Source organism: Flavimaricola marinus, assembly GCF_900184895.1.
GTDB lineage: Bacteria > Pseudomonadota > Alphaproteobacteria > Rhodobacterales > Rhodobacteraceae > Flavimaricola > Flavimaricola marinus.
The window spans coordinates 113,670-169,630 of the sequence record NZ_FXZK01000007.1; the positions used below are offsets into that span (position 1 = coordinate 113,670).

A 55,961-nucleotide genomic window follows, 5' to 3' on the forward strand; every position below is an offset into this window, starting at 1 on the left:
CCGTCGGGCGTCAGCTACATGCTGGAAAACCGCGAGACGATGCTGCGGATGTTCCCGGAACTGTTCTCGCAGAACCGGGTGCAGCCGGTGTCGGACTATCCGCGCGAGCTGCACCGCAGCCTGTCGGCCTGCGCGCCGAACGCGACCACCGACACCCCCGTCGTGGCGGTGATGACGCCGGGGATCTACAACTCGGCCTATTACGAACACTCGTTCCTCGCCGACAAGATGGGCGTCGAGCTGGTCGAGGGCAGCGATCTGCGGGTCGTCGACGGGCGCATCGCAATGCGGACCACCCAAGGCTACAAGGCGATCGACGTCATCTATCGGCGGATCGACGACGACTACCTCGACCCGCTGAACTTCAATCCAGAAAGCGCGCTCGGCGTGCCGGGAATCATGGATGTCTACCGGGCTGGCGGGATCACCATCGCCAACGCCCCCGGCACCGGCATCGCGGACGACAAGGCGATCTACAGCTACATGCCCGACATCGTCGAATTCTACACCGGCGAGAAAGCGATCCTGCAAAACGTGCCGACATGGCGGTGCTCGGACCCGTCCAGCCTGCAATACGTCCTCGACAACCTCGCCGATCTGGTGGTCAAGGAGGTGCACGGCTCCGGCGGCTACGGGATGCTGATCGGGCCGACGGCCAGCAAGAAAGAGATCGCGGAATTCCGCGACAAGCTGAAGTCGCGACCGGGCAACTACATCGCCCAGCCGACGCTCAGCCTCTCGACGGTGCCGATCTTTACCAAGTCCGGGCTGGCGCCGCGCCACGTCGACCTTCGGCCCTTCGTTCTGGTCTCGCCCGACGGGATCAAGATCACGCCCGGCGGACTGACCCGCGTGGCGCTGAAAAAAGGCAGCCTCGTCGTCAACTCCAGCCAAGGTGGCGGGACCAAAGACACCTGGGTCTTGGGAGACTGACATGTTGGGAAAAACCGCAGGCGGCCTCTACTGGATGTCGCGCTATCTCGAACGGTCCGAAAACACCGCCCGGATGATCGAAGCAGGGCAGCGGATCGCGCTGACCCGGTCGTCGTCCGATGAGGAATGGATCAGCATTCTGCAGGCCGCAGGCACGCTGGCCGGCTACAATGCGAAATACGACACGATCACCGGCGACACCGCGATCGACTGGATGCTGCGCGATCCGGCCAATGCCTCCTCGGTGATGTCGGTCGTCGAAATGGCGCGCAACAACGCAAAGCTGGTGCGCACCGCCCTCACCCGCGAGGTGTGGGAGGCAATCAACGAATGCTGGATGGTGCTCAAGGACTGCCTCGCCCGCAAGGTCTCGGAACGTGACCTGCCGCAAGTGCTGAGCAAGGTCCGGCAACGCGCGGCCTTCGTGCGCGGGGCGATGCATGGCACCATGCTGCGCAACGACATCTACGATTTCGCCCGGATCGGCACGTTCATCGAACGGGCCGACAACACGTCGCGGATTCTCGACGTGAAATACTACGTGCTGCTGCCGACGGCGCTGTCGGTGGGCAGTTCCATCGACAACGTGCAATGGGAAAGCATCCTCAGCTCGGTTTCGGCCGAGGGGGGCTACCGGCTGACCTATGGGCAAAAGGTGCTCCCGCACCAGATCTCGCAATTCCTGATCCTCGACAAGCGGATGCCAAGGAGCCTGAGCTTCTGCATCCACAAGATCCGCGACAATCTGGAATATCTGACGCAGGACTACGGCACGCGGCTGCCGTCGGCGGACATGGCGGACGCCCTGTGCCGATCGGTGTCGGAACGCTCGATCCACGACATATTCGAGATGGGCCTGCACGAATTCATCGCGGGATTCCTGCTCGATCTGTCGGCCCTCGGGCAGCAAACAGAATTGGACTACCGGTTTAATGAATGATCCGATGCGCCTGAAGATATCGCACAAGACGACCTATGACTACGACGAGCCGGTCACCTATGCGCTGCAACAGCTTCGGCTGACGCCGAAGTCCAGAGGCGCACAGACCGTCCTCGACTGGACCACCACGGTAACGGGCGGCTCCAAGGAACTCAGCTTCGAGGACGCGCACCGCAATACCGTCGATCTGATCAGCTCCAATCCCGGAACGACCCAGATCGAAGTGCTCTGCGAGGGCGAGGTCGAGGTGCACGACAATGCCGGGATCACCGGGCCCCATGCCGGCTTCATGCCGCTATGGATGTTCGAGCGGGTCACACGCTCGACAAAGCCGGGGCCGTTGGCGCGGAAATTCGTCGGCGCCCTGCCCGATGACGATAACCCGCTCAACCGGCTGCACGCGCTGTCGCAGGCGATCCACGATGCGGTTCCCTACGAGACGGGCGCATCCGAGGTCGACTGGACGACCGAAGACGTGCTGACCAACAAGGTCGGTGTCTGCCAGGACCATGCCCATGTGTTCATCACCTGTGCGCGGCTCATGGGGCACCCTGCCCGCTACGTCTCGGGCTATCTGATGATGGACGACCGGATCGAACAGGAAGCCACCCACGCATGGGCCGAGGCCTGGCTGCCGGATTTGGGTTGGGTGGGGTTCGATATTTCGAATGCCATCTCTCCCGATACGCGCTATGTGCGGATCGCAACCGGTCTGGATTACTTTGACGCCGCCCCCGTTTCGGGGATGCGATTCGGTCAAAGCTCGGAACGGATGAGCGTCGTGATCCAAGTCCAACAACAATAACAGGCCCTCAAAATGACCTACTGCGTAGCCCTTCAGACGAAAAAGGGGCTGGTCTTCATGTCTGACACCCGCACCAACGCGGGGCTCGACAACATCTCGACCTACCGGAAAATGTTCTCGTGGGAAGATCCCGGTCACTCGATGATCACCATGATGACAGCGGGCAATCTGGCGACGACGCAATCCGTCGTCAGCATGATCGAAGAACGGATGAAGGCGCCGGGCGACCGGACCCCGTCGATCCTCGGTCTGCCGTCGATGTTTCAGGTGGCACGCATGGTCGGCGGCATCCTCAAAGAGGTGATCGCCAACAACGCCAATGCCGGGATGGTCGCCTCCTCGGCCTTTAACGCCACCATCATTCTGGGTGGACAGGTCGCCGGCAGCGAACCGCGGCTGTTCCTGATCTATCCCGAAGGCAACTTTGTCGAGGCCGGGCCCGACACGCCGTTCTTCCAGACCGGAGAGACGAAATATGGCCGCCCGATCCTCGTGCGCGCCTTCGAGGAAGACATGAGCTTCGAAGCGGCGGTCAAGCTGCTGATGGTCAGCTTCGATTCCACGATCAAGGCCAACCTCTCGGTCGGCCTGCCGCTGGACCTGCACGTCTACGAGGCCGGCAGCCTCAAGATCGGCACGCAGCGCCGGATCAACGCCGACGACGAGGATTTCGCCACCATCAGTGAAGGTTGGGGAGACGCGCTCAAGCAAGCCTTCGAAAGCCTGCCCGACGTCAAGCTCTAGGACACCATGCCCGAACCGGACCGCCTCTATGCCATCGGTGATATCCACGGTCAGTTGGATCTGCTGCGCGGGGTCCACGACCTCATAGCAGCAGACAGGCAGCAGACCGGCGACTGGACGGCTCCGGTTGTGCATCTGGGCGATCTGGTCGACCGGGGGCCTGACAGCGCGGGCGTGATCGACTTTCTGCTCGCCGGTCCGGCCAAGGGCGGGCCGTGGGTGACGATCAAGGGCAATCATGATTACATGTTTTCCCTGTTCATGTGCGATCCGCCGCGGCACGATCCTTCGTTGCGATCTGATCTGTCGTGGCTCCACCCGCGGCTCGGCGGCATGACGACACTGGCAAGCTACGGCATTGCCGATACCGAGGCTCGCACGCCCGACGATCTGCACCGCGAAGCTACCGCCCGCGTGCCGGCCTCACATCTGGCATTCCTGCGCGAACTCGAGCTGACCTTTTCCGGCGCCGGGGCCTTTTGTGTTCACGCCGGCGTGCGGCCCGGCGTCGCCCTGGATGCGCAAGAACCGTCCGATCTGATGTGGATACGGCGGGAATTTCATGACCACACCGAAAGCTTCGGGCCGTTGATCGTGCATGGGCACACCCCGGTGGATCAGGCCGTGCACTACGGCAACCGGCTCAATCTCGATACCGGCGCGGCGTATGGCGGCCCGCTCACAGTCGCGGTCATCGAAAGCGGCAAGGTGGCGTTGCTCACCCCCGACGGACGGCGGGCACTGCCAGCTGACCCAAGGTCAACGCCAGACTAGACCTGTGGGCTGACACCCCTTATCATCCTCTGGATGCATTTCGGCTGCAGCCACATTCTATTGGCGAAATTTCGCAGTCCGCAGTCTATTTTATTGGCCGAACACGGCGTTTGGTTCCGGGGGCTTTATGACTGTAAAATCGATTTACGTCGGGATGGTGGGCGATATGCTCCACGCCGGGCATATCAACATCATCAGCGAAGCGGCGAAACTCGGCCGGGTCACCGTCGGCGTCCTGACCGATGCCGCCGTGGTCAGCTACAAGCGGCTCCCATTTCTTGGCTACGACGAACGGGCCAGCGTCGTTCGAATGATCAAGGGGGTCGACGCGGTCGTCCCGCAGCACACGCTCAGCTATGCCGACAATCTGCGGCGGCTGAGGCCGGATATCGTCGTCCACGGCGACGACTGGGCGCAGGGCAATCAACAAAGCCACGCCCGCGACGAGGTGATCGCGGTGCTTGGCGAATGGGGCGGGAGACTGGTCGAGGTGCCCTATACGCCAGGCATTTCGTCGACGATGCTCTTCGCCGCCCACGAAGACGACGGGCTTCTGGCGCACAATCGTCAGGGGCGGCTGCGCAGGCTCCTGGCGGCCAAACCGACGCTCAGAGTGATCGAGGCGCATTCCGGGCTGTCTGCCCGGATCGCCGCCACCGCCCGCGGCGCCGATGGCAAGACGGCCTTCGATGCCCTGTGGCAGAGCAGCCTGACCGACTCGGCACTCAGGGGGAAACCCGACCGCGAGATCGTCGACAAGGCCGACCGCCTGCGCACCATCGGCGAGATCTCGGACGGCACCGTGCTGCCGCTGATTTACGACGGCGACACCGGCGGCAGCCCCGATCGGGTCTACGAATTGACACGCGCGCTCGACAGCGCCGGCGTGGCGGCGCTCTGCCTCGAAGACAAGATCGGGATGAAGCGCAACTCGCTCTATGGCACGGGCAAGCCGCAGACACAGGCTAGCATCGCCGAATTCAGCGCCCGGATCACCGCCTTCTGCGCGGCGCGGCGATCCAGCGACATGATGATGATCGCCCGGATCGAAAGCCTGATCCTCGGAGCGGGACAGGCCGACGCACTTGCCCGCGCAGAGGCCTATCTCGATGCCGGAGCCGAGGCAATCCTGATCCACTCCATCGCAGAGAGCGCCACCGAGGTGGCCGACTTCACGGCAGCACTGCGCGGCAACGGGGTCAAGGTGCCGGTCTTCGTAGTGCCGACAACCTACTCCAATACGCCGATTGCGGAATTCGAGGCGGCCGGGATCAATGCGGTGATTTATGCCAACCAACTGCTGCGGGCCACGGTCGGGCCAATGGAGCGGGTCGCCAAGTCGATCCTCGACGCCGGCTGCTGCAACGAGCCCGAACTTGCCGATGGGCTGGTCGGCATCCCGCAATTGCTCGACCTGATCCCAGAGCATTTCTGACGATGGATCTCGCGCAGATACTGTCTGATACCGGGGTCGATTTTGTCAGCGGCGTGCCGGATTCCGTGCTGGCACCCTTCCTGCATCAGCTTCGAACGCAGCCTGGCCTGCGCCACCAGATCGCGTCCAGCGAAGGCAGCGCCGTGGCGCTGGCCGCCGGTCACAGCCTCGCCAGCGGGGGCCCAGCCTGCGTCTACCTTCAGAACTCCGGCCTGCCCAATGCGCTGAACCCGCTGATGTCGCTCTTCGCTCCGGGGGCGTTCGATGTGCCGCTGATCCTGATCGTCGGTTGGCGCGGCGAACCGGGACGGCCCGACGAACCGCAACACCGGCTCATCGGCGCGCAAACGCGGGCGATGCTCGACATGCTGGGCATTCCCGTCCTGCACCTGTCCGCAGACACCACCGCGGCTGCGGTCTCGGCGCATCTGTCGGACGCCATCGAACATCGGCACGGCGCTGCGATCCTCGTCTCGCGCGGGGCGCTGCCCTCGACCGCGCTGCCAGCGCAGGCAGACCGGCGGCTCGGCCGGGACAGCGCGTTGAGGCTGATCCTCTCCGACCTCGCCACAGGCACACAGGTCTTCACCGGTGTCGGCTACACCAGCCGCGAGGTCATGGCGCTCAAATCCACGGGCGCGATTGCGAACCTGGCCGATTTCCCGGTCGTCGGAGGCATGGGTTTCGCCGCGCATCTGGCGCTGGGTGCGGCCATCGCCCAGCCCGAAACGCCGGTCTATTGCCTCGATGGCGACGGGGCCTTCCTGATGCACGGCATGGGGCTCAGCGTCGCGGGGCAACAGCCGAACCGATTGCGGCACGTCGTGCTCAACAACGGCTGTCACAACTCCGTCGGCGGTTTCGAGACCTGTGCACCGGGATTGGATCTCAGCACGATCGCGCAGGGGCTTGGCTATGTCTTCAGCCGCAAGGTCGAGACCCGCGACGACCTTGCCGCCGCCCTGCCCGGCTTTGCCGCAACCGCCGGTCCGGCCTTCCTCGAAATCGTCACCGGCACCGCCACAGGCGCAGACCTTCCGCGGCCGAAGGAAACGCTCGAAACCCTGAAACAACAGTTCCTCGCCGCCCGCGACGCCACCGAATGATGCAATCGCCCCGCAAGATCACCTTCGCTTCGCCGGCCGAGCCCTCCGGTGCCTCATGGCTTATCAATTGCCTAATCGAGCTGGGGATCCGGGTCGATCACCGGCCCGCGACGACCAAGCTCTGGCGAGGTCGGGCCGATGCGACGTTCTGGCGACAGGACGGCGACCGTTTCAGCCTCGATCCACGCGCCGAGGTCATGGGCAAATGGATTCCCGCGCTCGTCATGCATGACAGCTTCCATTTCCGGACCGATGTGATTGTCGATTACCGGCAAGACCTGCCGTTGAGGACCGACGATCTGGGCACCGTGATCCTGTTCCTGCGCGACCCACGGGACGCGCTCTATTCGATGTTCCGACGGCAATCACCCGACCTCAGCTTCGAAGAGCACTGCAACCTGCCCAACCCGGCGACGCTGCTGCCCGCTCCGGACCATTGGCTCTTGCACGCGGAAAGCTGGCGGGCCTTGGCAGGTGGGCGGGTCTACCTGTTTAAGGCGTACAAGACAGACGCCACCGCGCTGTTGTCACGGATCCTCGGCGATCTCGATCTGCACTACACGCCCGATCAGGTGGATGCCGCCGTCGCCGCCTCCGGGATCGAACAGGCACGCGCCGCCGAGGCGCTCTACAAGGCACGCAATCCCGGCGATATCGAAGTCGCGAACCGGGCCGGGCTGGTCGGCGATTGGCGCAACTACGGCGAGGGAGCCTCCACAATCGCCCGGATCGAGGCGCGGTGCGGCGGGATCATGCAGGCGCTCGGCATGCAGACCGATACCGCGGTGTCCGACGCCCCGCTCGGCGCGGCGCAATCGCGGTATCTACGCCTCTACGACCGGATGATCCGGCCCGCGATCCTCGGCGCACCCTCGGGCGACGATGGGTCGTTCGACTATGTCAAACGCGTCATCGCGCAGATCAGCCGCGAGCAGCTGATCCGGTCAAAGCGGCCCGACGCCGATTGCCTGCAGCTCACTCAGAGCCTCGCAGAATTCGCCACGGCCGCCGGTTTGCCGCCTCAACCGCATCTTGCAGAGATCGGGGATCACTTCCGGCCGGGCCGGACCGGGCATATGAGCACGGTTGCGGAGTTGATGCGCAAACGGAGGGCGGCTCAGGCCAAATGACGCAAGGCCGCTTGGACCAAACGGCCCAACGCCTCGGCCTCGGTCAATTCGTCGGTGCGCAATCTCAATCCGGGTCCGGCGCTGCCGGGCAACGCAGGCTCATAGGCATGGGTCACACCGATGAAACAGGTGAACTCGCCCGCCTTGGCGCGGCGATACAGGCCCTTCGGGTCGCGCGCCGCGCAGACCTCGGGCGGGCTGTCGACCCAGACCTCCAGCATCGGAGCAAGCTCTTCCCGGGCCAGATCACGCATCCAGCGTTGGTGGCTGATCGTCGCGACGACAGGCACGAGGGCCTCGGCTTTGGCCGCCTTGGCCATGGCGACGACGTGGCGCAACACCTCGGCGCGGTCTGGCAGGTCGTGACCGTAGGTCTTGGGAAGACGGCGGCGGATCTCGTCGCCGTCCAACAGAAGCGGCCCCACGCCAGCCTGATCAAGGCGCGCACACAACGCCTTGGCAAGCGTGCTCTTGCCCGCCCCGGACAGGCCGGTCAGCCAGATCGCAGACATGGCTCAGCCAGCGTCGCGCGGCAGACGTTGGGCCATCCAGACACGGGTCACATATGGAATATCCATCCAGTCGGAGCCGTCCTCGGCCAGCGGCACGTCGATCGCCGCGTCGATCTCGTCCACGATGGCATGAAAGGCATCACCGGCCTGTCGCTGCAAGGTCGCATGCGACCGCCACGCCTCGACCCAGACCGCCTTGGACACCCGATGCATCACCGGACATTCCAGCCGATTGACCGGTCCGAACAGCCCCGATGCCTCGATGACCTGCGTCTGATCCTGACGTCGGGTGCCGTAGTCATAGCCGGGAATGCGCTCACGAATGATCGCTTCCACCTGTGCCTGCACCGGATCGTCCAGATCACGGTGATTGAACAGGCAGGCCATCCAGCCGCCGTCGACAAGCAGACGGGCGCATTCGATCAGGGTGGCACCCCTGTCGACGACCCCAAAGGACGAGCCATAAGTCGTCAGGCTCAGGCTCGCCTCGGGCAGGCCGGTGTCCTGCATGACGCCCTCTTGCCAACGGATGTTGGGGATCGCCGCGGTTCGGGCCTTGCCGTTCTGGCGCATGTCGGCATTCGGCTCCAATGCCAGCACGCGCAAGCCGCGCTCGGCGAGCTTGATGGTCAAATGCGCAACGCCCGCGCCCAGATCGAGGACCTCTTCGTCCATCGGCGGCTGCGCTATCGCGACCAGCGCATCAATCGCCGCATCCGCGTAATCGGGCCGATTGAGGTAGGATTTCGCCAGATTCGTATAATCCCAATCGAGTTTACCCATAGAAATGCCATCCTGTTTGTCAAAATCTCGAAATGCGAACGCGGCAATGCGCTGTCGTGGCGGAATAAAGTGCCCAACGAGAGGTATTGAGGGTATGTTAGGCGGCAACGACGCCGGTTGGCGAGCATTAAATCCTGTTATTCCAAGTTCCAAAGGCATCGCATGACCAATTCCGGCTTCGGACGTATGGCCCAGGGCAGCGAAGGGGTCAGCCCCTTCGACACGACCCGCCTGCTCGATCTGGCGCAATCCGAATTCGGCGGCGACATTGCGCTGGACGATCTTGGCGCCCAGGGGTTCACACTGCTCTGCGCCGATCTCGACGACCAAGCCGAGAGGCTGAGTTTCATGGGCAAGAAGCTCCTGCAACGGGCTCTCGTCGAGACGTTGCTGAAACGGGCCTGCACCGACCGGGCGCCGGCGGCACAAAGCCCAGCCCCGTCGCGGCCCGCACCGATCTTCATCGTGGCGCCGTTCCGCTCCGGCACGACCTTGCTGCATCGGCTTTGGTCGCAAGACCCAAAGGTGCAGGCCCCCGCAACCTGGCAAGTGTCACTGGCCAATCCGGAACCGTCGCAGACCGACGCGGCGATAGCCGCCGTCGCGACCTATCTGGAGCGGACCGCGCAGATCTCGCCTGCGCTTGCGCGGCTTCATCCCACCGGTGCCACGCTGCCCGAGGAATGCTTTGGATTGCTGGAGCCGTCGTTCTGTGCACCGTCGTTTCTGTTCTGGGCCGACCTGCCGGAATACCGGCGCTGGCTCGGACGGCGATCAAGGCGCGATTGGGAGAAGGCCTACCGGCGCTACGCGGGCGGGCTGGATCGCATCGCCGCCCGCCAGACGCCACAGTGGATCCTGAAATCACCGTTCCACCTCTGGGGCTTGCAGGGCGTTCTTGATGTATTTCCCGAGGCGCGGATCATTCAGATCCACCGCGATCCGGCAAAGGTGATGGCCAGCACCGCCGCACTGTTGCAGGCCAATCGGATGCTCTTTGCGCGTAGCACGCCCCCTGCCGATCCATCCGCGGCCGCCGACCTCATGCAAACCGCGCTCAGTGCGGCAAACACCGCGCGGGCGGGCGCCGATCCGGCCCGCTTCATCGACGTGGACTATGACGGGCTCACGCGGGATCCGGTCGGCACGATCGACCGGCTCTACGGGCAGCTGGGACAGACGCTCGGCGCAGAGGCCCGGCAGCGCATGGACACGTGGCTGAAGGACAACCCGGCCCCGGCATCCGTGCCGCAGAGTGGCACCGCCGCCGAAACGGTGGTGCCTCCGGCGCTGAGGGCGTTCAACGAGGCCGCGTCAGGGCTTTGAGCGACGCGGCGGCGCCGAGCCGCCGGAGCGGGGCTTGCCCGGACCCGAACGGTCCTGTGCGCGGGCCTTGTTCTTCTTGCTCGACGGCTTGCCGGCGGGCGGACGCGGTCCGCGATCCTGTGGCGCGGAACCATCGGCGCGAGGCTTGCGCTTGAAATCCGTCACGACGCCCTCGACCCGCGCAGACTTGGGCTTGGCCTTGAACGGCGATTTGGATTTTGACGGAGCGCCCTTGCCCGGCTTTGGCTTGCGGTTGCGGGGGGCGCGGTCGTCGTCCCACTCGATCGGAGCCGAAGGATTCGATGCATCCTTTGGCCTCGGACGGCGGTCCGACGGCTCTGACGGCTGCGCGTCACGGGGCGGCTCGTGGCGATGGGGTTTGGCCGGAGCAGCGGATTCCGCCGCGTCGTCGCGTTTCGGCGCATAGGGCTTTTTCGCAAACGGCTTGGCCTCGGCACGCGGCTTTGCCGGGCGATCTGGTCGATCCGGGCGCGGGCCCTTGCGCGGACCGGCAGCGCCCGACGGCCCGCCGAGATCGGGCGCTCCGTTCAGGCGGGTCAGCACGGCGCCATCCTCGACCGTCATGTCAGGGCCGACGGCACGAAGGAACCCGGCGACGCTGGCCTCCTTGATCTCGACAAAGGTCTGATCCTGCTGAATGCGGATCGCGCCGATATCGTCCTTGGTGATATCGCCGAATTTGCACAGCATCGGGAGCAGTCGGCGCGGCTCGGCCCCGGCGGCACGCCCCCCCGGAACGGCAAACCAGACGGTCGGGCCAAAGGCGGCGCGGGGCTGCGGCTTGCTGTCGGCATCGGACAGCTCTTCCGGCGCGGTGTGATTGGCGTGGAACAGTTGCAGATAGGCATAGGCCACCTGCTCGGGAGTGAACCGCTCCACCAATTGGGCGACAGCCTCGGCCGACTCCGCCGGGATCGGCTCGGCCCAGACCTCGGCGGCGAGCATCCGCTCCTCGTCGCGGGCACGCACCGCATCGGCACTGGCGGCCTCGGTCCATTCGGCGCGGACCTTGGCACTGTCCAGAATGCGCTGGGCCTTCTTGCGTGCCTTGGGGGGAACGATGAGAACGCTGGTGCCCTTGCGGCCGGCGCGGCCCGTGCGGCCGGAACGGTGCAGCAGGGTCTCGTGGTTGCTCGGCAGCTCGGCGTGAATGACCAGATCGAGGTTCGGCAAATCGATGCCACGCGCCGCCACGTCGGTGGCCACACAGATCCGGGCCCGGCCATCGCGCATCGCCTGCAACGCATGGGTGCGCTCGTTCTGGGACAGCTCACCCGACAGTGCCACCACCGAAAAGCCCCGGTTCGACAGGCGCGTGGTCAGACGGCCGACCATGGCGCGGGTGTTGCAGAACACGATCGCGTTCGGCGCCTCGAAATAGCGCAGCGTGTTGATGATCGCATTGTCGGCATCGCGCTCGTTGACCGTATAGGCCTGATACTCGATATCGGCGTGCTGCGAGGCTTCGGACTTGGTGACGACGCGGACGGCATCGCGCTGGTATTTCTTGGCTAGGTTGGCAATCGACGCCGGCACCGTGGCCGAGAACAGCAGGGTTTGACGGTCGTCCGGGGATTCGCCCAGAATGAACTCGAGGTCCTCGCGAAAACCGAGATCGAGCATCTCGTCGGCCTCGTCCAGAACGATGGCGCGCAAGGCGCTCAGATCGATCGAGCCACGCATGATGTGATCGCGCAAGCGGCCCGGCGTCGCCACGACGATATGCGCACCGCGCGACAGGGCGCGCCGTTCGTCGCGCATATCCATGCCGCCCACGCAGGATGCCATGACGACGTTCGCCTTGGCATACAGCCAATCAAGCTCGCGCTTGACCTGCAAGGCAAGCTCGCGCGTCGGAGCGATGACGAGGGCCAGCGGCGGTCCGGCCATGCTAAAGGTTTCGGCATCGCCCAAAAGTGTCGGCGCGATGGCAAGGCCAAAGCCCACCGTCTTGCCCGAACCGGTCTGGGCCGACACCAACATGTCGGCGCCAATCAGTTCGGGTTTGTTAACGGCGTCCTGCACCGGTGTCAGCGCGGAATAGCCGCGGGCTTCAAGAGCGTCTGCGAGAGCTTTTTTCAAGGTATGGTTCAGTCTTGTTCAAGGGGTGGCCACATGGCCCGCGGTCGGGCCAAGGCGGCCGGGGACCGGGCAATCATTGACGTCCACAAGAACGTCAGTCGGGGCTGGCCTTAATCTGAATGATGACTGTTGTATACCACCTTGTGGCCGGAAACGCCCGACAGGCGCATTGATGCCGCATCGGGATATGGCCTCTGGCCGCTCCAGTGGCGGATTATGGCCCCTCCCCCGCTTTCGCGGAGGACGGGCCATCGGATCGTCGGGTCAGGCCAGATGCAAACGCGAACGACCGCCGGTTTCGCTGCCTTCCAACTCGCGAACCTTCGCCGCGATCCAGTCCGAGCGGTTCTGCCGGGCGGGCACCACTTCGGGCAGCGCGATCTGCGACGGCATCGGCCGCGGGGTGCGAGAGCGGACCTCCGGCAATGCCGGCATCAGGCCCTTTGGCGCAAAGAGCGGGTTGGCGGGGACGGGTTCGGGCTCCAATTGCCGCGCGGCATCCTCAGAGGCGGCAAGGGCGTCAAAGGCGGCGGCAAAGTCCGTTTCGCCTGTGAGGGCAGGCTTGGAGGCCCCAAGCTCCGCCTCAACCGCAGGTGCGCTGGCGAATGCGTCGACCTGATCGTCGCTGGCCCAACTGGCAAACGCCTCGGTATCCTCTGCCGCGTCGGCTTCGGGGCGGGACTCGGCTTCTGCTGCCTCCAGATCCTCGGCCTCCGTCACAGGCGGCGTGGCGGGTTGGCCCAGAAACACCGCCGACCAGTCCGCCATCGGTTGCAGTTGTCTGGCCGTGGCATTGCGATGCATGCGGCGTTCCGCATCCTCCGGGCTGGCCACGGCCGACAGGGCAAGTCGGGTGACGATCGCCGGGTCGCTCTGCGGGCTGATCAGAGCATAGAGCGACGGCAAAAGATCGTAGAGCTCGTCGATTTCCGGGTCTTTGCGATCGGTCAGGAGCATCGTGGTCACCATCGGATTGGCGTATTCTGCGGCCAGCGCAACGGTGTGGCTCAATCGGCCGCCGATCCGCTCTCCGGTGATCAGGATATCGACCGGATCGAGCTTCACATAGGCGCAGGCCCGTGCGATCGTTTCCATCCCGACGACCTGAAATCCCTTGGACATCAGGCCCTTGGTCACCCGTATCTGCACTTCGGGGTCGTCGTTCATCACCATGACTTGCATCGCTCTTGTGCTCCTTCTGCAGCATCCGATCCCGGCGACATTACGACTCGGATTCTTAAGAATTGCTGAAAAGTGGTGGTAGATTGGCGCGATCACGGACGGTTTTGTCGACAGAGCGGGCGGCAGTCTTGGCGACCGGGACGCAAACGCCTATAGCGAACAGGACATCGACAAAGGACCACAACAGATGCGGACAGCCTCCGTCACCCGCAAGACCGCCGAAACCGACATCACCGTCAGCCTGACGCTGGACGGCACCGGCAGCTATGACAATCAGACCGGCGTGGGATTCTTCGATCACATGCTGGATCAATTGGCGCGGCACGCGCTGTTCGACATGACGGTGCGGGCGACGGGCGATCTGCATATCGACGATCACCACACCGTCGAAGACGTGGGAATCGCGCTCGGTCAGGCACTGACGCAGGCGCTGGGCGACAAGCGCGGGATCAATCGCTATGGCGATTGCGTGCTGGCGATGGACGACGCGCAGGTGGCTTGTGCGCTGGATTTGTCGGGCCGGCCCTACCTGATCTGCAATCTGGACATGCCGACCGCCAAGATCGGCAGCTTTGATACCGAACTGGTGCGCGAATTCCTGCAAGGGTTTGCAACCCACGGCGGGATCACGCTGCACATCGACAAACGGCACGGGTTCAACAGCCACCACATCGCCGAAGCGGCCTTCAAGGCTTTGGCGCGGTCGCTGCGGCAGGCCGTCGAAACCGATCCGCGCAAAGCCGACGCGATCCCATCGACCAAGGGCGCGCTATGAGCCTGACGGCCCTGATTGACTACGACAGCGGCAACCTGCACTCGGCACAGAAGGCGTTCGAGAAGATGGCAGCCGAGGTCGGTGCGGGCGACGTGGTCGTCACCTCCGACCCGGAGGTTGTGCGCAAGGCCGACCGGATCGTGCTGCCCGGAGACGGCGCCTTTCCGTCCTGCAAGGCGGCGCTCTATGCCGTGCCCGGGCTGGCCGAGGCGCTGATCGAGGCGGTGACGGTCAAGGCCCGGCCGTTCTTCGGGATCTGCGTCGGGATGCAGATGCTGGCAAGCCGTGGGCACGAATACGAGCTGACCGACGGGCTCGGTTGGATCGGCGGCGAGATCACCAAGATCACGCCCCCGGACCCGGCGCTCAAGGTGCCGCATATGGGCTGGAATGATCTGGTGATCGAGCAGGAGCACCCGGTGCTCGACGGGATCAAGACAGGCGATCACGCCTATTTCGTCCATTCATGGGCGATGCAGGTCACCGACCCGGCCGAACGGCTCGCGCATGTGGACTACGGCGGCGACATCACCGCCATCGTCGGGCGCGACACGATCATCGGAACGCAGTTTCACCCCGAGAAAAGCCAGGCGACCGGGCTGCGGCTGATCGGCAACTTCCTGCGCTGGACGCCCTAGCCCGGCGATGTTCGCGGGCGGTCGGGGTGGCAAGAGGCGGAGCAAAGCCCGCCTCCAGCCATCGGTCAGTTGACGCGCTGCCAGGTGCCGCCATTGCGGCAAATGCCCAGGACACAGCCCTCGACGGCCAGCGTGTTGCCGCTCAGCTGCAGGCGAGAGTTGTAGGTGCGGCCATTGTCGGGGGAAAACACCTTCCCACGGTAGGTGCCATCACCCTGAGCAACCGTCTCCGAGATGATCAGGCGACCGACATTGGGCGAGGCCATCTCGGTGCCGCTGGCGTCAAAGGCGCGGACAAGCGTGCCGCACAGGGCAGCGCCACACGGGGCCACCTGGATCAGACCGGAATTGCCATTCTCGTCAGCGATGGTGCGCCATGTGCCTTCGAGGGGATCGGCAAACGCCGCGCCCGCAAGTCCGATGGCCGCAACAACGGCCAAAGCGATAGTATTCATTGGTTCGTCCTCCCTAGATGCGACGCACTCTGCAAGGGACGCCACAATCCGCGCAAGACTGACGTGAGGTCGCGTTGCATCCGACGTCCGGTCAGACCATAAGGGCGGCGCAATATTTCGGAGCTGTCCCATGATCCTCTACCCCGCCATCGATCTCAAAGACGGTCAGGCCGTCCGGCTTGTCCACGGTGAAATGGATCAGGCCACCGTGTTCAACGACGACCCGACCGCGCAGGCGCAGAGCTTTGTCGATGCGGGCTGCGATTGGCTGCACCTCGTCGATCTGAACGGGGCCTTCGCCGGCACGCCGGTCAATGGCAGCGCGGTCGAGGCGATCCTCGCGGCCTGCAAGGTGCCGGCCCAGCTTGGCGGCGGGATCCGGGATATGGCCACGATCGAGGCATGGCTCGACAAGGGGCTGGCGCGGGTCATCCTTGGCACCGTCGCGGTGGAAAACCCCGATCTGGTGCGCGAGGCGGCGATGGCCTTCCCCGGTCACGTGGCGGTCGGGATCGACGCACGCAACGGCAAGGTGGCCACCAAGGGCTGGGCCGAAGAAACCGACGTCGAGGTGACCGATCTGGCCAAGAGCTTCGAGGACGCAGGCGTCGCCGCGATCATCTACACCGACATCCTGCGCGACGGCGCGATGGGCGGGCCGAACGTGACAGCCACCGCGGCGCTGGCCAAAGCGGTCTCGATCCCGGTCATCGCCTCGGGGGGCGTGTCGTCGCTCGCGGATCTCAAATCGCTGCGCGACACAGGTGTGATCGCCGGGGCGATCTCCGGGCGGGCGCTCTACGACGGGGCGATTGATCTGGGCGAGGCTCTGGCGATGCTCAAATCGCCCGGCGTCTGACCTGAAACCTCCGCAAAGCGGCCGCACCACTCGGCGTGCAGCGCATCGGAACGGGGCGATTCCGTCGAGCAAGCGGTTGCGGTGGGCATTTGACTGGCGCGGCAGGGACAGCTTCGGGCATGATCCCGCCAGGACAAGGCAATCAGGCGGGCAAGACAATGCTCCACATCCAGACGCTGCTCACCCTGTTCGGGCCGCTGGCGATCATCTGCGGGCTGCTCTACTGGGCGGGCAGCAAAGCGCGGAACGGCAAGGCCGCAAGGGCGCTGCGGCTCAGCGGCGGGCTGTGGTTCGTCGGCTTGGGTCTGATCTACCTTCTGGTGATGGTCGCGATCTGGTCCTGCGACGGCAACATCATCTTCGGCTATGTCGATTGCACGGGGCTTGGGCCCTATGTCTCGGATGCCGCATTGCCGCTCTTTGTGTTCGGCACATTGGGCGGGATCGGCTACGGCATCCTGCTCGTGCTGGTCTGCGGCATTCTCGAATGGCGGACACGGCGAGGCTGATTGCACAGGTCCCCTGCCCCGGCTATAGGCTCTGACATGCTCAAGACCCGTATCATACCCTGCCTAGACGTCGCCGAAGGGCGGGTGGTCAAAGGCGTGAATTTCACCCAGCTCGTCGATGCCGGCGACCCGGTCGAGGCGGCGCGCGCCTACGACCTCGCGGGCGCGGACGAGTTGTGCTTCCTCGACATCATGGCGAGCCATGAAAACCGCGACACCATGTATGATCTGGTGACGCGGACCGCCGAGACGATCTTTATCCCGCTGACGGTCGGCGGAGGGGTGCGGACGCATCACGACGTGCGGGCGCTGCTTCTGGCCGGGGCCGACAAGGTCAGCTTCAACTCGGCCGCCGTGGCCGATCCCAACGTCATCACCGAAGCGGCGCTGCGGTTCGGCTCGCAATGCATCGTCTGCGCGATCGACGCCAAGACGGTGGCTCCGGGCCGGTGGGAGATCTTCACCCACGGCGGGCGGCGCGAAACCGGCATCGACGCGGTCGAATTCGCGCGATTGGCCGCAAAGAACGGCGCGGGAGAGATCCTGCTCACCTCGATGGACCGGGACGGGACCAAATCTGGGTTCAACCTGCTTCTGACACGGGCGATCTCCGAAGCGGTCGACGTGCCCGTCATCGCCTCCGGCGGTGTCGGCACGCTGGACCACCTCGTCGAGGGCGTGAAATTCGGCGGCGCGTCTGCAGTGCTGGCGGCATCGATCTTTCACTTCGGCACGTTCACTGTGGCCGAAGCCAAGGCGCACATGGCCGCCCACGACATCCCCGTGAGGATCACATGAGCCTGCAATCGCTTGCCGCCACCATCGACGCCCGTAAATCCGCCGATCCCGACAGCAGCTGGACCGCCAAACTGCTCGCCAAGGGGCCCGAGAAATGCGCCGAGAAATTCGGGGAAGAGGCCATTGAGGCGATCATCGAAGCGGTCAAAGGCGACACAGACGCGCTGACCTCCGAGGCGGCGGACGTGCTCTATCACCTGCTGGTCATGTGTGCAGCCCGCGGCGTCAGCCTTGCGGATATCGAGGCCGAGCTGTCCCGGCGCGAGGCCCAGTCGGGGCTGGCCGAAAAGGCGTCCCGCAGCTAGCCGCCTGCTCCAGACGAAAAAACGCCCGAGCATAAGCCCGGGCGTAAAGGTGTGGAACGAGGGACAGTAATGCAGCGCGAACCTGTTCCATCGGTTCGCGTGTACAAACTATCTAAGAACGGAAATGGTTCCACAGAAGGGGCAATCATCACTTTGTGATCGATGCCTGACCTTACGTCACCCCGCGACCGGGGCGGGTCTAAAGGGCCGTGTTTGCGGCCGGATCAGGCACCAAGGGCGTCGGGCCAATGAGAATCGGCCAAAGCCACGTAGCCGTCGATATCGGCCTGCCAACGCTCGCGCACCGCGAGGCTGTAATTCATGTAGAGCTTGCCGTTGTGGATCGTCCACGCCTCCGGCACGGTCGGCGCGACATAGCCCTGAGACATCGCAAAGGCGCAGTAGCCGCCGTATTGCGGGGCAAAGCGTTCCGGGTCCATCTCGAACATCGTGCGATGCCGGGCGCTGGCGAACTCCCAGACCGCTCCGCGCCACATCAATCCGAACTCGGGGCGACCGGACACCGGTGCACCCTCGGTGAAATAGGCGACCGGATCGGCACCACGCAAAGCGGTGCCCATGTCGGAGAAGACCTCCGGTTCCGCCATCGCGGGACGGCCGATCAGACCCATGACGGGCAAACTGGCGGCAAGGCCAAGAACGTGTCGGCGGCTGAGCATGGCGGTTCTCCAAGGGCAAAGGTGCGCGATGAGCCAAAGATGACCGCTCAAATGCAATTCTCAAAGCCCCCTCGCCAAGCTGTGACAAGCAGCGAGAATTGTTTCAGTCGATGATATCTTCGATCACGTCCCAGATCTCGCCCAGCGCACGGCGGGCGAAGCTCTTGGATTTCTTCGGTTTCTTGCGCTTCCTGTGATCGGCGCGGGACATGGCTTTGCTATGGGAATCGGCGGCAAAGGCGGTATGGCGTTTGGCAGGCTCACGCGCGGGTTCGGACTGTTTCGGTAACATTTTCATGTCGTGCAACGGCGCACCGCAGGATGCGCAGGACAGTTCGTGGCGGTCGTTGCCGCGCAACACGAGCGCCGCCTTGGTGCCGCAGAAATGGCAGGTCGCTATCTTCACGCCCGGCATCCGGATCTCCTCATTGGTGCAGGATCAGCCTTTGGGCTTCGATGCATATAAGGCGACCGCCGCCGCGTTCGAGACGTTGAGCGAGCCAAACCCGCCGGCTGCGTCAATCTTGACCAAGGCGGTGCAGGTTTCGCGGGTGCGCTCGCGCAATCCGGGGCCCTCGGCGCCCATGACAAGCGCGACAGGCCGGTCCGACCTGCCCTCCAGCGCCTGCTCCACGGTCTGCTCGGCCTCTCCGTCAAGGCCCAGCACGATGTAGCCCATGTCCTTGAGCTGCTCCATCGCATCGGCCAGATTGCGCAGGCGCAGGTAGGGCTGACGCTCCAGTGCGCCGCTGGCGGTCTTGGCCAAGGCACCGGTCTCTGGGGCCGAATGACGCTGCACACCGACGACGGCGCGGGCGCCAAACACTTCGGCAGAGCGCAGGATGGCCCCGACGTTATGTGGATCACTGACCCGGTCGAGCATCACGATGCGGGCAGGCTCCGGCCCCTCGCCCAGCGCAATATCGGCCAAAGATCCCCAATCCAGCGGTTTGACCTCCAGCGCGGCCCCCTGATGCACCGATTGCGGATCAATCGGTGCGGCGAATTTGCGCGGGTCCGAGATTTCGGGCTCCATGCCGCTGGCCTCAATGGCATCGGCCAGTTTGGCCTGCGCATTCTGCGTGACCACGAGGCGCAGCCGGGTGCGGGCCGGATTCATCAGCGCATCGCGCACCGCATGAAGACCAAACAGCCAGACCGTCTCTGCGGCGGCGGCCCGTTTGCCCTGTTCCTTTTCGATGACCCACTTGGGCTTTTTCATAACTGCGCTCCGGTTTTGCCACCCCTCAATGGGGCCAAGCAGGCGCAAGTGCAAGGGATGCTCGCCAAGCGGGGAAAATCCCGATTTTCCTGTTGACGGCTCAAAGGTGCCCGCGTATTCAGCCCCTCGTTCCAAGGCTTCGGCTCGCGGAACATGGGCGACGGGCTGCAAGGTGCGGCAGCGGACTGTAACTCCGCCGAGGAGACTCACGCCTGGTTCGATTCCAGGGTCGCCCACCATTCTCCTCACATTGTCAGAACGCCGGTCAGGTCACTTGCCATAGCAGGCACAGGCCGGACAGATTGCGGGCAGGACCCGAGCGATCTCCGCACGCCGTGAGGCCGCAGGGGAGCGATACGGCGGGCCGATCCGGAACTGATATAAACATCGCCGGCCGCAACGCGCATCGCCCAAAAAACGGGCAAATGGCCTGCCGCGCAGGCAAACGATCCGACGACGCATTGCAGACCGCTTCGTTCACGGCACAACGGCGGCATGATTAACACGCTGTCCATCGTCGTGGTCGAGCAGGATCGGAACCGCGCGACCGAACTGGTCGATGCTCTCAAGGGCATCGGAATGGTGGATATCACCGTCATCTCCGACCCCTCGGGCCTGTCGCTCAAGATCAAGGAGCACAACCCGGACGTCGTGCTGATCGACGTAAGCGACCCCTCGCGCGATACGCTCGAAGAACTCACGATTGCCTCCGACCCGATGAGCAGGCCCGTCGCGATGTTCGTGGACAAGGACAGCGCCGGCCTCGCCAAGGCGGCGATCGAGGCTGGGGTCTCGGCCTATGTCGTCGACGGTCTCAGCGCCAAGCGAGTGCAGCCGGTTCTGGACGCGGCGATCGCACGGTTCAACATGTTCGGCCGATTGCGCAAGGAACTGGAGCAATCCAAGCGGGCTCTGGAAGAGCGCAAAGTGATCGACCGGGCAAAGGGATTGCTGATGAAGGCACGCGGGATCGACGAAGAGACGGCCTACGGGCTGTTGCGCCGCAAGGCCATGGACGAGGGGCGCAAGGTGGTCGATGTCGCACAGGCTTTGGTCACGGCCGCGGATCTGCTGTCATGACGGCCGTGGCCATCGGATATGTTCCGCTGCTCGACGCTGCACCGCTGATCGTTGCGCAGGAAATGGGGTTCGCGGCCGAAGAAGGGCTGGAGCTTTCGCTTCGGCCGGCGCCGTCATGGTCGTCGGTGCGCGACATGCTGAGCTTTGGCGCGGTGGACGCGGCGCATATGTTGTCGCCTGTGCCGATCGCCTCCGCCCTCGGCCTCGGGGGCGGCACGGTGCCGCTTTCCGTGGTGTCGGTGCTCTCGATCAACGGCACGGTCATCGGTGTGTCCCCTGCCCTTGCCGCCAGACTGCGGGCTGCGGGGCACGATTTCGGCTTTTCCGATGCGACCGCGGCGGGCAAGGCGCTGATCGCGGCGGCGGAGGGCACCTTGCGGATCGGCGTGCCCTTCCCGTTCTCGATGCATTCGGAGTTGCTGATCTACTGGCTGTCGGCGCTCGGGCTGCCGGCTCCGCAAAGCGTCGACATCCGCACGGTGCCGCCCTCCTCCATGGCGGAGGCGCTCAAGAGCGGCGAGATCGACGCGTTTTGCGTGGGCGAGCCCTGGGGAACGCTGGCCGTCGAACAAGGCGTCGCGACGCTGCTCATTCCGGGGCGGGCGATCTGGTCCTTCTCGCCAGAGAAGGTTCTGGCGATGCGTACGGCATGGGTCGAGGAAAACCCCGTTGTCAGCGGCAAACTGATCCGGGCGGTCGTCAAGGCCGGTCGGTGGCTGGCACAGCCGTCGTCGCATACGGTCACCGCCGAGGTTCTGGCGCGGCCAGAGTTCCTCAACCTGTCGGGCGAATTGCTGGATCGTGGGCTCACCGGGACATTGGTGATCTCCGCCCAGGGCGAACAGCGGCGCGTCGACTCCTTCCTCGAATTCCACGACGGCGCCGCCACCTTCCCCTGGCGGTCGCAGGGAGAGTGGATCGGGCTGCAACTGGCCCGGCGGATGGGGCTCGACCGGTCTCAGGCGGTTTGCGCCGCTCGGCAGGTCTTCCGGCCCGACATCTATCGCGCGGCGCTGGCCGAATCGGGGATGGACCTGCCGGGTGCGTCCAGTCGAGTCGAGGGGTCATTGGCGGTTCCGACGGCGGTGGCCTCGGCCTTTGGACGACTCACCTTGCGGCCGAACCAGTTCTTCGATCGCCGCATTTTTGATCCGGACGAAATCGAATGACTGTTTTATGTGCGCTTCGGGGCGGATTTTGCTGCATTGCAGAAAACTCCCGGCGGCCGGGCCGTGCAACTCTTGAGGTCGAACTCGGAGTGAGTGTAACGATAGGTTAAGACAGACAACGACGTTTGTTGTGGAATACCCCCAAAGATTGGGAACCGTGAGCAAAGCCGCTCGACCTTGTGCACCCGCACAGGATCGATGCGGCTTTTTTGTTTTTCCGGGCCCTCTCCGGGCTCCCTTCAAGGATCACCAAATGAACAAACTTCTTGTGACGCTCGCAGCGACAACCGCCCTCAGCGCCCCCGCATGGGCGCAGGATCTGGAAGTCGACGAACTGACCTTCGGTTTCATCAAGCTCACCGACATGGCCCCCTTGGCGGTCGCCTACGAGCAGGGCTACTTCTTCGACGAAGGCCTGTTCGTGACGCTCGAAGCGCAGGCGAACTGGAAGGTGCTGCTCGACGGCGTCATCGACGGAACCCTCGACGGGGCGCATATGCTGGCCGGTCAGCCGATTGCGGCGACCATCGGCTACGGCACGCAAGCGAACATCGTGACGCCCTTCTCGATGGATCTGAACGGCAACGGCATCACCGTGTCGAACGAAGTCTGGGACATGATGCGGCCGCACATCTCCAGCCGCGAGGACGGGCTGCCCGAGCATCCGATCAGCGCCGCCGCCCTCAAGCCGGTGATCGAAGACTTCGCCTCTCGCGGCGAGCCGTTCAACATGGGAATGGTCTTCCCGGTCTCCACGCACAACTACGAATTGCGCTACTGGCTCGCGTCCGGCGGCATTCACCCCGGTTTCTACAGCCCTGAAAACACCTCCGGTCAGATCGGTGCCGAGGCGTTCCTCTCGGTGACCCCACCGCCGCAAATGCCCGCGACGCTGGAGGCCGGCACGATCCACGGCTACTGCGTGGGTGAGCCGTGGAACCAGCAAGCCGTGGCCATGGGCATCGGTGTGCCGGTGATCACGGACTACGAAATCTGGCGCAACAACCCCGAAAAGGTCTTCGGCATGACCGAAGAGTTCGTCGAAGCCAATCCCAACACCACTCAGGCCGTGGTGCGGGCCATGATCCGGGCCGCCATGTGGCTGGACGAGAACGAAAACGCCAACCGGCTCGAAGCGGTCGAGATCCTGAGCCGTCCGGAATATGTCGGTGCGGATGCGGACGTGATCGCCGCATCGATGACCGGCACCTTCGAATATGAAAAGGGCGATGTCCGGGAAGTGCCCGATTTCAACGTCTTCTTCCGGTATAACGCCACCTATCCCTACTACTCCGACGCGGTCTGGTATCTGACGCAGATGCGGCGTTGGGGTCAGATCGCAGAGCCCCAGACCGACGCGTGGTTCGATGAGGTGGCAAGAAGCGTCTACCGGCCGGATATCTATCTCGCCGCCGCGCGGAGCCTGGTGGACCAGGGGCTGGCGGATGAGGCCGATTTCCCGTGGGACAGCGACGGCTACCGGCCCGCGACACCCGAAAGCGATATCATCGACGGCGTCGTCTACGACGGTCGGACCCCCAACGCCTACATCGACAGCCTGACCATCGGCCTCAAGAGCGGCCAGACGGTCGTCGGCGATCAGGTCGTCAACTGAGACCGCGAGGCCGCGCGGCCCTGCGCGCGGCCTCCACTGCCCCATTTTACGCCCAGACGGGAGCGCGACAGCCATGACCACCATCGATCCGGAATTTGAAAACTCGCAGGCAAGGGAGGCGCGCAAGGCGCGGATCTTCTCCCGCATCAACACCGCCGACAAATGGTTCAGCGTGATCGGGCTGGCATGGGTCACACCGATCCTGCGGGCCGCGGCGGGTGACAATCCCAAAGCCCAGCTCAAGGAGATCTGGCGGCTGTTCTGCGTGCCGCTTCTGGCGATCCTCGCCTTCCTGATGCTCTGGGCCACGCTGGCGCCAAAGGTGCAAACCTCGCTGGGAGCCATCCCCGGCCCCGGCGCGGTCTGGACCGAAGCGGTCAATCTGCACGAAGATGCGGTACGCAAGGCCGAACGTGAGGCGGTCTTCTACGAACGGGTCGCCGAACGCAACGAACGCCTGATCGCCGAGGGCCGGGGCGACGAGGTCAAGGACATCGGCTATACCGGCGCACCGTCGTATTACGACCAAATCTGGACATCGATCTTCACGGTGTTCTTCGGCTTCCTGATCGCCTCTCTGGTGGCCATCCCGCTTGGGATCCTCGCCGGTCTCTCGCCCATCGCCAATGCCGCGCTGAACCCGCTGATCCAGATCTTCAAACCGGTCTCGCCGCTGGCCTGGCTGCCGATCGTGACGATGGTCGTGTCGGCGGTCTACGTGACCAACGACGGGCTCTTCGCCAAATCCTTTCTGGTCTCGGCCATCACCGTCACGCTCTGTTCGCTGTGGCCCACGCTGATCAACACCGCCCTCGGTGTGGCCAGCATCGACAAGGACCTCGTCAGCGTCAGCCGGGTGCTCAAGATGAACACCTATACCAAGATCACCAAGCTGGTGCTGCCCTCTGCCCTGCCGCTGATCTTCACCGGATTGCGGCTGTCGCTCGGCGTGGGCTGGATGGTGCTGATCGCCGCCGAGATGCTGGCGCAGAACCCGGGTCTGGGCAAATTCGTCTGGGACGAATTCCAAAACGGCTCGTCGCAGTCGCTGGCCAAGATCATCGTCGCGGTGCTGACCATCGGGATCATCGGCTTCATGCTCGACCGGGTCATGTATGCGCTGCAATCGCTCTTCACATTCTCGAACAATCGGTGAGCGGGATGAGCATTCTGACATTCGAAAACGTCTGCAAAGGCTATGGTCAGGGGACCGATAGGATCGAGATCCTGCGCGATATCTCGATGCAGGTCGCCCAAGGTGAGTTCGTGGCGATCCTCGGCTTCTCGGGCACCGGCAAGACGACGCTGATCAATATGATCGCGGGGCTGGACACGCCCGACTCCGGGTCCGTGAGCTTCAAGGGTGAAACGGTCGACGGCCCCGGCCCCGAACGGGGGCTGGTGTTTCAGAGCTACTCGCTGATGCCGTGGCTGTCGGTCAAGGGCAACGTCCTTCTGGCCGTCGACGCCGCCTTCCCCAAGATGTCCAAGGCCGAGAAATCGGCGAAAGCGGATCACTACATCCAGATGGTCGGACTGTCGCACGCCTCGGCGCGTCGGCCGTCGGAGCTGTCCGGCGGCATGCGGCAGAGGGTGTCTGTCGCACGGGCTCTCGCGCTCGATCCCGAGGTTCTGCTGCTCGACGAACCCCTGTCGGCGCTGGATGCGTTGACGCGGGCCAATCTGGCCGACGAAATCCTCGGGATCTGGGAACAGGACAAGAAGACCTGCCTTCTGATCACCAACGACGTGGACGAGGCCATCCTGATGGCCGACCGGGTGATCGTGCTGAACCCGGACGGAACTCTGGCGGACCCCTTCGTCATCGACATCCCGCGGCCACGCGACCGGATGGAGATGAACACCGACGACGGTTTCAAGGCGCTGCGGGCCACGATCACCAAATATCTGATGGATGTGGGGATCGAAGCCCGGGTCGAAGGCACCCGGCACCTGCCCAACGTCACGCCGATCCACTCGCTGCCCGCCGCGGTCAAGGAAGCGCAGGCCAGCGGCATCGAAGACCGCTTTCTGACCTTCTCACAACTGCACAAGATCTACCCGACGCCAAAGGGGCCGTTGACCGTGGTCGAGAATTTCGACCTCAAGGTCAACAAGGGCGAATTCATCTCGCTCATCGGACACTCTGGCTGTGGCAAATCCACGGTGCTGACGATGGCGGCCGGGCTGAACCCGATCTCGAAAGGGGCGATCCGGCTCGACGGCTGGAACGTCGAGGGGGCAGACCCCGAGCGGGCCGTGGTGTTCCAGTCGCCGAACCTGTTTCCGTGGCTCAGCGCCAAGGAGAACGTCGCCATCGGTGTCGACAAGGTCTATCCGCGCGCCAGCCGGGCCGAACGGCAGGACGTGGTCGAATACTATCTCGAACGGGTCGGTCTGGCCGACAGCATGGACAAGCAGGCAGACAGCCTGTCCAACGGCATGAAACAGCGCGTCGGGATCGCGCGCGCCTTTGCGCTGTCGCCCAAGCTGCTGTTGCTGGACGAACCGTTCGGCATGCTGGACAGCCTGACCCGCTGGGAGCTGCAAGAGGTTCTCATGGAGGTCTGGTCGCGGACAAAGGTCACCGCGATCTGCGTGACCCACGACGTCGACGAAGCGATCCTCCTGGCAGACCGGGTCGTCATGATGACGAACGGGCCGCAGGCCACGATCGGTCGGATCGTCGATGTGGATCTGCCGCGGCCGCGCACGCGCAAGGCGCTGTTGGAGCACCCCGATTACTACCGCTACCGGCAGCAGGTTCTCGATTTCCTCGAGGAATACGAACACGGCGCCAAGCCAAAGGCGAAACCGGTCGCGACAGCGGTCGCCGCCGAATGAAGCCGCGCGTCATTCCCGCGCTTTCCACAGGCGGACGGACAAGGAAACACACACGATGAACGTCGTCGCACACACTTCAACAGAGCCGTTTATCCGGGTCGCGGAAGTCTGGGTTCCGAAAGGCGAACGGCTGGTCTGTTCGGCCGGGGACTACAACGGGCTCGACGGCTTCGAGGCGGCATCGCGCAAGACCAGCTTTGCCAAGGGCGAAGGCTTGCCCGGCAAGGCATGGTCCGAGGCGCGGCCGGTCGTGCTCAAATCCTTCGATGGATCTTATTTTCAGCGGACCGAGGCCGCCAAGGAGGCCGGGCTGACCGCCGCCGTCGCGATCCCGGTCTTTGCCGAGGCGACGCTGCTGGCCGTGCTGGTCGTGCTGTGCGGCGACGATGCGGTGCGGACCGGCGCGATCGAGGTCTGGACCACGGACGCCGACGACATGCTGACGCTGGACGACGGCTACTACGGCGCGGCGGAAGAGTTCGAATTTGTCTCGCGGCACACGCATTTCCCGCGTGGGCAAGGCCTGCCCGGAGGGGTCTGGGCCTCTGACACGCCGATCCTGATGCGGGATCTGGGGGCGGGGTACAAATTCATCCGGGCCTCTGCGGCGGGCAAGGCCGGGCTGACGACCGGGATCGGGTTTCCCGTCCCCGTGCCGGGAGGCTCGCCCTACATCCTGACGCTGCTGTCCGCGCTGGGCACGCCGATCGCGCGCCGGTTCGAGATCTGGGACGCGCGGGCCGCGCGCATGGGTAAATCCGGCAATGCCGTCCTGATCGACGGGGTTTGCGAACGGGCGGGCGCCTTGTGGAAGGACGACGGCGACGGGCTGAACAGCGACGCACCGACCGCCAGCCCGTGGAAAGGCGTGATCGGTCAGGTTCTGGGCACCGGGCTGCCGGTCGTCGCTCGGAAAAACGTCGGTTTGCCTGAAGGTTACAACGCCTTTGTCGGCCTGCCCATTCATCGCGGCGGCGGGCTGTCCCATGTCGTCGCATGGTATATCTGAGAGGATCGACACAATGACAAAACAGAAACTTGTGGTGATCGGGGCGGGCATGGCCTCCGGCCGTATGCTGGAAACCCTGTCCGATCTGGCGCCCGGCGCGTGGGACGTGACCCTGTTCAACGCCGAGCCGCGCGGAAACTACAACCGGATCATGCTGTCGCCGGTGCTGTCGGGCGAGAAATCCTATAGCGAGATCGTGACCCACGACGCCGAATGGTATGAGGCTCACGGCGTCACCTGCCGGTTCGGCGAAAAGGTCACGGCCATCGATCTGGCCGGGAAAACCGTCACCGGGGAAAACGGGGCGGTCGCGTATGACAAGCTGGTGATCGCCAGCGGCTCGACCCCCTTCATCGTGCCGATGCCCGGTCACGATCTGGAAGGGGTCATCGCCTACCGGGATCTCGAAGACACCAACCGGATGATCGACGTCGCGGGCAATCCCGATGCCAAGGTGGTGGTGATCGGCGGCGGGCTTCTTGGGCTCGAAGCCGCCGCGGGGCTGCGGCTGCGCGGTGTGGATGTCACCGTCGTGCATCTCAACTCGCACCTGATGGAGCGGCAACTGGACGAGGCCGCGGGCTATCTGCTGCGGCGGGCGCTGATCGACAAGGGGATCACGGTCAGATGCAGTGCCAATTCCAAGGAAATCCTGGGCAAGGACGGCAAGGTCCGCGCGCTGCTGCTCGATGACGGCACGGAATTGCCGTGCGACCTTCTGGTGATGGCCGTGGGCATCCGTCCGAACGTGGCGCTGGCACGGGACAGTGGGCTTGCCGTGGGCCGGGGCATCCATGTCGACGACCAGATGCTCACCTCCGATGCCGACGTTCTGGCGGTGGGCGAATGTGTCGAACATGACGGGGCCGTTTTCGGGCTCGTGGCGCCGCTCTACGATCAGGCCGCGGTCGCCGCCAAGACCCTGACCGGGCAAAGCGCGTGCTTCGTTCAAAAGGAGCTTTCGACGAAACTCAAGGTGACGGGGTGCGATCTGTTCAGCGCGGGCGATTTCGCCGAAGGCGACGGGCGCGAGGACATCGTCTTTCGGGATCCGGCGCGCGGCGTCTACAAACGGCTGGTGATCGAGAACGACGTGGTGATCGGGGCCGTGTTCTACGGCGACACCACCGACAGCAGCTGGTTCTTCGGGCTGATCCGGGACAAGACCGACATCTCGCAGATGCGGGATACGCTGATCTTCGGCCCCAACATGCAGGGGGCCTCCGTGGACCCCATGCAAGCCGTTGCAGCCTTGCCGGCTGACGCAGAAATCTGTGGTTGCAACGGCGTGTGTAAAGGCCGGATCGTGGAGGCCATCGAAGCCGGCGCCACCACCCTGAGCGAGGTTCGCGCGCAGACCAAGGCCAGCGGCTCCTGCGGGACATGCACCGGACTGGTGGAACAGGTGATGGCCGTCAGCCTCGGCGACGCCTTCAAGATGCCCGCCACGGCGGCGGTTTGCGGCTGCACCGACCTGTCTCACGAGGATGTTCGGCGGCTGATCAAGAGCCAGGAGCTCAAGTCGCAGGATGCGGTCTGGCAAGAGCTGGGCTGGTCGACACCCAACGGCTGTCACGTCTGCCGGCCGGCGATCAACTACTACCTCCTGGCGGATTGGCCGCTGGAGTATCGGGACGATCCGCAAAGCCGGTTCGTGAACGAACGCAATCATGCCAACATCCAGAAGGACGGCACCTACTCCGTCGTGCCGCGGATGTGGGGCGGGATCACCACGGCCGACGAACTGCGGGCCATCGCCGATGCCGCCGATAAATACAACGTCCCTACGGTCAAGGTCACCGGCGGTCAACGGATCGATCTCTTGGGGGTGCGCAAGGAGGATCTGCCGGCCATCTGGTATGACCTGAACAAGGCCGGCATGGTGTCCGGCCACGCCTACTCCAAGGGGCTGCGGACCGTAAAGACCTGTGTCGGCAAGGACCATTGCCGCTTCGGAACGCAGGACAGCACCGGGCTCGGCATCAAGCTGGAAAAGCTGCTCTGGGGTTCCTGGACGCCGCACAAGGTCAAGCTGGGGGTGTCGGGCTGTCCGCGCAACTGTGCCGAGGCCACCTGCAAGGATGTGGGGATCGTCTGCGTCGATTCAGGCTACGAAGTGTCCGTCGGCGGCGCCGCGGGCATGGACGTGCGGGAAACCGAATTGCTGGGCAAGGTCGCGACAGAGGCGGAAGCGATCGCGCTGACCACCGCCTTCATCCAGCTCTACCGCGAGAATGCGAAGTATCTGGACCGGGGCTACAAGTGGGTGGCCAAGGTCGGCCTCGATTGGGTCAAATCGCAGGTGGTGGATGATCTGGAAAACCGGGCCGCCCTGATCGCGCGGTTCGACCTGTCGCAGACGGTCTACCGCAAGGACCCCTGGGCCGAACACGCGGCGCAGGCCGAGACCTATCAACCCCTCGCCGATCTGACATTGGAGGCCGCGCAATGAGCTGGATAGATGTGGGCCATATCGACGACATACCGCTGCGCGGCGCGCGGGTGGTCAAGACCATGCAAGGCTGCGTGGCCCTGTTTCGAACCGGGCCGGACGAGGTCTTCGCCGCCTCCGATCGCTGTCCGCACAAGGGCGGGCCGCTGAGTGAGGGGATCATTCACGGACGGCAAGTGACCTGCCCGCTGCACAATTGGGTCTTTTCGCTGGAAACCGGGTCCGCCCAAGGCGCCGACAACGGCCAGATCCAGACCTATCCTCTGCGGCTCGAGGCAGGACGGCTGCTGCTGGACGGCGATGCCCTCTCCAAAAGGACCGCGGCCTGATGGACCGGACCAAAGCGGACGCGGTCCGCTCCACCTGCCCGTATTGCGGGGTCGGCTGCGGGGTGCTGCTGCGGGCCACCGGCGATGGTGGCCTCGACGTGCAGGGGGATCCGGATCATCCCGCCAACTTCGGGCGGCTGTGCTCCAAGGGGCTGGCCTTGGGGGAAACGGTCGGGGTCGAGGACCGGCTGCTCGATCCGATGGTCCACGGCGGCGTGGCCGATTGGGACGACGCGCTGCAACTGGTGGCGGACAGGTTCTCTCGGACCATCGCCGATCACGGCCCCGGCAGCGTCGCGCTCTATGTCTCCGGTCAGATGCTCACCGAAGACTACTATGTCGCCAACAAGCTCGCCAAAGGCTTCATGGGAACGGCGAATATCGACACCAATTCAAGGCTTTGCATGGCTTCGACCGTGGCAGGGCACAAACGGGCATTCGGCAGCGACACGGTTCCGGGCACCTACGAAGACCTCGAACTGGCCGACCTCATCGTTCTGACCGGGTCCAATCTGGCATGGTGCCACCCGGTCCTGTATCAGCGCATCCTCGCCGCCCGGTCCAGACGGCCGGAGATGAAGATCGTGGTGATCGATCCGCGGCGCACGGCAAGCTGTGACGGGGCAGACCTGCATCTGGCACTGGAGCCGGGCAGCGACGTCGCCCTGTTCAACCACCTGCTCGCGCAGATCGACAGGCAGGGCGCGATGGACCGGGCCTTTCTGGCCGCCCACGTCGACGGTGTGGCAGAGGCGGTGGCCGCGGCCCATGCCAGCGACGTGTCGATCACCGGCCTGTCCGAGGCAGATCTCGCCCGGTTCGTGGCGCTCTGGATCGGCAGCGAAAAGGTGGTCACGGTGTTCAGCCAAGGGGTCAACCAATCCACCTCCGGCGCGGACAAGGTCAATGCGATCCTGAATTGCCACCTCGCCACGGGGCGGATCGGCAAACCGGGCTGCGGCCCGTTTTCCGTGACCGGACAACCCAACGCCATGGGCGGGCGCGAGGTCGGCGGGCTGGCCAATATGCTGGCCTGCCATCTCGATCTCGAAAACCCCGATCACCGGCAGGCGGTGCGCCAGTTCTGGGATGCGCCGCAGATGCCGGAAACCGCTGGGCTGAAAGCGGTGGACATGTTCCGAGCTGTCGGTCGGGGCGAGATCAAGGCGCTGTGGATCATCCACACCAACCCCGCCGTTTCGATGCCCGACAGCACCGCCATCGCCGCGGCCATATCGGGCTGCGACTTTACGGTGGTGTCCGACATCACGGGGCAGACCGATACCGCGCGGCTGGCCGACGTGCTGCTGCCTGCGACCGCCTGGGCGGAAAAGGACGGCACCGTCACCAATTCCGACCGCACGATCAGCCGGCAGAGAGGGCTCTTGCCGGCACCCGGACGCGCCCGGCCCGATTGGGCGATCCTGGCAGAGGTCGGACGGCGGATGGGATGGACCACGGCCTTCGACTACGACAACCCCGCCCAGATATTTCGCGAACATGCGGCCCTGTCCGGCATCGCAGGTGGCTTCGGGCGCGACTTCGACATCTCCGGCATGGCCGACATCTCGGATGCGGACTATGCGACCTGCAAGCCCTTTCGCTGGCCCTACGCGGCGCGGAAAGGCGGGCGGTTCTTTGCCGAGGGCGGCTTCTTCACGGCCAACGGCAAGGCGCGGATGCTGCCGTTGCAGCCCCGCGGTCTGGCCGCTCCCGCCACGGTCGACCTGCCTTACCGGCTGAATACGGGGCGGACCCGGGATCAGTGGCACACGATGACGCGCAGCGGCAAATCGGTCCGGCTCGCCGCCCATCTGGCGGAACCGTTTCTGGAAATCCACCCCGGCGACGCCCAGAGGATCGGCGTCGATCCGGCCGGGCTGGTGCGGGTCCACAATCAACATGGCAGCGCCATCCTGCGGGCGCTGATCACCGATCGGGTCCGGCCCGGACAGTGCTTCGCCCCGATCCACTGGACCAAGCAAACCGCCCCCAGCGGGGTCATCGACTGCCTTGTGCCCGGCGCGGTCGATCCGGTCTCGGGTCAGCCCGAGAGCAAGGCTGCAGCGGTCATGATCGACCGCTTTCCGGCGCGTTGGTATGGCTTTGCGGTCTCGCGCAGCGGGATCGACCCCGACTGCGACTATTGGGCCAGAACACCGACGGCCAAGGGCTGGAGATGCGAACTGGCCGGGCTGGAGACACCGGACAACTGGGAAGACGCCGCACGCAGGCTGTTCGGGCAGACGCAGGGCAGCATGCAGACGCTGGAGGACAAGCAAGGCGGCAGCTTCCGGGCCGTTCTGTTCGGTGACAGGGGGCTGGAAGCCGCCCTGTTCGTCTCCGCCAAACCGGTCGCCGTTATGCGCGACTACCTCGCAGGGCTTCCGGACAGCGCGATCACCGGGCGCACCCCCGTCGATCAGGTCGATCCCGGCCCGACGATCTGTGCCTGCTTCGGGGTCGGGCTGAACACCATCCTGTCCGCGATCGACAGCCGGCAATTGCAGAGCGTCGAGGCGATCGGCGCGGCGCTTCAGGCCGGCACCAACTGCGGCTCCTGCCGGCCCGAACTGGCGGGGCTCCTGGCCAGCAGCCAAAACCGGGAGGCGGCGGAATGACACTGGCCCCCTACGTGCAAATCCTCGGGCGCGGACCGGGGCGGTCGCGGTCGCTGACGATGGACGAGGCATCGGCGGCGATGAAGGTGATCCTCTCGGGCACGGCGGCCCCCGAAGCGGTCGGGGCGCTGCTGATGCTCATGCGGATGAAGGGCGAGACGGCGGCAGAACTCGCAGGCTTCGTGCAGGCGGCACGGCAGGATTGCCGCTGGACCGGGATCGGCCCCGCGCTGGACTGGCCCTGCTACGCGGCCGGGCGGACGCGGGGATTGCCCTGGTTCCTGCTCAGCGCAAAACTCGTCGCGCAAGCGGGATTTCCCGTCGTCCTGCACGGCTGGAATACGGCGCAGGACAGCATCGCGGATGTGCGGCAAGGCTGCGCGGCACTGGGCATCGAGATGACCGGCTCCGCCAGCGCCACGGCGGCGGCACTTGGCAGCGAGGGCATCACCTATGTGCCGCTCGAAGCGGCGTCGCCACGGCTCTACGGGCTGCTGCGCCTGCGCGACGTGCTGGGGCTGAGATCGTGCATCAATACGGTTCTGCGGCTGCTCAATCCGTTCGACGCGGCCAGCTCGGTCCAAGGGGTCTTTCACCCCTCCTACCGCGAGGCGCAGGCCGATGCCTGCACCCTGCTGGGGCAGCCAAATCTGACCGTCATCAAGGGCGGCGGCGGCGAATTCGAACGGCATCCGAGCAAAGACGTGCAGGCCTTCGGCCTCCGCGACGGGCTGCCTTGGCAGGCATCCTTCGACGCGACCTATCCGCAGGTCCGGCGGCTGGCCGACGGGCAAGAGGCCGTGGCAGACCTCACGGCGCTCTGGTCCGGGCGGATCGAGGACGATTTCGCCCGCGCGGTCATTCTGGGCACCGCGGCGCTTGCCTTGCACACGCTCGGCGTGGCCGAGCCCGACCGCCTCGCCCAAGACCTCTGGACCAGCCGCAATCGCGCACAGGCCGCATAAAGGAAAACCGATGCAGAGTTTCCCGATGTTCATCAAGACGACCGGCCGGCGGGTAATCATCGCGGGCGGTGGCGAACAGGCCGCGCAAAAGGCCCGGTTGATGCTGAAGACCGATGCGCAAATCGTGATCCTTGCCGAGGAGCTGGATGCCGAGCTGCAAGACCTCGTCGCGAGTGGCAAGGCCACCAACCGCCGCGGGGCGATCACAACGGCCAGCTTTGCCGGCGCGGCCATGGTCTTCGTCGGAACCGGCTGTCCGGCAATCGACACCAGCCTTCATGCCATCGCCAAGGCCGCCGGCGCGCCGGTCAATGTCGTCGATCAACCGGAGCTCTGTGATCTGACGACGCCGTCGCTTGTCGACCGTGATCCCGTCGTGGTCGCGATCGGAACGGAAGGAACCGCCCCGGTTCTGGCACGGGCCATCAAGACACAGGTCGAACAACTGCTCGATCCCCGGCTCGGCTCCTACGCCGCGCTCGCGGGGCGGATGCGTGCAGCGGTGACGCGGCACATTCCGCGCAAGGACCGGCGCGCCTTCTGGAACTGGGCCTTCAAGGGCGCGCCGTGGGACGCGCACAAGCGCGGCGCAGAGCGCGAGGCCGCCAGATTGCTCAAGGACGCGATCGTGGCCGGCACGGTCCCCACCGGGGCCACGCAGGGCAGCATCGCGCTCGTCGGCGCCGGGCCGGGTGCGCGCGACCTGCTGACGCTGCGCGCGGTCGAACGGCTGCAAGAGGCCGACATCATCTTCTATGACCGGCTGGTCGATGCCGAGGTTCTGGAACTGGCGCGGCGGGACGCCGAACGGGTCTTCGTCGGCAAGGTCGTCGGCGCAAGCGCCTGGCCGCAAGAGCGCATCTGCGAAATCATCGTGGCCGCCGCCAGACAGGGCAAGCGCGTCGTGCGGCTCAAATCCGGCGATCCGATGGTGTTTGGACGCGCCGCCGAGGAACTCGAGGCCGCCCGGAAGGCAAACATCCCCGTCGAGGTCGTGCCGGGTGTCACCGCCGCAAGTGCCGCCTCTGCCGCGCTGCAACGTCCGCTGACCGTGCGCGGCGAAACCGACAAGGTCGTCTTCTGCACCGGTCAGACCCGGCCCGGCGACGATCCCCCCGACTGGAGCACGCTGGCGCAGGCCGGCACGACGCTTGCCTTCTACATGGGAATGGCGCGGTCCGCCGACATATCTCAGGCGCTTCAGGCCGGCGGCGTGCCGGTAGATACGGCCGTGACCGTCGCCGCCAATGTCTCCAAACCGGGCCAGACGATCATCGAAACGACCCTCGGTGCGTTGCATCGCGACATTGCCGCTCACCGGATCGAAGGCTCCGGCATCGTCCTGATCAGCCTGCCAAAGATTCCCGCGGCCGCCCGGCTGGCGCATCTGGTGCCGGACCTGCACTACGAGCCCTGCGCCTGAACCGGGCGCAGCTTCGACTTCGACGCCCCTCCCCCGGCACGCGGCGTCGGACGTCGGCCTCACAGGCCATATGTTCGCTCGGACAGGGGCGACGTCGCCAACTCGGCATCGAGCATCTCGATCAGCCTGCGTTCGGCGGGGTTCAGGCTGCGCTTGGGGTTGGTCAGCAGGTGAATGTCCACCGCCGGCAAGGACTTGAACGGCGGCACCTGCCAGAGCAGACCGGATTGCACGTCCTTCCGGGCGACATGAACGGGCAAGGTGCCGATCCCGATATTGGCCACGATCATCCGGCGGACTTCCGGCAGGTTCGACGACAGGCCCCTCGGCTCCGGGCGCATCCCCAGCCGCCTGCGCAGCTGCGCCACGGCGGCAAGCGGCCCCTCCAGCTCGTCGGTCTGAAACGACACCACGTTCTCGTCCTTCAGCTCGGCCGGATCAATGTCGTCGCGGCCATACAGACGATGCGCCGGTCCGCAGAAAAAGCCGAAGAATTCGCGATACAGGATCCGGGCGTCCAGCCCCGCAGGCGGCTGCTGAAACAGGCAGACGCCCAGACTGACCCTGTTTTGCTGAAGACGTGCGACGACCTCCGCGCTTTCCATCGTCGAGATGGTATAGCTCACCCGCGGATACAGGGCGTTGAAGCGGTGCAAGACCGCGTCGAAATGGGCCGAGACGACATGGCTGGCCAGAGCGATGCTGACATGGCCGCTCACGTCCTCTTCAAGCCCGCCGAGCAAATCGGGAAGCTGTGCGACGGCGCCGAAAATGGCGCTGGCCTCGTCATAGAGCAGACGGCCCCACGGCGTGACGCTGAAATGCTTGGGCGATCGGTTGACGAGCCTGTGGCCGGTGACGTCCTCCAACCGCTTGAGCGCGGCGCTGATGGTGGGCTGTTTCAGGCCCAGAAACCGGGCGGCAGGGGTGATCCCGCCCTCGTCGACCACGACCATGAAGGTGCGCAACAGGTTCCAGTCGAGCGTCCATGGAAAGCGTTGTTCATAGGGCTTTAACATAGATTTCATCGATCATTATGATTGGTGCTATTTGTTTGCCCTATCGCATGTGCTGGTGCAACATCCCGCTCGCGGCCACGCCTTGCGTGGCGCATCCATGGTTGCCGGACAGTCGATGGCCTTCGGCATGGCGTCCGTTCCAGTCGCTGAAAGCGTTTCCAGATGAGCAAGCTCTTCTACCAGACCAAATCGCCGCGCCCGATGCTCGACCGGGCCGACGGCATCTACATGTGGGACACCTCCGGGAAACGCTACATCGACGGATCGTCCGGCGCGATGGTCAGCAACATCGGGCATGGCAATCCGGCCGTCCTGAGCGCCATGCAGGCGCAGATGGCGCAATCGACCTTCGGCTACCGGCTGCACTTCCAGACCGAACCCAGCGAGGCGCTGGCCGAAAAGATCACCAGCCTGACGCCCGAGGGGCTCGACCGGGTGTTCTTTGTCTCCGGCGGGTCCGAAGCCGTCGAAAGCGCGCTCAAGTTCGCCCGGCAATACGCGCTCACCCAAGGTGAGGCGCAACGCTTCAAGGTGATCTCGCGCTATCCCAGCTATCACGGCGCAACACTCGGGGCGCTGGCGATCACCGGCTATGCGCCGATGACCGCACCATTCGATCCGATGATGCAGGCGATGCCGAAGATCCCCGCGCCGCGGGCCTATCTCGACGGGCTGGACATCGACGATCCGGCCACGGGCCGGCACTACGCCGACATGCTGGAGGCCAAGATCCTCGAGGAAGGACCGGACACCATTCTCGCCTTTATCGTCGAGCCGATCGGCGGCGCCTCGACCGGCGCCCTGGTGCCGCCTGCGGGCTACATGCAACGTATCCGCGAAATCTGCGACCAATACGGGGTGCTTCTGATGCACGACGAGGTGATGACAGGCGGCGGCCGCACCGGGCGGTTCTTCGGGGCCGAGCATTGGGACGTGACCCCCGATATCATCGCCCTCTCCAAGGGGTTCGGGGCGGGATACGTCCCGCTCGGGGCGATGATCGCACGGACCGATATGGTCGAGGCGGTGCTCGGGGCGGGCGGCTTCATCCACGGCTACACCTATGCCGGCAATCCGCTCGCCTGTGCTGCCGGGCTGGCCGTGCTGAACGAGATCGAAGCGAACGGGCTGACACAGAACGCCGCCCAGATGGGCGACGCCCTGCACGCGCGGCTGCAATCGCTGATGCAACGCTACCCGTTGATCGGAGACGTGCGCGGCAAGGGGCTACTGCTGGCGTTCGAGCTGATGGCCGACCGAGGCACCAAGGAACCCCTGCCCGCCGAGTTCAACGCCCACAGCCGGCTGGTCGACATCGCCTACGAGAACGGTCTGATCATCTACTCACGGCGCACGCGGGGCGGCATCTCCGGGGATCACTTCCTCGTCTGCCCGCCAATGATCGTGACCGAGGCACAACTCGACGAGATCGCCGAGATTCTCGACCGGTCTATGCAACAGCTCATGTCGGAATTGCCCGCAGGCTGCGTCGCGGCGTCGTGAAACGAGGGGAAGCCATGTCCAAGATCATCATCACCTGTGCCATCACAGGCTCGATCCATACCCCGTCGATGTCGCCGCATCTGCCGATCACCGCAGACGAGATCACCGCCCAATCGCTTGGCGCAGCCGAGGCCGGGGCCGCGATCCTGCACCTGCACGCCCGCGACCCGAACGACGGTCGGCCATCGGCGCGGCCCAAGCATTTCCGGCCTTTCCTGGCGCGGATCAAGCAAAACAGCGACGCGGTGATAAACCTCACCACCGGCGGCAGCGCCACGATGACGCTGGACGACAGGCTCGCCGCGCCGCTCGAGGTCGAGCCCGAGATGTGCTCGCTCAACATGGGATCGATGAATTTCGCGCTCTACCCGGCGGCCGCGCGGATCACCGACTGGAAATACGATTGGGAAAAGCCGTTCCTCGAAGGCTCCGACGATCTGGTGTTCAAGAACACCCCGCGCGACATGGCCCGCATCCTCACGCAGATGGGGCAAGAGCGGGGGGCGCGGTTCGAGTTCGAATGCTACGACGTCAGCCATCTCTACATGCTGCGGCACTTCGTGGATCGGGGCATGGTCAAGGCTCCGCTGTTCATCCAGTTCGTCTTCGGGGTGCTGGGCGGGATCGGGGCCGATCCGGAAAACCTGACGCATCTCAAAGGGATCGCCGACAAGCTCTTCGGTGACAGCTACATGTTCTCGGTGCTCGCCGCCGGACGGCACCAGATGCCGATGATCACCATGGCGGCGGCCATGGGCGGGCATGTCCGCGTCGGTCTCGAAGACAGCCTGATGATCGCGCGCGGGCAACTGGCCAGGACGAACGCCGAACAGGTCGCCAAGATCCGCAGGATCGTCGAGGATCTGGGGCGCGAGGTCGCCACTCCGGCCGACGCCCGCCAAATGCTCGGCCTCAAAGGCAGCGACAAGACCGCGATCTGATCTCCCTGCCCCGCCACAGCCCCCGGAAAGGCAAACGATGAAAGCCATCCTCGATCCGCGCCAGTCCGCGCACGACCCAAAGCACTTCCTCGCCAATGGCAAGCTCTTGCCCAATCCCGAGCAACCCGAGCGGATCAACGTCTTGCGGGCTGGCGCCGAGGCCGCTGGATGCGTCTTCGAGGCACCAGAGGATGCAGGGCTGGGGCCGATCGCCGCGCTGCATTCAGCGGAATATCTGGTGTTCCTGCAAATGATCTACACCCGGTGGCAACGGATCAAGGACGCGGGCGATGAGGTGATCCCGAACATCCACCCCGCCAACCGCAGCGACAGCTATCCGAAATCCGCCGCCGGACAGGCCGGGTTCCATCAGGCCGACGGCGCCTGCCCCATCGCCTCCGGCACGTGGGAGGCGGCCTATTGGTCCGCCCAGACCGCCGTGACCGGGGCCGACGCCCTCCTGACGGGCGGCAACGCCGCCTACGCGCTCTGCAGGCCACCCGGGCACCACGCCTTCGGCGATCTGGCGGGGGGCTTCTGCTTTCTGAACAACGCAGGCATCGCGGCAGAGCGGCTGCGCGCCGGAGGGCTGCGGCCCGCGATCCTCGATATCGACCTGCACCACGGCAACGGCACCCAAGGGATCTTCTACGAGCGGAGCGACGTGCTGACCGTCTCGATTCACGCCGATCCGGCGCGGTTCTACCCGTTCTTCTGGGGGCACGCCCATGAACGCGGCGCCGGGGCCGGTCTGGGCTCCAACCTCAACCTGCCACTGGTGCGGGGCACCAACGACGACGACTACCTCGCCACGCTGGATACGGCGCTGGCGCGGGTGCGGGCCTTCGGGGCCGACGCCGTCGTCATCGCCCTCGGGCTCGACGCCTATATCGACGATCCGTTCAAGGGGCTGGCCATCACCACCCCCGGCTTTGCCCGGATCGGCGCGGCCATCGGCGGGCTGGGGCTGCCCACGCTCTTCGTGCAGGAAGGCCGCTATCTGTGCGACGCCCTGGGGGACAACCTGACCAGCTTGCTGAGCGGCTTTCAGGATCGCTGAGCCGGGCGCCGGGGCCGGCACGCCTCGGCGCTCCTCACGGGATGGCTTGTCCCCGCCCGCCAGTCAGGGCAGACAGGCGCGGCAGGGGCGCTTGGCTCGACAGACCAGCGGCCCGCTCATCCCCCCTCTCCCGGCGCGAACCGGACAAGCAACAGGACACAGATCATGAGCACGATCACACGCATGCACAGCGGCCCCAGAATGAGCCAGATCGTCACCCACAACGGGATCGTCTATCTGGCCGGACAGGTCGGAAACCCCAAGGACGACGTCACCCAGCAGACCAAGACCTGCCTCGAACAGGTCGACGCGCTTCTGGCCGAAGCCGGATCGGACAAGACCCGCATCCTGCAAGCGGTGATCTGGCTGGCGGACATGTCCGACTTCGGCGCGATGAACGCGGTCTGGGACGCTTGGGTGCCAGAGGGGCACACCCCTGCCCGCGCCTGCGGCGAGGCGAAACTGGCGGCGCCGGAATATCTGGTGGAATTCATCATCACCGCAGCGCAGAACTGACACGACGCCGGAGGGCGGCCTACAGACGCCCTCCGGCAGCCCATAGGTCGGCCCATAGGTCGGCCCATCGGTCGGCCTATCAGGTCAGCCGGTCGGCAAGGTCACGGGGGCCGCAGCACCGGCGTCGGGGGCAACACGATCATCGCTGAATTGCGCCAGAATCCGCGAGATCTGGGCGCGCATCCACTGGTGCGAGGCCTTGTGGGTCATCCGGGTGTGCCAGATCATCGTCAGATAGTTGGTCTCGATCGGCAAGGGTATCGGGTGCATCGTGATCTTGCCTTCCCACTTGCGGGCCAAGGCAAACTGCTTGGGCAGATACCCGATCAACCCGCCATCCGCGACCGCGCCATAGACGCCGGTAAAGGTCGGCAGACTGACGACCACGCGGCGCGCGCGACCGATCTTGGCCAAGGCCTCGTCGATCTGGGTCGACATGCTCGGGTCCGGGGCGAAATGGGCATGATCCAGATCACAATAGAGATCGACCGGAATCGGATCGCCGTCCCCGATGCCCGCGCGCCTCAGTCGGGGATGGTCGACCGGCGCACAGGTGATGAAGTCTGATGTGATCAGATCCTGCCACGTCAGGCGGGCCGGAGTGTCCATCCGGGGCCAGAACACCAGATCGATGTCGAAATTCTCGACCGCGTCGAGCGTCGACATGAACACCAGATCCACCAGTTGCAGCGTGATACCCGGAGCGTCGCGGCGCAACTGGGCCAGAAGCCTCGGAAACAGCAACTCGGAAAAGAAATCGGAGCCGGACATACGGAATGTCATCTGCGCCTTTGCGGGGTCAAACTCCGCCGGGCCGTCCAGAACGGCGTCGATCAACGCTAGCGCCTCCTGAAGGGGGCCCTGCAACGACAGGGCAAAATGCGTCGGCGCCAGGCGCTGGCCCTCGCGGACGAACAGCGGGTCGTTCAACTGGCCGCGCAGGCGGGACAGAGCCGCGCTGACGGCCGGTTGCGACAGGCCGATACGAGCGCCCGCGGCCGTCGTCGTGCCTTCGCGCAGCATCGCGTCGAGCACTTTGAGAAGGTTCAGATCAAAGCCAGATAAATTCATGGTGTTTATGATTATGATATAAATAATCGATTTTGCATATGGCCAATCCTGTGCGACCGTCGAGGCCCATCGTCAGAGAAACCGGCAAAAACACCCGTGTGCGGGACCGGGACCGGCATGTCTGACGCATTTGAAAGGAGCATATTATGAAGGACACAAAGGACGAAATTTACTGGCAAGGGGTCAGCTACCGAACGATCCTGTCCAGTGCGGCGACAGGAGGGGCGATGTCGATCACCGACAGCGTCTCACCGCCCCGGTCCGGGCCACCGCGACATATCCACGCCAACGAAGACGAGGTCTTCGTCGTGCTCTCGGGCGAGATCGACTACTGGCTCGACGGCGAGACCGGGCGTGTCGGGCCGGGCGAGACGCTGTTCATCCCGCGCGGCAAGGAACACACCTTTCAGGTGCCGGGCGATCAGCCCTGCCGCCATCTGGTGATCCTCACCCCCGGCGGGTTCGAGACCTTCTTCGCCGAAATGGCGGAAGGGCAATTCGCGATCCCCACCGACATGGAAGCGATCAACGAAAGCGCACAACGGCATGGGCTGACCTTCACCGGTCCGCCACTGGAGGTCCAATGAAAGGCATCGCATTCTGGTTCTACGGCCTGGCCGTATTGTTCGTGACAGCTGGCATGATCTGGGGGATCCAGATGGCTGCAAGCGGCGATCACACGCTGCTGTCGGCACATGCGCACCTCAATCTCGTCGGCTGGGTCACCTTCGCGCTGATCGGCGTCTACTATCACCTCGTGCCCGCCGCGGCGCAGACCACGCTGGCCAAGGCGCACCTCGGCTTGGCGGTGCTCGGGGTCGTGCTCATGGTGCCGGGGATCGCCATCGCCGTCTCCGGCGGGTCCGAAGGCATGGCCATCGCGGGCTCCATGCTGACGCTGGCGGCCATGCTGATCTTTGTCTGGACGGTCTGGAAGTCCGGATTGTCGGCCGGCTAGACCACGGCGCGACACAGATCACAGAGCGCCCTTCGGTTGCCGCACGGCACCGACGGGCGCTCCTTCTCGCGGCACCGGCACGCCACGGCGGGGTCGAAACCGCACGGTTCGCACCCCCGATTGGCAGCGAACCACGCCGCTTTGCTCAGTGACGGGCAATAAGGGTCGTGCTTTTTCCGGCTGGATGTGTACTGCTGCGTTGCAGCAACGGATTTAGACGGAGTTCGCTATGACCGGCACAGTGATCACAATCGCCCAGCAAAAGGGTGGCAGCGGCAAAACCACTCTGACAGTGAATCTGGCGGTCGGCTTGGTCAAGCTGGGGCATCGGGTCGCCATCATCGACACCGATCCGCAAGGCAGCCTCGGACGCTGGTTCATGACCCGGCACGCGGCGATGGAGGACGCCGGGATGGAATTTTCCACCGCCTCCGCCTGGGGGGTCGACTACGAGGCGGGCAAACTGGCCGCCACCTGCGATTTCGTGCTGGTCGACACGCCGCCAAAGGCCGACAGCGATCTGCGGCCCGCGCTGCGCAAGGCCGATCTGGTGCTCGTGCCCATCGCCACCAGCCATGTCGATCTCTGGGCGACCGAAAGCGTGCTCGACCTCGCGCGGCGGGCCAACACGCCGACCATGCTGGTGCTGAACAGAACCCGTGCGGGCACGAAACTGGGCGTCGAAGTCGCCGAGGAAGCCGCCAAGATCGACGCCATTCTGGCCAAGACGACGCTGGCCAACCGGATTCTCTACGCCGAGACGCTAGGGCGCGGGCAAGGCGTGCAGGATGCCGTCGCCAAAGGGCCGGCCGCCACGGAAGTCGCAGCACTCACAGAGGAAATTCTGGCGAACATTCCAGAGTGAACGCGCGAGTGAACGCGCTTTCAAGGCGGGATCGGCGCAGGGGTCAGCCCGTGCTGGCGGGCAGGCCGGCCGCCTCGAAATAGCGGGCGACGCATCTGAGGATATGACCCTCGATCAGGGCACCGGGCGTCGTCGGGATCTCACCGAACTCCAGCCCCATGAACGCCTGCGATACAAGGGTCTGCGGCAGCGGATGCGCGCCCAGATTGGCCGTCAGCTTCGACAGGGCCGCGGCGACCGCCGGATCGGTCCAGTAATAGCGAATGCGATCACTGTAGCTGAACATCTGCAAGCGCGCCACATCGGCCTCGGAACCGGAATAGTAGTCTTTCCAGTGCCGCGGCTCATCGCTCATGCGCTCGGTCAGAACCTGCGTCATCCGCGACGGCTCCGCGATCTGCAACTGGCTCTCGATCTGGGCCAAGGCGACGACCGCCTCGCGAAAGCGGAACGTCAGCTCCGGTCCGACCTTGAGAAAGAAGAAATGGCTCCGCACCAATGACGCCAGCGCCGATGTCGGCTGATAATCGGTCGAATGCGCCTCGAACGTCAGGCCGGGCTGAGACAGGATCGCATCGCTCAGCGGTTTGGCCTTTTCAGGAACGAACGGATAGATCGAGGTGTGGCCGAAATCGACGCCGGGCTGGGTGACCACCGAAACGATGCGGCCCCAAGCCTCCTGCAAGCCCCGAGCCTCGAACGCCGCGCGATGGGTCTCGATCGTGTCATACAGGCGGTCCACCGAGGTGACATCCAGCGCAGCAGGCTCCTCGGTCTCGCCGCCGGGGATCGGCACCTCGGTGCCGATGATATAAATCAGGTCGGCCGGGTTCGGAGCGTGTGCCTCTGCCACGGCACACAGATCGGCCGCACGCTCTGCGATCTGGGCAAAGCTCGGGTTCGGCTCGCCGCCACAAGCCATGCTCGCATCGAGGTGGATCTTGCGAAATCCGGCCTGCACATAGCTCTTCACCAGCTCGCGGGCCTTCTGCATGGCCACGTCGACTGGCTCCGACCGCCACGGATTGGGGCCAAGGTGATCGCCGCCCAGAATGAGCTGATCCATCGGCACGCCGGCCTCTTCGGCCATGCCGCGGAGCCACGCCATGAAATCGGCGGCCGTCATGCCGGTATAGCCGCCCTCTTGGTTCACCTGATTGCAGGTCGCCTCGATCACGGTGGGCAGGCCGGTCGTCTTGGCATAGGCCAGAATGGCGCGCAGCACATGTTCGTTCGCCGTGCAGAAACACGGCAGGCCGACCGGCTCTCCGCTGCGGTTCCGGTTGATCAGATCCTCGACGACAGTCATGGCAAAGGTCCACTTCGTTGCTTCAGAAACGCGGCGATCTCGGCCGGGCTGGAATTGCCCTCCATCGGTCCGCGCCGGGTCACCGCCATGGCTCCGGCGGCATTGGCCTGCTCACCGGCGGTGCGCAGCGAGGCACCTTGTGCCAGAAGTCCGACGAATGTGCCACCAAAGCAATCGCCCGCCCCCGTCGGGTCGACCTCCTCGACGGAATGGCCTGCAAAATCATGGCGTTCGCCCCGGCCCACGACGGTCGCCCCGGCCGCGCCGCGCTTGATCACGATCACCTCGACCTTGGCGCCCAGCAGATGCTCGATGGCGGCCGCTTCGGACAGATCCGGGAACATGAACGCCAGATCGCTGGTGCTGGGCATCAGACAGGTGCAGCAGGCCATCACCTCGTCCAACACGGCCCGGACGGCAGCGTCGCGCATCAGATCCGGGCGCGAGTTGGGATCGAGGCTGATCCGGCCACCGGCGGCCGCAACCTCGCGCACCGTCGCCATGATCATCCCGCGCATCGCGGCATTGCCCAGCGACGCGGCAGAGACGTGCAGAAACGTCTCGGCGGGCACGAGAAGCCCCTGCGGCACGGCAAAATGGTCCGAGGCGGTGCCCGTCAGGTGAAAGATGAAATCGCGACTGCCGTCGTCATAGTACGACACGAAGGCGACGCCGGTGGTGCGGGCCTCGTTGACCGTGATGCCCCGGGTGCCGACGCCGTCGGCCTGTAACCGGGCGATGACGGAGCGGCCAAAGCCGTCAGCACCGACGCCTCCGATCATCTCGGTCGCGGCGCCCATGCGGGCGGCCTGATCCAGAAAGATCGCCGGCGCACCGCTGGGATAAGGGCCGGAATAGTCCGCGATTTCCGTCAAACCGCAGTTGCGACGATGCGAGACGAACTCCACGAGGATCTCGCCGATAGTCGCGATCGTGCACCTGCTGCCCATGGCTCCCCCCACCCAAATTCGAGGCGAAACCCCGTAAACTTTGTAAAGAGAAATTCTTTCCATCCGTCAAGTTTAAACTTTCCGCGCGTCAAAAAATTTGATAGGACAAATACGAGGAAGACCCCCCTTTGGACGGAGAAAACACAGCATGGCCGAGCAAAAAGTTCAGACGATGGAAGACTTCGCGCTGGCCAGCGGGATCTCTCGCCCGACAGTGTCGAAGTACTTCAACGACCCCGACAGCGTGCGCAGCTCCACACGGCAACGGATCGAGGCAGCACTGGCCAAGTTCAACTACACGCCCAACCTGTTCGCGGTGAACCAGAACCGCAAGCAGACCCGCAACATCGGCGTCATCGTCCCTTACCTCGCGGACCCGTTCTTTGCCGAAATGGCGCGCCTGATCGAGCGGCGCTGCATCGACGCGGGATACTGGCCGATCCTGTTCAGCTCGCACGGTCAGCGGCAGATGGAGATCAATGCGCTTGAGACGCTCCGCTCGCTTAGACCGGCCGGCGCGCTGATCGCGCCATTGGGGCGGGCATCCGATCTGGAGGTGATGCGCAAATTCGCCGAAGACGTGCCCACAGTGGCCTTCGACAGCAACCAGGATATCGGCGATGCCTTTGTAGGATCAGACAATTTTCAAAGTATCGCCCTCATCGTGGACTATCTCTGCCGCACCGGTGAGCCGCCCTGTTTCTTTGAAATGCCGCCCGTAAACCCCAACGCCATGAAGCGCCGCGCCGCCTATATCCAAGCGATGGAACGCGCCGGACAGACCCCGGAGATCATCCGCGTCGGTGGCCAATCCTGGGAATTCGAGGCGATGGGGCTGGAGGAAGGCAAGCGCCTGATCGCCGAGCGAAAGCTGCCGACAAACACCGTCCTATGCAGCAACGACCGCATCGCGATCGGCCTGCTTGCCGCCGCGTATCAGAGCGGGCTCAGGGTGGGGCGCGGCGAGGGCTGTGCCCTTCGGATTGCCGGCCACGACGACCACCCTTGGGCGCAGTTCACCTGCCCGCCGCTCACCACGGTCAGCCAGAATTACTCGGCCATCGTCGAGCGCAGCGTCGAGAAACTGTTCGATCTGATGAGCTCCGGCGTCAAAAGCGAATCGCGGGAAGAGATACTTTTCGACGGCCAATTGATCCTTCGATCATCTGCGTAATCCGCAAGGGACTGTTCCCTAACGGAAATCCTCAAAACTTTACGCGCGACAAATTATCAATTGACTCGAGACGGTGATCGGATAGTGATTAGGGTGCTAAAACATCGCATCCAGGGAGGAATAGGGATGAAACTCACGACCGCACTTTGCGGCGCAACTGCGCTCGCGACCATGGCCGCAACCGGCGCATTTGCCGATGGCCATGCCACCACGATCACCATCGCGACAGTGAACAACGGTGACATGATTACCATGCAGAGCCTGATGGGCGACTTCAACGAGAAGCACCCCGACATCAACGTCGAGTGGGTCACCCTCGAAGAGAACGTCCTGCGTCAGAACCTGACCACCGACATCTCGACCGGCGGCGGCGCATACGACGTCCTGACGATCGGCACCTACGAAGTTCCGATCTGGGGCAACAACGGCTGGCTCGTGTCCTTGAACGACCTGCCCGCCGAATACGAGGTCGACGACCTGATCCCCGCGATCCGTGGCGGTCTGTCCGTCGATGGCGAACTCTACGCCGCGCCGTTCTACGGTGAATCGTCGTTCACCATGTACCGCACCGACCTGATGGAAGCAGCCGGTCTGGAAATGCCGGAAGCCCCGACCTGGGAATTCATCCGCGAAGCAGCGGCCGCAATGACCGACCGTGACAACGAGATCAACGGCATCTGCGCCCGCGGCAAGGCCGGCTGGGGCGAGAACATGGCGCTTCTGACCGCCATGTCGAACTCCTTCGGCGCACGTTGGTTCGACGAAGACTGGCAGGCACAGTTCGATAGCGAAGCATGGTCGAATACGCTCAACTTCTATCTCGACATGATGGAAGAATCCGGCCCCGCCGGCGCCGCCAACAACGGCTTCAACGAAAACCTGACCCTGTTCCAACAGGGCAAGTGCGGCATCTGGATCGACGCCACATCCGCAGGTCAGTTCGTTGTGAACGACGACTCCACCGTGGCCGATCAGGTCGGTTTCGCTCTGGCACCCGACACGGGTCTGGGCAAGCGCGGCAACTGGCTCTGGGCATGGTCCTTGGCGATCCCGACATCGTCGCAGAACCAGGACGCCGCCAAGACGTTCATCAACTGGGCAACCGGTCCCGAGTATTCCGCGCTCGTCGCAGAAGCCAAAGGCTGGGTCGCTGTTCCTCCGGGTACACGCACGTCCCTGTATGAGAACGACAACTACCTCAACGCGGCACCGTTCGCTGCGATGACGGTTGAGTCGATGGGCACGGCCGATCCGACCAACCCGACGGTCGATCCGGTCCCCTACACAGGCGTGCAGTTCGTCGCGATCCCCGAGTTCGCCGGTATCGCAACTCAGGTCGGACAGCAGTTCGCTTCGGCACTGGCCGGTCAGCAGACCGCAGAAGAGGCGCTCGCAAACGCCCAAGAGCTGACGCTCGATGAAATGGACGCCGCCGGCTACTAAGCCCGCGTTCGATCCAACAGGCGGCGCGCAGGGTCGCGCCGCCTGACCACCCTGCCCCGATCCCGGACAACCGCCCCGCGCGACGCCCCATGACGGGCGTGTCAGCGCCGGCCGTCACTGGCCCTCTTTAGTCGACAGGAGCGTTCTCATGGCAACAGCGCATTCAAAATCCGCCGCCCGATGGATGATTGCCCCCGCCGTATTCGTCTTGCTGGTCTGGATGCTCGTTCCACTCTGCATGACGTTATACTTCTCATTCGCCGACTATCGGCCGCTGCGTGGCACGTTCGAGCCGTGGATCGGCTTCGACAACTACGTCAGGTTCTTCAGCTCGTCCGCCTTCCTGTCCGCCGTCGGAACGACGCTCTGGATGGTGACCGGGATCCTGTCGATCACGATCATCGGAGGGGTGCTGATGGCGCTCCTGCTGGATCGGCCGATCTTCGGGCAAGGGATCGTGCGAATTCTGGTGATCGCGCCCTTCTTTGTCATGCCAACCGTTTCAGCGTTGGTCTGGAAGAACATGTTCTTCAACGTGGACAACGGGTTGTTTTCCTACCTTTTCAAAGGGCTCGGGATGCAACCCTATGATTTCCTGAGCCAGGCTCCCTTGTTCTCCATCGTGGTGATCGTGGCGTGGCAATGGCTGCCCTTTGCGACGCTGATCCTGCTGACGGCCGTGCAATCGCTCGACAGCGAACAGCTCGAAGCCTCGGAAATGGACGGCGCACCTGCTCTGTCGCGGTTCCGGTTCATCATCCTGCCGCACCTGAGCCGGGCGATCACAGTCGTGATCCTGATCCAGACGATCTTTCTTTTGTCGATCTTCGCCGAGATTTTCGTGACAACCAACGGCGCATTCGGAACCCGGACCCTGACCTATCTCGTCTACCAGCGTGTGCTGGAAAGCCAGAACGTCGGACTTGGGTCTGCCGGGGGCATCGTGGCCGTCATCCTTGCCAACATTATCGCGATCTTCCTTATGCGGATCGTCGGTAAGAACCTCGATAGCTGAGGGGGAGACTGATTATGGCACGCGCCATCACAACCAAACAAAAGATGATGTGGACAGTCCTCGCATGGGCCTTCGGTCTGCTGATGTTCTTCCCCATCCTCTGGACGTTCCTGACCTCGTTCAAAACGGAATCGACAGCGATTGCCGATCCGCCGGTCTGGTTCTTCTTTGACTGGACGCTGGAAAACTACACCGCCGTGCAGGAACGGTCGAACTATCCCAAGGCGCTGATGAACTCGATCATCATCTCTGTGGGCTCGACCATCCTCGGCATCCTGATCGCCGTGCCTGCGGCGTGGTCCATGGCCTTTGTGCCGGGCAAGCGCACCAAGGACGTGCTGCTCTGGATGCTCTCGACGAAAATGCTGCCGGCAGTCGGGGTTCTCTATCCGCTGGTGCTGCTGGCCAAATGGCTGGGGGTGATGGACAGCCGGATCCTGCTGGTCGTGGTGCTCATGCTGATCAACCTGCCGATCATCGTCTGGATGCTCTACACCTACTTCAAGGAAATTCCAGGCGAAATCCTCGAAGCATCCCGGATGGACGGCGCCGATCTGCGCTCTGAAATCCTCTACGTGCTGACGCCGATGGCGCTGCCGGGGATCGCATCGACGGTGTTGCTCAACATCATCCTCGCATGGAACGAAGCCTTCTGGACGATCCTGCTGACAACCGTGAACGCCGCACCGCTGACGGCCTTCATCGCCAGCTTCTCGGCCCCCGAAGGGCTGTTCTACGCAAAACTATCGGCCGCCTCGATGATGGCCATCGCACCAATCCTGATCATGGGTTGGTTCTCACAGAAACAGCTCGTCCGGGGCCTCACATTCGGAGCCGTGAAATAATGGGACAGATTACTCTTAACCAAGTCACCAAGAGTTTTGGCGAGGCGCAGGTCATTCCGCCGCTCGATCTCGAAATCAACGAAGGCGAATTCGTGGTCTTCGTCGGCCCCTCTGGCTGCGGCAAGTCGACGTTGCTGCGCCTGATCGCCGGGCTGGAGGACACGACCTCCGGGCACATCAGCATCGACGGCAAAGACGCCACCGAGCTGCCCCCCGCCAAGCGGGGTCTGGCGATGGTGTTCCAGTCCTACGCGCTCTACCCGCATATGTCGGTGCGCAAGAACATCGCCTTTCCGATGCGCATGGCCGGGATCGACGAGGCCACGCAAAAGGCCAAGATCGAGGCCGCGGCCAAGGCGCTGAACCTGACCGACTACCTCGATCGCAAGCCGGGGCAACTGTCGGGTGGTCAACGGCAGCGGGTCGCCATCGGGCGGGCCATCGTCCGCGAACCGGCCGCCTTCCTGTTCGACGAACCGCTGTCGAACCTCGACGCGGCTCTGCGGGTCGGCATGCGGCTCGAGATCATGGAGCTGCATGAGAAGCTCGCCACCACGATGATCTACGTCACCCACGACCAGGTCGAGGCCATGACAATGGCCGACAAGATCGTGGTGCTTCAGGCCGGTGTGATCGAGCAGGTCGGCAGCCCGCTCGAGCTCTACCACACTCCGCGGAACAAGTTCGTCGCAGGCTTCATCGGCTCGCCCAAGATGAACCTGATCGACGGGCCAGAGGCGGCCAAACATGACGCCACCACCATCGGTATCCGCCCCGAGCACCTGACTGTCTCCAAGACAGAGGGCGCCTGGAAAGGCGTCGTCGGCGTGGCCGAGCACCTTGGCTCCGACACCTTCATCCACGTCCATGACACCGGCCTCATGGATATGATGACGGTGCGGATCACCGGTGATATCGAGGCGCGGCACGGGGATACGATCTATCTGACCCCCTTGGCCGACCAAATTCACCGCTTCGACGCACAGGGGCTTCGCATCGCATGACACGACTGGCTGGGAAATCGGCCCTGATCACAGGGGCCGCGCGCGGGATCGGGCGCGGCTTTGCCGAACGCTATCTCGCCGAAGGCGCGACTGTCGCGATTGCCGACATCAACATGAGCGCCGCCGAGCAGACGGCGGCAGAGCTGGGGGATGGGGCCTACGCGGTCCATATCGACGTCAGCGATCAGGCCAGCATCGACGCCGCCGTGGCGTCGGTTGTGGCCCATGCGGGCAAGCTCGACATCCTGATCAACAACGCCGCGTTGTTCGATGCGGCCGAGACGGTCGACATCACCCGCGCCAGCTATGACAAGCTCTATGCGGTCAACGTCGCGGGCACGCTGTTCACGATGCAGGCGGCGGCAAAACAGATGATCGCCCAAGGGCACGGCGGCAAGATCATCAACATGGCCTCGCAAGCCGGTCGGAGGGGTGAAAGCCTCGTGCTGGTCTATTGCTCGACCAAGGCTGCGGTCATCTCGATGACGCAGTCCGCCGGACTCAACCTGATCAAGCACGGGATCAACGTCAACGCCATCGCCCCCGGCGTCGTCGACGGCGACCACTGGGTGCATGTCGACGCGATGTTCGCCAAACTCGAAGGCAAGAAACCCGGCCAGAAGAAGGCCGAAGTCGAGGCAAGCGTCCCTGCCGGGCGTTTTGCCGTTCCCGAGGACCTGACGGGCATGGCTGTGTTCCTTGCCTCGCCGGAGTCCGATTATATCGTGTCGCAGACATACAACGTCGATGGCGGCCAGTGGATGAGCTGATGGTCCTGAACCTCAAAACCCTGAACGACCTGCCCGAGGGTGTGCGCAAACCCGGCTATGATCGCGCCGATCTGACGGCGGGTATCGTGCATATCGGCCTCGGCAATTTTCACCGCGCCCATCAAGCGTGGTATTCGCACCGGCTGATGGATCAGGGGCTGGCGCTCGACTGGGCGATCCTCGGGGCGGGCGTGCGGCCGGCCGACGATGCCCAGCGGACCAAGATGCTGGAGCAAGACTGCCTGACGACCCTGATCGAGCTCGACCCCAGCGGCAAATCCGCCGAAATCACCGGGGCAATGATCGGCTACATTCCCGTGGCCGCCGACAACGCCCCTCTGATCGCGCACATGGCCGAAGCGGCGATCCGGATCGTGTCGATGACCGTCACAGAAGGCGGCTACTACCAGACCGCCGGCGGCACGCTCGATACCGAGCATCCCGACATCCGGCACGACGCGGAAAATCCCGGCGCGCCGAGGACCGCCTTCGGCGCGATGATCGCAGCTCTCAGGCTGCGGCGCGACGCCGGTCTGGGGCCGTTCACCTGCCTCAGCTGCGACAACCTGCAAGGCAACGGCGATATCCTGAAGCGCACCATTCTGGGGCTCGCCTCTCTGTCGGACCCCGCCCTGTCGGGATGGATCGACCAGAACGCCAGCTTTCCCAATTCGATGGTCGATTGCATCGTTCCGGCCACCGGCCCGACAGAGCTGGCGCTCGTGCGGGAATTCGGGGTTGAAGACAACGTCCCCGTGACCCACGAACCGTTTCGGCAGTGGGTGATCGAGGATACGTTCTGCGCCGGACGGCCCGATTGGGACAAGGTCGGCGCCACCTTCACCTCCGATGTACACAGCTTCGAGGCGATGAAGCTGCGGCAACTCAACGCGGGCCATCAGGTCATCGCCACTCCGGGCGAACTTCTCTCGGTCGAGACGATCGCCGGGACAATGGCGCATCCCCTCATCGGTGGGCTGCTGCGCAAGATCGAGGTGGAAGAGATCGTGCCGCATGTGGCGGCCGTTCCGGGGATGACCCCGCTGGCCTACGTCGATCTGATCGAACGGCGCTTTGGCAATCCAGAGATCCGCGACACCACGCGGAGGGTCGCCTTCGACGGCTCTTCACGGCATTCGGGGTTCCTGCACCCGATCATCCGGGATGCGCTGGCGGCCGGCACGCCGATCGAAGGGCTGGCACTGGTCGAGGCGCTCTGGGCGCGGATGTGCGCCGGCACCCGCGAAGACGGCAGCAGCATCGCCCCCAACGATCCGTTCTGGGACACGCTGACAAAGCACGCCGCTCTGGCCAAGGACGATCCGTCCCAATGGCTCTCGCAAACGCAGTTCTACGGAGATCTCGGGCAAGACGACCGCTTCGCCGCGGCCTTTGACCGCTGGCTGCGGCTGGTCTGGGATCAGGGCACCGAATCCGCGCTGCAAACCTATCTCGACGGCTAAACACCATGCAGGCCATCGTGTTCCAAGACCGCAACCTCGTCACCCTGACAGAGCGGCCGACCCCGCGCCCCGGTGCGGGCGAGGTTCTGATCGAGGTCGCGGCAAGCGGCATCTGCCACACCGATATCGAGGTGCTGCGGGGCAATTACGGCACGTCCGCCTACCCGGTCGTGCCGGGGCATGAATATGCCGGCACCATCACCGAAATCGGCGCCGGGGTCAGCGGGCTCAAGACCGGTGACCGGGTCGTCGTCGATCCCAATCTCGAATGCGGCACCTGCCCCGCCTGCCAGCGCGGCTGGGCGCATCTCTGCGACACGCTCGGCGCTTACGGCGTCACCTGCGACGGCGGCTTTGCCGATTTCAGTGTGGTCAAGGCGTCGCGGGTCCACCCGATCGGAGACATGGGCTTCCACGTCGCCGCTCTGGCCGAGCCCTTGGGCTGCGTGCTGAACGGGCTGGACGCCGGACAGGTGCACCGGGCGCGCAGCGGACTGATCTTCGGCGCCGGGCCGATCGGGCTTCTGATGGCGATCGGAATGCGGGTCTCCGGGGTGGACGACATCGCGCTCGTCGATCTCGACGAGGGGCGGCTTGCACTGGCGGAAAGCTTTGGGTTTCGGGGGGTTGCGGCACAAAGCTCAGATCTCGAAGACCTGCAACACGGCGTCGATCTGGTAGCCGACGCCACTGGCGTCCCGGCGGTTGCGGGCAAGCTGACCGACTATATCGGCAATGGCGGCGTCGGGTTGTTCTTCGGGGTCTGCCCGCAAGACGCGCGGATCGAGATCGCGCCCTTCGAGCTGTTCCGGCGGCAGATCACCCTGGCCGGATCGCACTCGCTCAATCACAACATCCCGCAGGCGCTCGACGGGCTGCGCGCCTACGGCGACGACATCGCGCGGATCATCTCGCACCAGATGCCGCTGAGCGAGATCGCGGAGGTGTTCGCCGGGAACGGCCCGAAAAGCAGCCTCAAGATCCAGTTCTCTAGGGACCTCTGATCGCCCAAGGGGCAAAGCGACGTCATATCGGGCGAGATGCAAGGGGGGCTTCCGGCCCCAACTCTCTTCAATGAAACCTCTGTTTCATTGAATTGGTGCGGTCGAGAGGACTCGAACCTCCACGGGTGTTACCCCACAGCGACCTCAACGCTGCGCGTCTACCAATTCCGCCACGACCGCACAGTCAAAAGCTGGTAGCACGAGCGGCTTCTAGTCCAGCCGTTCGGCCTTGCCAAGAGGCAAAACGCATTAATCTCGAACAGTCGTGCACGGAACGGCAGAGAGGTGGTTTCTCAGGGCCGGCACCGGGTCGATCGCAGGGTCCGGCCAGGCTCGGGGCCAGCCGTGACCCGCCGCGCGATCCCCCTCTACCGCCCCGCGACGACAGGCGTTATATGCACCGCATGAGCCAGACACCCGAATGGATCACCGCCGATGGGCTGACGCCCTACCCCGACGCGCTCGCCTTCATGGAGGCGCGGGCCGAGGCCATTCGCGCCGGGACCGCGCCCGAATGCATCTGGCTGGTGGAACACCCGCCGCTCTACACCTCCGGCACCTCCGCCCGGATCGAAGACCTCACCGACCCGGATCGCTTCCCGGTCTTCGAGGCGCGGCGCGGCGGGCAATACACCTATCACGGCCCCGGTCAGCGGGTCGCCTATGTCATGCTCGACGTCGGCGCACGCGGCCACGACGTGCGGCGCTTTGTGCAGGATCTGGAAAACTGGGTGATCGCGGCACTTGGCGAATTCAACGTGCGCGGCGAAATCCGGCCCGGTCGGGTCGGCGTCTGGGTCGAACGGCCGGACAAGCCGCTCCAGTTCGACGGCAGCCCCGCCGAGGACAAGGTCGCGGCCATCGGCATTCGGCTGCGCAAATGGGTGTCGTTCCACGGCCTCTCGATCAACGTAGAGCCGGACCTCAGCCATTTCGACGGAATCGTCCCCTGCGGGATTCGCGATCATGGGGTGACCAGCCTCGTGGACCTCGGCCTGCCGGTCACGATGGCCGACGTGGACGTGGCCCTGCGCAAGACCTTCGACAGCAGCATCACCGCCCGGCAGGACGCCCCCGCCTAAGCTGGCGCCCGTCTTAAGCCAGCGCCCGCCCGATCAACGCACCTAGCCTTGCGATACCGATGTCGATCTGCTCCGGCTGGGCGCAGGAAAAGCTCAGGCGCAGGGTATTGCCCCCCGACCCGTCGGCAAAGAACGCCCGGCCCGGCACGAAGGCCACCCGCTCGGTTTCCAGCGACGCCGCCAACAGCTCGGCCCCGTCCAAGCTGGGCGGCAGGGTCAGCCAGACGAACATGCCGCCCTCCGGCCGTGTCCACGTGACCCCCTCGGGCATCTCGCGGTCCAAGGCGGCGAGCATGTGGTCTCGGCGGGCGCGATAGGGGTCGCGAAGCATCTCGACATGCGGCTCCATTACCGCCTCGGCCACCTGCGCCACCGCGATCTGGTTGAGGGTTGAGGAATGCAGGTCCGCCGCCTGCTTCATCAGCACCAGACGGTCGATCACCGGCTG

Annotated in this window: 55 protein-coding genes and 2 tRNA genes (2 of these 57 cut by a window edge); 43 read left to right on the forward strand and 14 right to left on the reverse strand. The window is 64.5% G+C overall.

The annotated features are described in order from the left end of the window. The 8 genes from LOM8899_RS16395 to LOM8899_RS16430 all read left to right on the forward strand — a co-directional run. Positions 1-933, forward strand: the 3' portion of a protein-coding gene (locus LOM8899_RS16395) for a circularly permuted type 2 ATP-grasp protein (RefSeq protein ID WP_093993325.1). It extends 519 nt beyond the left edge of the window; only the last 933 of its 1,452 coding nucleotides appear in the window; its start codon lies beyond the left edge, outside the window; its stop codon occupies positions 931-933. Between the two features lies 1 nt (position 934). Continuing rightward, complete coding sequence (locus tag LOM8899_RS16400; protein WP_093993326.1) at positions 935-1,873, forward strand: alpha-E domain-containing protein; 939 nt, start codon at positions 935-937, stop codon at positions 1,871-1,873. Between the two features lie 4 nt (positions 1,874-1,877). Then, positions 1,878-2,678: a transglutaminase family protein gene (locus LOM8899_RS16405; protein ID WP_093993403.1), complete on the forward strand. Its 801-nt coding sequence runs from the start codon at positions 1,878-1,880 to the stop codon at positions 2,676-2,678. Between the two features lie 12 nt (positions 2,679-2,690). After that, a complete protein-coding gene (locus LOM8899_RS16410) occupies positions 2,691-3,422 on the forward strand; it encodes a proteasome-type protease (RefSeq protein ID WP_093993327.1) in 732 nt (243 codons plus the stop codon). 6 nt (positions 3,423-3,428) lie between these two features. Continuing rightward, entirely contained in the window at positions 3,429-4,196 is a 768-nt protein-coding gene (locus LOM8899_RS16415; RefSeq protein ID WP_093993328.1) for a metallophosphoesterase family protein, read from the forward strand. Positions 4,197-4,323: 127 nt separating this feature from the next. Continuing rightward, positions 4,324-5,631 (forward strand): isocitrate lyase/phosphoenolpyruvate mutase family protein, encoded by a 1,308-nt coding sequence (locus LOM8899_RS16420; RefSeq protein WP_093993329.1) that lies wholly within the window; start codon positions 4,324-4,326, stop codon positions 5,629-5,631. Between the two features lie 2 nt (positions 5,632-5,633). Continuing rightward, positions 5,634-6,737, forward strand: coding sequence for a phosphonopyruvate decarboxylase (aepY, locus tag LOM8899_RS16425; RefSeq protein WP_093993330.1), 1,104 nt, complete (start codon positions 5,634-5,636; stop codon positions 6,735-6,737). After that, positions 6,734-7,867 (forward strand): sulfotransferase family protein, encoded by a 1,134-nt coding sequence (locus LOM8899_RS16430; protein ID WP_093993331.1) that lies wholly within the window; start codon positions 6,734-6,736, stop codon positions 7,865-7,867. The genes aepY and LOM8899_RS16430 overlap by 4 nt, the downstream gene beginning before the upstream one ends. Here LOM8899_RS16430 and LOM8899_RS16435 read toward each other — a convergent pair. Next, positions 7,855-8,379, reverse strand: coding sequence for an adenylyl-sulfate kinase (locus LOM8899_RS16435; RefSeq protein WP_093993332.1), 525 nt, complete (start codon positions 8,377-8,379; stop codon positions 7,855-7,857). The two genes, LOM8899_RS16430 and LOM8899_RS16435, sit on opposite strands and share 13 nt — an antisense overlap. A 3-nt stretch (positions 8,380-8,382) precedes the next feature. After that, the gene (locus tag LOM8899_RS16440; RefSeq protein WP_093993333.1) at positions 8,383-9,162 is read right to left on the reverse strand and encodes a class I SAM-dependent methyltransferase; all 780 of its coding nucleotides are present in this window, start codon (positions 9,160-9,162) and stop codon (positions 8,383-8,385) included. 162 nt (positions 9,163-9,324) lie between these two features. Between LOM8899_RS16440 and LOM8899_RS16445 the strand changes: the two genes are divergently transcribed. Continuing rightward, on the forward strand, positions 9,325-10,488 hold the full coding sequence (locus tag LOM8899_RS16445) for a sulfotransferase family protein (RefSeq protein WP_093993334.1): 1,164 nt from the start codon (positions 9,325-9,327) through the stop codon (positions 10,486-10,488). On the opposite strand, the gene LOM8899_RS16450 is transcribed toward LOM8899_RS16445, so the two are convergent. Further along, a complete protein-coding gene (locus tag LOM8899_RS16450) occupies positions 10,477-12,591 on the reverse strand; it encodes a DEAD/DEAH box helicase (RefSeq protein ID WP_093993335.1) in 2,115 nt (704 codons plus the stop codon). The two genes, LOM8899_RS16445 and LOM8899_RS16450, sit on opposite strands and share 12 nt — an antisense overlap. A 264-nt stretch (positions 12,592-12,855) precedes the next feature. Continuing rightward, positions 12,856-13,773, reverse strand: a complete 918-nt coding sequence (locus tag LOM8899_RS16455) for a response regulator (protein WP_093993336.1) — start codon at positions 13,771-13,773, stop codon at positions 12,856-12,858. 187 nt (positions 13,774-13,960) lie between these two features. On the opposite strand from LOM8899_RS16455, the gene hisB reads away from it, so the two are divergent. Both hisB and hisH read left to right on the forward strand, forming a co-directional pair. After that, on the forward strand, positions 13,961-14,548 hold the full coding sequence (hisB, locus tag LOM8899_RS16460; protein WP_093993337.1) for an imidazoleglycerol-phosphate dehydratase HisB: 588 nt from the start codon (positions 13,961-13,963) through the stop codon (positions 14,546-14,548). Next, positions 14,545-15,186 (forward strand): imidazole glycerol phosphate synthase subunit HisH, encoded by a 642-nt coding sequence (gene hisH / locus LOM8899_RS16465; protein WP_093993338.1) that lies wholly within the window; start codon positions 14,545-14,547, stop codon positions 15,184-15,186. The genes hisB and hisH overlap by 4 nt, the downstream gene beginning before the upstream one ends. A 65-nt stretch (positions 15,187-15,251) precedes the next feature. On the opposite strand, the gene LOM8899_RS16470 is transcribed toward hisH, so the two are convergent. Continuing rightward, on the reverse strand, positions 15,252-15,641 hold the full coding sequence (locus LOM8899_RS16470) for a DUF2147 domain-containing protein (protein ID WP_093993339.1): 390 nt from the start codon (positions 15,639-15,641) through the stop codon (positions 15,252-15,254). 130 nt (positions 15,642-15,771) lie between these two features. Between LOM8899_RS16470 and hisA the strand changes: the two genes are divergently transcribed. The 4 genes from hisA (at position 15,772) to LOM8899_RS16490 (ending at position 18,112) form a co-directional block, all read left to right on the forward strand. Continuing rightward, positions 15,772-16,500: a 1-(5-phosphoribosyl)-5-[(5-phosphoribosylamino)methylideneamino]imidazole-4-carboxamide isomerase gene (gene hisA, locus LOM8899_RS16475; protein ID WP_093993340.1), complete on the forward strand. Its 729-nt coding sequence runs from the start codon at positions 15,772-15,774 to the stop codon at positions 16,498-16,500. A 119-nt stretch (positions 16,501-16,619) separates the two neighbouring features. Next, positions 16,620-17,009 (forward strand): hypothetical protein, encoded by a 390-nt coding sequence (locus tag LOM8899_RS16480; RefSeq protein WP_093993341.1) that lies wholly within the window; start codon positions 16,620-16,622, stop codon positions 17,007-17,009. Positions 17,010-17,045: 36 nt separating this feature from the next. Further along, positions 17,046-17,807, forward strand: a complete 762-nt coding sequence (hisF, locus tag LOM8899_RS16485; protein ID WP_093993342.1) for an imidazole glycerol phosphate synthase subunit HisF — start codon at positions 17,046-17,048, stop codon at positions 17,805-17,807. After that, entirely contained in the window at positions 17,804-18,112 is a 309-nt protein-coding gene (locus tag LOM8899_RS16490; protein ID WP_093993343.1) for a phosphoribosyl-ATP diphosphatase, read from the forward strand. The genes hisF and LOM8899_RS16490 overlap by 4 nt, the downstream gene beginning before the upstream one ends. Positions 18,113-18,336: 224 nt before the next feature. Here the strand turns inward: LOM8899_RS16490 and LOM8899_RS16495 are convergent, their stop codons facing one another. The 3 genes from LOM8899_RS16495 to rlmB all read right to left on the reverse strand — a co-directional run bounded on the left by LOM8899_RS16495 (position 18,337) and on the right by rlmB (position 20,014). Further along, the gene (locus LOM8899_RS16495; protein WP_093993344.1) at positions 18,337-18,792 is read right to left on the reverse strand and encodes a YHS domain-containing (seleno)protein; all 456 of its coding nucleotides are present in this window, start codon (positions 18,790-18,792) and stop codon (positions 18,337-18,339) included. Between the two features lie 103 nt (positions 18,793-18,895). Next, the gene (locus LOM8899_RS16500; RefSeq protein WP_093993345.1) at positions 18,896-19,207 is read right to left on the reverse strand and encodes a hypothetical protein; all 312 of its coding nucleotides are present in this window, start codon (positions 19,205-19,207) and stop codon (positions 18,896-18,898) included. A gap of 24 nt (positions 19,208-19,231) precedes the next feature. Continuing rightward, entirely contained in the window at positions 19,232-20,014 is a 783-nt protein-coding gene (gene rlmB, locus LOM8899_RS16505) for a 23S rRNA (guanosine(2251)-2'-O)-methyltransferase RlmB (protein WP_093993346.1), read from the reverse strand. Positions 20,015-20,169: 155 nt separating this feature from the next. On the opposite strand from rlmB, the gene LOM8899_RS23460 reads away from it, so the two are divergent. The 12 genes from LOM8899_RS23460 (at position 20,170) to cysG (ending at position 35,521) form a co-directional block, all read left to right on the forward strand. After that, positions 20,170-20,253 (forward strand) — tRNA-Tyr (locus LOM8899_RS23460). 256 nt (positions 20,254-20,509) lie between these two features. Next, positions 20,510-21,094 (forward strand): ANTAR domain-containing response regulator, encoded by a 585-nt coding sequence (locus tag LOM8899_RS16510; RefSeq protein WP_093993347.1) that lies wholly within the window; start codon positions 20,510-20,512, stop codon positions 21,092-21,094. Beyond that, positions 21,091-22,263, forward strand: a complete 1,173-nt coding sequence (locus LOM8899_RS16515) for an ABC transporter substrate-binding protein (RefSeq protein WP_093993348.1) — start codon at positions 21,091-21,093, stop codon at positions 22,261-22,263. The genes LOM8899_RS16510 and LOM8899_RS16515 overlap by 4 nt, the downstream gene beginning before the upstream one ends. Positions 22,264-22,516: 253 nt before the next feature. Further along, entirely contained in the window at positions 22,517-23,878 is a 1,362-nt protein-coding gene (locus tag LOM8899_RS16520) for a CmpA/NrtA family ABC transporter substrate-binding protein (RefSeq protein WP_093993349.1), read from the forward strand. Positions 23,879-23,951: 73 nt separating this feature from the next. Further along, complete coding sequence (locus tag LOM8899_RS16525) at positions 23,952-25,034, forward strand: ABC transporter permease (RefSeq protein ID WP_093993350.1); 1,083 nt, start codon at positions 23,952-23,954, stop codon at positions 25,032-25,034. Positions 25,035-25,039: 5 nt separating this feature from the next. Further along, on the forward strand, positions 25,040-26,722 hold the full coding sequence (locus LOM8899_RS16530; protein ID WP_211096216.1) for an ABC transporter ATP-binding protein: 1,683 nt from the start codon (positions 25,040-25,042) through the stop codon (positions 26,720-26,722). 55 nt (positions 26,723-26,777) lie between these two features. Continuing rightward, a complete protein-coding gene (locus LOM8899_RS16535) occupies positions 26,778-27,731 on the forward strand; it encodes a GAF domain-containing protein (protein ID WP_093993352.1) in 954 nt (317 codons plus the stop codon). A gap of 13 nt (positions 27,732-27,744) precedes the next feature. Then, positions 27,745-30,183 carry a nitrite reductase large subunit NirB gene (nirB, locus tag LOM8899_RS16540; RefSeq protein WP_093993353.1) on the forward strand — a complete coding sequence of 813 codons (2,439 nt, stop codon included), beginning with the start codon at positions 27,745-27,747 and terminating at the stop codon, positions 30,181-30,183. After that, the gene (gene nirD / locus LOM8899_RS16545) at positions 30,180-30,512 is read left to right on the forward strand and encodes a nitrite reductase small subunit NirD (protein WP_093993354.1); all 333 of its coding nucleotides are present in this window, start codon (positions 30,180-30,182) and stop codon (positions 30,510-30,512) included. The genes nirB and nirD overlap by 4 nt, the downstream gene beginning before the upstream one ends. Beyond that, positions 30,512-33,133 (forward strand): nitrate reductase, encoded by a 2,622-nt coding sequence (locus tag LOM8899_RS16550; protein WP_093993355.1) that lies wholly within the window; start codon positions 30,512-30,514, stop codon positions 33,131-33,133. Before nirD ends, LOM8899_RS16550 begins: the two co-directional genes overlap by 1 nt. Further along, complete coding sequence (locus LOM8899_RS16555) at positions 33,130-34,098, forward strand: glycosyl transferase family protein (RefSeq protein ID WP_093993356.1); 969 nt, start codon at positions 33,130-33,132, stop codon at positions 34,096-34,098. The genes LOM8899_RS16550 and LOM8899_RS16555 overlap by 4 nt, the downstream gene beginning before the upstream one ends. 10 nt (positions 34,099-34,108) lie before the next feature. Further along, a complete protein-coding gene (gene cysG / locus LOM8899_RS16560; RefSeq protein WP_093993357.1) occupies positions 34,109-35,521 on the forward strand; it encodes a siroheme synthase CysG in 1,413 nt (470 codons plus the stop codon). A gap of 59 nt (positions 35,522-35,580) precedes the next feature. On the opposite strand, the gene LOM8899_RS16565 is transcribed toward cysG, so the two are convergent. Next, on the reverse strand, positions 35,581-36,540 hold the full coding sequence (locus tag LOM8899_RS16565) for a LysR family transcriptional regulator (RefSeq protein WP_093993358.1): 960 nt from the start codon (positions 36,538-36,540) through the stop codon (positions 35,581-35,583). Positions 36,541-36,702: 162 nt separating this feature from the next. Here LOM8899_RS16565 and LOM8899_RS16570 point away from each other — a divergent pair, with 162 nt between their 5' ends. The 4 genes from LOM8899_RS16570 to LOM8899_RS16585 all read left to right on the forward strand — a co-directional run bounded on the left by LOM8899_RS16570 (position 36,703) and on the right by LOM8899_RS16585 (position 40,560). After that, positions 36,703-38,043 (forward strand): aminotransferase family protein, encoded by a 1,341-nt coding sequence (locus LOM8899_RS16570; RefSeq protein WP_093993359.1) that lies wholly within the window; start codon positions 36,703-36,705, stop codon positions 38,041-38,043. 14 nt (positions 38,044-38,057) lie between these two features. Beyond that, positions 38,058-38,984 carry a 3,5-dioxohexanoate:acetyl-CoA acetone transferase gene (kce, locus tag LOM8899_RS16575; RefSeq protein ID WP_093993404.1) on the forward strand — a complete coding sequence of 309 codons (927 nt, stop codon included), beginning with the start codon at positions 38,058-38,060 and terminating at the stop codon, positions 38,982-38,984. Between the two features lie 37 nt (positions 38,985-39,021). Continuing rightward, positions 39,022-40,044, forward strand: a complete 1,023-nt coding sequence (locus LOM8899_RS16580) for a histone deacetylase family protein (RefSeq protein ID WP_093993360.1) — start codon at positions 39,022-39,024, stop codon at positions 40,042-40,044. Between the two features lie 165 nt (positions 40,045-40,209). Next, entirely contained in the window at positions 40,210-40,560 is a 351-nt protein-coding gene (locus tag LOM8899_RS16585) for a RidA family protein (RefSeq protein ID WP_093993361.1), read from the forward strand. Positions 40,561-40,644: 84 nt separating this feature from the next. Here LOM8899_RS16585 and LOM8899_RS16590 read toward each other — a convergent pair whose 3' ends face one another. Then, entirely contained in the window at positions 40,645-41,631 is a 987-nt protein-coding gene (locus LOM8899_RS16590; protein ID WP_093993362.1) for a LysR family transcriptional regulator, read from the reverse strand. A gap of 146 nt (positions 41,632-41,777) precedes the next feature. On the opposite strand from LOM8899_RS16590, the gene LOM8899_RS16595 reads away from it, so the two are divergent. The 3 genes from LOM8899_RS16595 (at position 41,778) to parA (ending at position 43,454) form a co-directional block, all read left to right on the forward strand. Then, the gene (locus tag LOM8899_RS16595; RefSeq protein WP_093993363.1) at positions 41,778-42,218 is read left to right on the forward strand and encodes a cupin domain-containing protein; all 441 of its coding nucleotides are present in this window, start codon (positions 41,778-41,780) and stop codon (positions 42,216-42,218) included. Further along, the gene (locus LOM8899_RS16600) at positions 42,215-42,589 is read left to right on the forward strand and encodes a hypothetical protein (RefSeq protein ID WP_093993364.1); all 375 of its coding nucleotides are present in this window, start codon (positions 42,215-42,217) and stop codon (positions 42,587-42,589) included. Before LOM8899_RS16595 ends, LOM8899_RS16600 begins: the two co-directional genes overlap by 4 nt. A 229-nt stretch (positions 42,590-42,818) precedes the next feature. Next, positions 42,819-43,454, forward strand: coding sequence for a ParA family partition ATPase (gene parA, locus LOM8899_RS16605; RefSeq protein WP_093993365.1), 636 nt, complete (start codon positions 42,819-42,821; stop codon positions 43,452-43,454). 43 nt (positions 43,455-43,497) lie between these two features. On the opposite strand, the gene LOM8899_RS16610 is transcribed toward parA, so the two are convergent. Continuing rightward, complete coding sequence (locus tag LOM8899_RS16610) at positions 43,498-44,763, reverse strand: class II D-tagatose-bisphosphate aldolase, non-catalytic subunit (RefSeq protein WP_093993366.1); 1,266 nt, start codon at positions 44,761-44,763, stop codon at positions 43,498-43,500. Continuing rightward, complete coding sequence (locus LOM8899_RS16615; RefSeq protein ID WP_168770572.1) at positions 44,760-45,713, reverse strand: carbohydrate kinase family protein; 954 nt, start codon at positions 45,711-45,713, stop codon at positions 44,760-44,762. The genes LOM8899_RS16610 and LOM8899_RS16615 overlap by 4 nt, the downstream gene beginning before the upstream one ends. 148 nt (positions 45,714-45,861) lie before the next feature. Here LOM8899_RS16615 and LOM8899_RS16620 point away from each other — a divergent pair, with 148 nt between their 5' ends. The 8 genes from LOM8899_RS16620 to LOM8899_RS16655 all read left to right on the forward strand — a co-directional run bounded on the left by LOM8899_RS16620 (position 45,862) and on the right by LOM8899_RS16655 (position 54,431). Beyond that, positions 45,862-46,887 carry a LacI family DNA-binding transcriptional regulator gene (locus LOM8899_RS16620; RefSeq protein WP_093993368.1) on the forward strand — a complete coding sequence of 342 codons (1,026 nt, stop codon included), beginning with the start codon at positions 45,862-45,864 and terminating at the stop codon, positions 46,885-46,887. Between the two features lie 126 nt (positions 46,888-47,013). Next, positions 47,014-48,330 carry an ABC transporter substrate-binding protein gene (locus LOM8899_RS16625; RefSeq protein ID WP_093993369.1) on the forward strand — a complete coding sequence of 439 codons (1,317 nt, stop codon included), beginning with the start codon at positions 47,014-47,016 and terminating at the stop codon, positions 48,328-48,330. A gap of 148 nt (positions 48,331-48,478) precedes the next feature. Continuing rightward, positions 48,479-49,345 (forward strand): carbohydrate ABC transporter permease, encoded by an 867-nt coding sequence (locus LOM8899_RS16630; RefSeq protein WP_093993370.1) that lies wholly within the window; start codon positions 48,479-48,481, stop codon positions 49,343-49,345. Between the two features lie 14 nt (positions 49,346-49,359). Beyond that, on the forward strand, positions 49,360-50,190 hold the full coding sequence (locus LOM8899_RS16635; RefSeq protein ID WP_093993371.1) for a carbohydrate ABC transporter permease: 831 nt from the start codon (positions 49,360-49,362) through the stop codon (positions 50,188-50,190). Beyond that, positions 50,190-51,194, forward strand: coding sequence for an ABC transporter ATP-binding protein (locus LOM8899_RS16640; protein WP_093993372.1), 1,005 nt, complete (start codon positions 50,190-50,192; stop codon positions 51,192-51,194). Before LOM8899_RS16635 ends, LOM8899_RS16640 begins: the two co-directional genes overlap by 1 nt. After that, positions 51,191-51,964 (forward strand): L-iditol 2-dehydrogenase, encoded by a 774-nt coding sequence (locus LOM8899_RS16645; protein ID WP_093993373.1) that lies wholly within the window; start codon positions 51,191-51,193, stop codon positions 51,962-51,964. Before LOM8899_RS16640 ends, LOM8899_RS16645 begins: the two co-directional genes overlap by 4 nt. Then, a complete protein-coding gene (locus tag LOM8899_RS16650; RefSeq protein ID WP_093993405.1) occupies positions 51,964-53,427 on the forward strand; it encodes a mannitol dehydrogenase family protein in 1,464 nt (487 codons plus the stop codon). The genes LOM8899_RS16645 and LOM8899_RS16650 overlap by 1 nt, the downstream gene beginning before the upstream one ends. A 5-nt stretch (positions 53,428-53,432) precedes the next feature. Then, on the forward strand, positions 53,433-54,431 hold the full coding sequence (locus LOM8899_RS16655) for an alcohol dehydrogenase catalytic domain-containing protein (protein WP_093993374.1): 999 nt from the start codon (positions 53,433-53,435) through the stop codon (positions 54,429-54,431). Positions 54,432-54,524: 93 nt separating this feature from the next. Here the strand turns inward: LOM8899_RS16655 and LOM8899_RS16660 are convergent. Beyond that, positions 54,525-54,611: transfer RNA gene (locus tag LOM8899_RS16660), tRNA-Leu, on the reverse strand. Positions 54,612-54,835: 224 nt separating this feature from the next. On the opposite strand from LOM8899_RS16660, the gene lipB reads away from it, so the two are divergent. Beyond that, the gene (gene lipB / locus LOM8899_RS16665; RefSeq protein WP_093993375.1) at positions 54,836-55,513 is read left to right on the forward strand and encodes a lipoyl(octanoyl) transferase LipB; all 678 of its coding nucleotides are present in this window, start codon (positions 54,836-54,838) and stop codon (positions 55,511-55,513) included. 13 nt (positions 55,514-55,526) lie between these two features. Here lipB and LOM8899_RS16670 read toward each other — a convergent pair whose 3' ends face one another. Further along, positions 55,527-55,961: the end of an aminotransferase-like domain-containing protein gene (locus tag LOM8899_RS16670; RefSeq protein WP_211096217.1), read on the reverse strand. 780 nt of this gene lie beyond the right edge of the window; 435 of the gene's 1,215 nt are visible here — the last part of the coding sequence; its start codon lies off the right edge, out of view; it ends in the stop codon at positions 55,527-55,529.

Excerpts from the sequence above, each read along its gene's own strand:
- LOM8899_RS16400 (WP_093993326.1), top strand. The coding sequence starts at position 935 with ATGTTGGGAAAAACCGCAGGCGGCCTCTACTGGATGTCGCGCTATCTC.
- LOM8899_RS16405 (WP_093993403.1), top strand. The coding sequence starts at position 1,878 with ATGCGCCTGAAGATATCGCACAAGACGACCTATGACTACGACGAGCCG.
- LOM8899_RS16410 (WP_093993327.1), top strand. The coding sequence starts at position 2,691 with ATGACCTACTGCGTAGCCCTTCAGACGAAAAAGGGGCTGGTCTTCATG.
- LOM8899_RS16415 (WP_093993328.1), top strand. The coding sequence starts at position 3,429 with ATGCCCGAACCGGACCGCCTCTATGCCATCGGTGATATCCACGGTCAG.
- LOM8899_RS16420 (WP_093993329.1), top strand. The coding sequence starts at position 4,324 with ATGACTGTAAAATCGATTTACGTCGGGATGGTGGGCGATATGCTCCAC.
- aepY (WP_093993330.1), top strand. The coding sequence starts at position 5,634 with ATGGATCTCGCGCAGATACTGTCTGATACCGGGGTCGATTTTGTCAGC.
- LOM8899_RS16430 (WP_093993331.1), top strand. The coding sequence starts at position 6,734 with ATGATGCAATCGCCCCGCAAGATCACCTTCGCTTCGCCGGCCGAGCCC.
- LOM8899_RS16435 (WP_093993332.1), bottom strand. The coding sequence starts at position 8,379 with ATGTCTGCGATCTGGCTGACCGGCCTGTCCGGGGCGGGCAAGAGCACG.
- LOM8899_RS16440 (WP_093993333.1), bottom strand. The coding sequence starts at position 9,162 with ATGGGTAAACTCGATTGGGATTATACGAATCTGGCGAAATCCTACCTC.
- LOM8899_RS16445 (WP_093993334.1), top strand. The coding sequence starts at position 9,325 with ATGACCAATTCCGGCTTCGGACGTATGGCCCAGGGCAGCGAAGGGGTC.
- LOM8899_RS16455 (WP_093993336.1), bottom strand. The coding sequence starts at position 13,773 with ATGCAAGTCATGGTGATGAACGACGACCCCGAAGTGCAGATACGGGTG.
- hisB (WP_093993337.1), top strand. The coding sequence starts at position 13,961 with ATGCGGACAGCCTCCGTCACCCGCAAGACCGCCGAAACCGACATCACC.
- hisH (WP_093993338.1), top strand. The coding sequence starts at position 14,545 with ATGAGCCTGACGGCCCTGATTGACTACGACAGCGGCAACCTGCACTCG.
- LOM8899_RS16470 (WP_093993339.1), bottom strand. The coding sequence starts at position 15,641 with ATGAATACTATCGCTTTGGCCGTTGTTGCGGCCATCGGACTTGCGGGC.
- hisA (WP_093993340.1), top strand. The coding sequence starts at position 15,772 with ATGATCCTCTACCCCGCCATCGATCTCAAAGACGGTCAGGCCGTCCGG.
- LOM8899_RS16480 (WP_093993341.1), top strand. The coding sequence starts at position 16,620 with ATGATCCCGCCAGGACAAGGCAATCAGGCGGGCAAGACAATGCTCCAC.
- hisF (WP_093993342.1), top strand. The coding sequence starts at position 17,046 with ATGCTCAAGACCCGTATCATACCCTGCCTAGACGTCGCCGAAGGGCGG.
- LOM8899_RS16490 (WP_093993343.1), top strand. The coding sequence starts at position 17,804 with ATGAGCCTGCAATCGCTTGCCGCCACCATCGACGCCCGTAAATCCGCC.
- LOM8899_RS16495 (WP_093993344.1), bottom strand. The coding sequence starts at position 18,792 with ATGCTCAGCCGCCGACACGTTCTTGGCCTTGCCGCCAGTTTGCCCGTC.
- LOM8899_RS16500 (WP_093993345.1), bottom strand. The coding sequence starts at position 19,207 with ATGCCGGGCGTGAAGATAGCGACCTGCCATTTCTGCGGCACCAAGGCG.
- rlmB (WP_093993346.1), bottom strand. The coding sequence starts at position 20,014 with ATGAAAAAGCCCAAGTGGGTCATCGAAAAGGAACAGGGCAAACGGGCC.
- LOM8899_RS16510 (WP_093993347.1), top strand. The coding sequence starts at position 20,510 with ATGATTAACACGCTGTCCATCGTCGTGGTCGAGCAGGATCGGAACCGC.
- LOM8899_RS16515 (WP_093993348.1), top strand. The coding sequence starts at position 21,091 with ATGACGGCCGTGGCCATCGGATATGTTCCGCTGCTCGACGCTGCACCG.
- LOM8899_RS16520 (WP_093993349.1), top strand. The coding sequence starts at position 22,517 with ATGAACAAACTTCTTGTGACGCTCGCAGCGACAACCGCCCTCAGCGCC.
- LOM8899_RS16525 (WP_093993350.1), top strand. The coding sequence starts at position 23,952 with ATGACCACCATCGATCCGGAATTTGAAAACTCGCAGGCAAGGGAGGCG.
- LOM8899_RS16530 (WP_211096216.1), top strand. The coding sequence starts at position 25,040 with ATGAGCATTCTGACATTCGAAAACGTCTGCAAAGGCTATGGTCAGGGG.
- LOM8899_RS16535 (WP_093993352.1), top strand. The coding sequence starts at position 26,778 with ATGAACGTCGTCGCACACACTTCAACAGAGCCGTTTATCCGGGTCGCG.
- nirB (WP_093993353.1), top strand. The coding sequence starts at position 27,745 with ATGACAAAACAGAAACTTGTGGTGATCGGGGCGGGCATGGCCTCCGGC.
- nirD (WP_093993354.1), top strand. The coding sequence starts at position 30,180 with ATGAGCTGGATAGATGTGGGCCATATCGACGACATACCGCTGCGCGGC.
- LOM8899_RS16550 (WP_093993355.1), top strand. The coding sequence starts at position 30,512 with ATGGACCGGACCAAAGCGGACGCGGTCCGCTCCACCTGCCCGTATTGC.
- LOM8899_RS16555 (WP_093993356.1), top strand. The coding sequence starts at position 33,130 with ATGACACTGGCCCCCTACGTGCAAATCCTCGGGCGCGGACCGGGGCGG.
- cysG (WP_093993357.1), top strand. The coding sequence starts at position 34,109 with ATGCAGAGTTTCCCGATGTTCATCAAGACGACCGGCCGGCGGGTAATC.
- LOM8899_RS16565 (WP_093993358.1), bottom strand. The coding sequence starts at position 36,540 with ATGTTAAAGCCCTATGAACAACGCTTTCCATGGACGCTCGACTGGAAC.
- LOM8899_RS16570 (WP_093993359.1), top strand. The coding sequence starts at position 36,703 with ATGAGCAAGCTCTTCTACCAGACCAAATCGCCGCGCCCGATGCTCGAC.
- kce (WP_093993404.1), top strand. The coding sequence starts at position 38,058 with ATGTCCAAGATCATCATCACCTGTGCCATCACAGGCTCGATCCATACC.
- LOM8899_RS16580 (WP_093993360.1), top strand. The coding sequence starts at position 39,022 with ATGAAAGCCATCCTCGATCCGCGCCAGTCCGCGCACGACCCAAAGCAC.
- LOM8899_RS16585 (WP_093993361.1), top strand. The coding sequence starts at position 40,210 with ATGAGCACGATCACACGCATGCACAGCGGCCCCAGAATGAGCCAGATC.
- LOM8899_RS16590 (WP_093993362.1), bottom strand. The coding sequence starts at position 41,631 with ATGAATTTATCTGGCTTTGATCTGAACCTTCTCAAAGTGCTCGACGCG.
- LOM8899_RS16595 (WP_093993363.1), top strand. The coding sequence starts at position 41,778 with ATGAAGGACACAAAGGACGAAATTTACTGGCAAGGGGTCAGCTACCGA.
- LOM8899_RS16600 (WP_093993364.1), top strand. The coding sequence starts at position 42,215 with ATGAAAGGCATCGCATTCTGGTTCTACGGCCTGGCCGTATTGTTCGTG.
- parA (WP_093993365.1), top strand. The coding sequence starts at position 42,819 with ATGACCGGCACAGTGATCACAATCGCCCAGCAAAAGGGTGGCAGCGGC.
- LOM8899_RS16610 (WP_093993366.1), bottom strand. The coding sequence starts at position 44,763 with ATGACTGTCGTCGAGGATCTGATCAACCGGAACCGCAGCGGAGAGCCG.
- LOM8899_RS16615 (WP_168770572.1), bottom strand. The coding sequence starts at position 45,713 with ATGGGCAGCAGGTGCACGATCGCGACTATCGGCGAGATCCTCGTGGAG.
- LOM8899_RS16620 (WP_093993368.1), top strand. The coding sequence starts at position 45,862 with ATGGCCGAGCAAAAAGTTCAGACGATGGAAGACTTCGCGCTGGCCAGC.
- LOM8899_RS16625 (WP_093993369.1), top strand. The coding sequence starts at position 47,014 with ATGAAACTCACGACCGCACTTTGCGGCGCAACTGCGCTCGCGACCATG.
- LOM8899_RS16630 (WP_093993370.1), top strand. The coding sequence starts at position 48,479 with ATGGCAACAGCGCATTCAAAATCCGCCGCCCGATGGATGATTGCCCCC.
- LOM8899_RS16635 (WP_093993371.1), top strand. The coding sequence starts at position 49,360 with ATGGCACGCGCCATCACAACCAAACAAAAGATGATGTGGACAGTCCTC.
- LOM8899_RS16640 (WP_093993372.1), top strand. The coding sequence starts at position 50,190 with ATGGGACAGATTACTCTTAACCAAGTCACCAAGAGTTTTGGCGAGGCG.
- LOM8899_RS16645 (WP_093993373.1), top strand. The coding sequence starts at position 51,191 with ATGACACGACTGGCTGGGAAATCGGCCCTGATCACAGGGGCCGCGCGC.
- LOM8899_RS16650 (WP_093993405.1), top strand. The coding sequence starts at position 51,964 with ATGGTCCTGAACCTCAAAACCCTGAACGACCTGCCCGAGGGTGTGCGC.
- LOM8899_RS16655 (WP_093993374.1), top strand. The coding sequence starts at position 53,433 with ATGCAGGCCATCGTGTTCCAAGACCGCAACCTCGTCACCCTGACAGAG.
- lipB (WP_093993375.1), top strand. The coding sequence starts at position 54,836 with ATGAGCCAGACACCCGAATGGATCACCGCCGATGGGCTGACGCCCTAC.